This window comes from Paenibacillus hunanensis (genome assembly GCF_014645615.1).
Taxonomy (GTDB): domain Bacteria; phylum Bacillota; class Bacilli; order Paenibacillales; family Paenibacillaceae; genus Saccharibacillus; species Saccharibacillus hunanensis.
Map to the genome: position 1 here is coordinate 1 of NZ_BMMB01000009.1, position 57,671 is coordinate 57,671.

At 47.3% G+C, this 57,671-nt stretch carries 53 protein-coding genes (1 of these 53 running past the window's edge); 13 read left to right on the forward strand and 40 right to left on the reverse strand.

The window, feature by feature from the left end; all coding sequences use genetic code 11:
- Positions 1 to 819 precede the first annotated feature (819 nt).
- On the forward strand, positions 820 to 1,329 hold the full coding sequence (locus tag IEX62_RS18990; RefSeq protein ID WP_188777234.1) for a hypothetical protein: 510 nt from the start codon (positions 820 to 822) through the stop codon (positions 1,327 to 1,329).
- Between the two features lie 289 nt (positions 1,330 to 1,618).
- Here the strand turns inward: IEX62_RS18990 and IEX62_RS18995 are convergent, their stop codons facing one another.
- The 18 genes from IEX62_RS18995 to yyaC all read right to left on the reverse strand — a co-directional run bounded on the left by IEX62_RS18995 (position 1,619) and on the right by yyaC (position 20,414).
- Entirely contained in the window at positions 1,619 to 2,497 is an 879-nt protein-coding gene (locus IEX62_RS18995) for a nucleotidyltransferase-like protein (protein ID WP_188777235.1), read from the reverse strand.
- A gap of 557 nt (positions 2,498 to 3,054) precedes the next feature.
- Positions 3,055 to 4,764, reverse strand: coding sequence for a glycosyl hydrolase family 18 protein (locus IEX62_RS19000; RefSeq protein WP_229685952.1), 1,710 nt, complete (start codon positions 4,762 to 4,764; stop codon positions 3,055 to 3,057).
- Between the two features lie 171 nt (positions 4,765 to 4,935).
- A complete protein-coding gene (locus IEX62_RS19005; protein ID WP_188777236.1) occupies positions 4,936 to 5,361 on the reverse strand; it encodes a Fur family transcriptional regulator in 426 nt (141 codons plus the stop codon).
- Positions 5,362 to 5,578: 217 nt separating this feature from the next.
- Entirely contained in the window at positions 5,579 to 7,021 is a 1,443-nt protein-coding gene (locus IEX62_RS19010) for a DUF4097 family beta strand repeat-containing protein (RefSeq protein ID WP_188777237.1), read from the reverse strand.
- Complete coding sequence (locus IEX62_RS19015; RefSeq protein WP_188777239.1) at positions 7,005 to 7,574, reverse strand: hypothetical protein; 570 nt, start codon at positions 7,572 to 7,574, stop codon at positions 7,005 to 7,007. Before IEX62_RS19015 ends, IEX62_RS19010 begins: the two co-directional genes overlap by 17 nt.
- A gap of 222 nt (positions 7,575 to 7,796) precedes the next feature.
- Positions 7,797 to 8,510 carry an MgtC/SapB family protein gene (locus IEX62_RS19020; RefSeq protein WP_188777243.1) on the reverse strand — a complete coding sequence of 238 codons (714 nt, stop codon included), beginning with the start codon at positions 8,508 to 8,510 and terminating at the stop codon, positions 7,797 to 7,799.
- Positions 8,510 to 9,004: a GNAT family N-acetyltransferase gene (locus IEX62_RS19025; protein WP_188777244.1), complete on the reverse strand. Its 495-nt coding sequence runs from the start codon at positions 9,002 to 9,004 to the stop codon at positions 8,510 to 8,512. The genes IEX62_RS19020 and IEX62_RS19025 overlap by 1 nt, the downstream gene beginning before the upstream one ends.
- A gap of 187 nt (positions 9,005 to 9,191) precedes the next feature.
- Positions 9,192 to 10,631 carry an Asp-tRNA(Asn)/Glu-tRNA(Gln) amidotransferase subunit GatB gene (gene gatB, locus IEX62_RS19030; protein ID WP_188777246.1) on the reverse strand — a complete coding sequence of 480 codons (1,440 nt, stop codon included), beginning with the start codon at positions 10,629 to 10,631 and terminating at the stop codon, positions 9,192 to 9,194.
- A gap of 27 nt (positions 10,632 to 10,658) precedes the next feature.
- Positions 10,659 to 12,116, reverse strand: coding sequence for an Asp-tRNA(Asn)/Glu-tRNA(Gln) amidotransferase subunit GatA (gene gatA / locus IEX62_RS19035; protein WP_188777248.1), 1,458 nt, complete (start codon positions 12,114 to 12,116; stop codon positions 10,659 to 10,661).
- Positions 12,117 to 12,161: 45 nt separating this feature from the next.
- Complete coding sequence (gatC, locus tag IEX62_RS19040) at positions 12,162 to 12,449, reverse strand: Asp-tRNA(Asn)/Glu-tRNA(Gln) amidotransferase subunit GatC (RefSeq protein ID WP_188777250.1); 288 nt, start codon at positions 12,447 to 12,449, stop codon at positions 12,162 to 12,164.
- A 228-nt stretch (positions 12,450 to 12,677) separates the two neighbouring features.
- Complete coding sequence (locus IEX62_RS19045; protein WP_188777252.1) at positions 12,678 to 13,055, reverse strand: ATPase; 378 nt, start codon at positions 13,053 to 13,055, stop codon at positions 12,678 to 12,680.
- A 919-nt stretch (positions 13,056 to 13,974) separates the two neighbouring features.
- The gene (locus IEX62_RS19050) at positions 13,975 to 14,610 is read right to left on the reverse strand and encodes an MBL fold metallo-hydrolase (RefSeq protein ID WP_188777254.1); all 636 of its coding nucleotides are present in this window, start codon (positions 14,608 to 14,610) and stop codon (positions 13,975 to 13,977) included.
- A gap of 5 nt (positions 14,611 to 14,615) precedes the next feature.
- The gene (locus IEX62_RS19055) at positions 14,616 to 15,185 is read right to left on the reverse strand and encodes a thioredoxin family protein (RefSeq protein ID WP_188777256.1); all 570 of its coding nucleotides are present in this window, start codon (positions 15,183 to 15,185) and stop codon (positions 14,616 to 14,618) included.
- 26 nt (positions 15,186 to 15,211) lie between these two features.
- A complete protein-coding gene (gene uptA / locus IEX62_RS19060; RefSeq protein ID WP_229685954.1) occupies positions 15,212 to 15,811 on the reverse strand; it encodes an undecaprenyl phosphate transporter UptA in 600 nt (199 codons plus the stop codon).
- Between the two features lie 510 nt (positions 15,812 to 16,321).
- Positions 16,322 to 17,506: a class I SAM-dependent methyltransferase gene (locus tag IEX62_RS19065; RefSeq protein WP_188777260.1), complete on the reverse strand. Its 1,185-nt coding sequence runs from the start codon at positions 17,504 to 17,506 to the stop codon at positions 16,322 to 16,324.
- Between the two features lie 25 nt (positions 17,507 to 17,531).
- Complete coding sequence (locus IEX62_RS19070) at positions 17,532 to 18,176, reverse strand: DUF6483 family protein (RefSeq protein ID WP_188777261.1); 645 nt, start codon at positions 18,174 to 18,176, stop codon at positions 17,532 to 17,534.
- 715 nt (positions 18,177 to 18,891) lie between these two features.
- The gene (locus tag IEX62_RS19075) at positions 18,892 to 19,680 is read right to left on the reverse strand and encodes an alpha/beta fold hydrolase (RefSeq protein WP_188777263.1); all 789 of its coding nucleotides are present in this window, start codon (positions 19,678 to 19,680) and stop codon (positions 18,892 to 18,894) included.
- A 191-nt stretch (positions 19,681 to 19,871) separates the two neighbouring features.
- Positions 19,872 to 20,414: a spore protease YyaC gene (gene yyaC / locus IEX62_RS19080; protein ID WP_188777266.1), complete on the reverse strand. Its 543-nt coding sequence runs from the start codon at positions 20,412 to 20,414 to the stop codon at positions 19,872 to 19,874.
- A gap of 166 nt (positions 20,415 to 20,580) precedes the next feature.
- Between yyaC and IEX62_RS19085 the strand changes: the two genes are divergently transcribed.
- The 5 genes from IEX62_RS19085 (at position 20,581) to IEX62_RS19105 (ending at position 23,449) form a co-directional block, all read left to right on the forward strand.
- The gene (locus tag IEX62_RS19085; RefSeq protein ID WP_188777268.1) at positions 20,581 to 20,805 is read left to right on the forward strand and encodes a DUF1128 domain-containing protein; all 225 of its coding nucleotides are present in this window, start codon (positions 20,581 to 20,583) and stop codon (positions 20,803 to 20,805) included.
- A gap of 378 nt (positions 20,806 to 21,183) precedes the next feature.
- Positions 21,184 to 21,861: a phosphatase PAP2 family protein gene (locus tag IEX62_RS19090; RefSeq protein WP_188777270.1), complete on the forward strand. Its 678-nt coding sequence runs from the start codon at positions 21,184 to 21,186 to the stop codon at positions 21,859 to 21,861.
- A 163-nt stretch (positions 21,862 to 22,024) separates the two neighbouring features.
- Positions 22,025 to 22,282, forward strand: coding sequence for a GlsB/YeaQ/YmgE family stress response membrane protein (locus tag IEX62_RS19095; protein WP_188777272.1), 258 nt, complete (start codon positions 22,025 to 22,027; stop codon positions 22,280 to 22,282).
- A 160-nt stretch (positions 22,283 to 22,442) separates the two neighbouring features.
- Complete coding sequence (locus IEX62_RS19100; RefSeq protein ID WP_188777274.1) at positions 22,443 to 22,955, forward strand: YtxH domain-containing protein; 513 nt, start codon at positions 22,443 to 22,445, stop codon at positions 22,953 to 22,955.
- A gap of 116 nt (positions 22,956 to 23,071) precedes the next feature.
- Entirely contained in the window at positions 23,072 to 23,449 is a 378-nt protein-coding gene (locus IEX62_RS19105; RefSeq protein WP_188777276.1) for a DUF5665 domain-containing protein, read from the forward strand.
- A gap of 831 nt (positions 23,450 to 24,280) precedes the next feature.
- Here the strand turns inward: IEX62_RS19105 and IEX62_RS19110 are convergent.
- The 10 genes from IEX62_RS19110 to IEX62_RS19155 all read right to left on the reverse strand — a co-directional run bounded on the left by IEX62_RS19110 (position 24,281) and on the right by IEX62_RS19155 (position 35,596).
- Complete coding sequence (locus IEX62_RS19110; protein WP_188777278.1) at positions 24,281 to 25,057, reverse strand: sigma-70 family RNA polymerase sigma factor; 777 nt, start codon at positions 25,055 to 25,057, stop codon at positions 24,281 to 24,283.
- Complete coding sequence (gene rsbW, locus IEX62_RS19115) at positions 25,054 to 25,506, reverse strand: anti-sigma B factor RsbW (protein WP_188777280.1); 453 nt, start codon at positions 25,504 to 25,506, stop codon at positions 25,054 to 25,056. The genes IEX62_RS19110 and rsbW overlap by 4 nt, the downstream gene beginning before the upstream one ends.
- An 18-nt stretch (positions 25,507 to 25,524) precedes the next feature.
- Entirely contained in the window at positions 25,525 to 25,863 is a 339-nt protein-coding gene (locus IEX62_RS19120) for an STAS domain-containing protein (RefSeq protein WP_188777281.1), read from the reverse strand.
- A gap of 252 nt (positions 25,864 to 26,115) precedes the next feature.
- The gene (locus IEX62_RS19125) at positions 26,116 to 27,783 is read right to left on the reverse strand and encodes a hybrid sensor histidine kinase/response regulator (protein ID WP_188777284.1); all 1,668 of its coding nucleotides are present in this window, start codon (positions 27,781 to 27,783) and stop codon (positions 26,116 to 26,118) included.
- An 18-nt stretch (positions 27,784 to 27,801) separates the two neighbouring features.
- Positions 27,802 to 28,695, reverse strand: a complete 894-nt coding sequence (locus tag IEX62_RS19130; RefSeq protein ID WP_188777286.1) for a CheR family methyltransferase — start codon at positions 28,693 to 28,695, stop codon at positions 27,802 to 27,804.
- A gap of 149 nt (positions 28,696 to 28,844) precedes the next feature.
- On the reverse strand, positions 28,845 to 32,540 hold the full coding sequence (locus IEX62_RS19135) for a response regulator (protein WP_188777291.1): 3,696 nt from the start codon (positions 32,538 to 32,540) through the stop codon (positions 28,845 to 28,847).
- The gene (locus IEX62_RS19140) at positions 32,537 to 33,706 is read right to left on the reverse strand and encodes a SpoIIE family protein phosphatase (RefSeq protein ID WP_188777292.1); all 1,170 of its coding nucleotides are present in this window, start codon (positions 33,704 to 33,706) and stop codon (positions 32,537 to 32,539) included. The genes IEX62_RS19135 and IEX62_RS19140 overlap by 4 nt, the downstream gene beginning before the upstream one ends.
- Before the next feature lie 224 nt (positions 33,707 to 33,930).
- Positions 33,931 to 34,275, reverse strand: a complete 345-nt coding sequence (locus IEX62_RS19145) for a YflT domain-containing protein (protein WP_188777294.1) — start codon at positions 34,273 to 34,275, stop codon at positions 33,931 to 33,933.
- Between the two features lie 157 nt (positions 34,276 to 34,432).
- Complete coding sequence (locus IEX62_RS19150; protein ID WP_188777296.1) at positions 34,433 to 35,008, reverse strand: hypothetical protein; 576 nt, start codon at positions 35,006 to 35,008, stop codon at positions 34,433 to 34,435.
- A gap of 63 nt (positions 35,009 to 35,071) precedes the next feature.
- Entirely contained in the window at positions 35,072 to 35,596 is a 525-nt protein-coding gene (locus tag IEX62_RS19155; RefSeq protein ID WP_188777298.1) for a DUF948 domain-containing protein, read from the reverse strand.
- Positions 35,597 to 35,803: 207 nt separating this feature from the next.
- On the opposite strand from IEX62_RS19155, the gene IEX62_RS19160 reads away from it, so the two are divergent.
- Positions 35,804 to 35,968 carry a DUF1328 domain-containing protein gene (locus tag IEX62_RS19160; protein WP_188777300.1) on the forward strand — a complete coding sequence of 55 codons (165 nt, stop codon included), beginning with the start codon at positions 35,804 to 35,806 and terminating at the stop codon, positions 35,966 to 35,968.
- A gap of 124 nt (positions 35,969 to 36,092) precedes the next feature.
- On the opposite strand, the gene IEX62_RS19165 is transcribed toward IEX62_RS19160, so the two are convergent.
- The 11 genes from IEX62_RS19165 to isdC form a co-directional block, all read right to left on the reverse strand.
- Positions 36,093 to 36,770 carry a hypothetical protein gene (locus IEX62_RS19165; RefSeq protein ID WP_188777302.1) on the reverse strand — a complete coding sequence of 226 codons (678 nt, stop codon included), beginning with the start codon at positions 36,768 to 36,770 and terminating at the stop codon, positions 36,093 to 36,095.
- Positions 36,771 to 36,819: 49 nt separating this feature from the next.
- Positions 36,820 to 37,692, reverse strand: a complete 873-nt coding sequence (locus IEX62_RS19170) for a cation diffusion facilitator family transporter (protein WP_284446387.1) — start codon at positions 37,690 to 37,692, stop codon at positions 36,820 to 36,822.
- 955 nt (positions 37,693 to 38,647) lie between these two features.
- On the reverse strand, positions 38,648 to 40,273 hold the full coding sequence (locus IEX62_RS19175) for an ABC-F family ATP-binding cassette domain-containing protein (protein WP_188777304.1): 1,626 nt from the start codon (positions 40,271 to 40,273) through the stop codon (positions 38,648 to 38,650).
- 535 nt (positions 40,274 to 40,808) lie between these two features.
- Positions 40,809 to 41,918 (reverse strand): MBL fold metallo-hydrolase, encoded by a 1,110-nt coding sequence (locus IEX62_RS19180; RefSeq protein ID WP_188777306.1) that lies wholly within the window; start codon positions 41,916 to 41,918, stop codon positions 40,809 to 40,811.
- A 227-nt stretch (positions 41,919 to 42,145) separates the two neighbouring features.
- A complete protein-coding gene (locus IEX62_RS19185; RefSeq protein WP_188777308.1) occupies positions 42,146 to 42,931 on the reverse strand; it encodes an ABC transporter ATP-binding protein in 786 nt (261 codons plus the stop codon).
- On the reverse strand, positions 42,921 to 43,850 hold the full coding sequence (locus IEX62_RS19190; RefSeq protein WP_188777443.1) for a FecCD family ABC transporter permease: 930 nt from the start codon (positions 43,848 to 43,850) through the stop codon (positions 42,921 to 42,923). The genes IEX62_RS19185 and IEX62_RS19190 overlap by 11 nt, the downstream gene beginning before the upstream one ends.
- A gap of 224 nt (positions 43,851 to 44,074) precedes the next feature.
- Positions 44,075 to 44,971 carry a heme ABC transporter substrate-binding protein IsdE gene (gene isdE, locus IEX62_RS19195; protein ID WP_188777445.1) on the reverse strand — a complete coding sequence of 299 codons (897 nt, stop codon included), beginning with the start codon at positions 44,969 to 44,971 and terminating at the stop codon, positions 44,075 to 44,077.
- Between the two features lie 306 nt (positions 44,972 to 45,277).
- Positions 45,278 to 49,294 (reverse strand): NEAT domain-containing protein, encoded by a 4,017-nt coding sequence (locus IEX62_RS19200; RefSeq protein ID WP_188777310.1) that lies wholly within the window; start codon positions 49,292 to 49,294, stop codon positions 45,278 to 45,280.
- Between the two features lie 87 nt (positions 49,295 to 49,381).
- The gene (locus tag IEX62_RS19205; RefSeq protein WP_188777312.1) at positions 49,382 to 49,876 is read right to left on the reverse strand and encodes an NEAT domain-containing protein; all 495 of its coding nucleotides are present in this window, start codon (positions 49,874 to 49,876) and stop codon (positions 49,382 to 49,384) included.
- 180 nt (positions 49,877 to 50,056) lie between these two features.
- Complete coding sequence (locus IEX62_RS19210) at positions 50,057 to 50,542, reverse strand: NEAT domain-containing protein (protein ID WP_188777314.1); 486 nt, start codon at positions 50,540 to 50,542, stop codon at positions 50,057 to 50,059.
- A 28-nt stretch (positions 50,543 to 50,570) separates the two neighbouring features.
- On the reverse strand, positions 50,571 to 51,044 hold the full coding sequence (gene isdC, locus IEX62_RS19215; protein ID WP_188777316.1) for a heme uptake protein IsdC: 474 nt from the start codon (positions 51,042 to 51,044) through the stop codon (positions 50,571 to 50,573).
- Between the two features lie 447 nt (positions 51,045 to 51,491).
- Here isdC and IEX62_RS19220 point away from each other — a divergent pair, with 447 nt between their 5' ends.
- The 4 genes from IEX62_RS19220 to isdG are packed head-to-tail and all read left to right on the forward strand — an operon-like array spanning position 51,492 to position 54,639.
- Positions 51,492 to 52,466 (forward strand): ABC transporter substrate-binding protein, encoded by a 975-nt coding sequence (locus tag IEX62_RS19220; protein WP_188777318.1) that lies wholly within the window; start codon positions 51,492 to 51,494, stop codon positions 52,464 to 52,466.
- On the forward strand, positions 52,459 to 53,469 hold the full coding sequence (locus IEX62_RS19225; protein WP_188777320.1) for a FecCD family ABC transporter permease: 1,011 nt from the start codon (positions 52,459 to 52,461) through the stop codon (positions 53,467 to 53,469). The genes IEX62_RS19220 and IEX62_RS19225 overlap by 8 nt, the downstream gene beginning before the upstream one ends.
- On the forward strand, positions 53,466 to 54,335 hold the full coding sequence (locus IEX62_RS19230; protein ID WP_188777322.1) for an ABC transporter ATP-binding protein: 870 nt from the start codon (positions 53,466 to 53,468) through the stop codon (positions 54,333 to 54,335). The genes IEX62_RS19225 and IEX62_RS19230 overlap by 4 nt, the downstream gene beginning before the upstream one ends.
- Positions 54,295 to 54,639 carry a heme oxygenase gene (gene isdG / locus IEX62_RS19235; protein ID WP_188777324.1) on the forward strand — a complete coding sequence of 115 codons (345 nt, stop codon included), beginning with the start codon at positions 54,295 to 54,297 and terminating at the stop codon, positions 54,637 to 54,639. The genes IEX62_RS19230 and isdG overlap by 41 nt, the downstream gene beginning before the upstream one ends.
- A gap of 336 nt (positions 54,640 to 54,975) precedes the next feature.
- On the opposite strand, the gene IEX62_RS19240 is transcribed toward isdG, so the two are convergent.
- On the reverse strand, positions 54,976 to 56,103 hold the full coding sequence (locus IEX62_RS19240) for a helix-turn-helix transcriptional regulator (RefSeq protein ID WP_229685956.1): 1,128 nt from the start codon (positions 56,101 to 56,103) through the stop codon (positions 54,976 to 54,978).
- 234 nt (positions 56,104 to 56,337) lie between these two features.
- On the opposite strand from IEX62_RS19240, the gene gpmA reads away from it, so the two are divergent.
- Together gpmA and IEX62_RS23865 are read left to right on the forward strand one after the other, a co-directional pair.
- The gene (gene gpmA / locus IEX62_RS19245; protein ID WP_188777326.1) at positions 56,338 to 57,087 is read left to right on the forward strand and encodes a 2,3-diphosphoglycerate-dependent phosphoglycerate mutase; all 750 of its coding nucleotides are present in this window, start codon (positions 56,338 to 56,340) and stop codon (positions 57,085 to 57,087) included.
- Between the two features lie 169 nt (positions 57,088 to 57,256).
- Positions 57,257 to 57,671 carry the 5' portion of a DUF4253 domain-containing protein gene (locus IEX62_RS23865; protein WP_229685958.1) on the forward strand. The gene runs 353 nt beyond the window's last position, so only the first 415 of its 768 coding nucleotides appear in the window; its start codon is at positions 57,257 to 57,259; its stop codon lies beyond the right edge, outside the window.

A 57,671-nucleotide genomic window follows, 5' to 3' on the forward strand; every position in this document is an offset into this window, starting at 1 on the left:
TCCAATAAAGTGTTTGACTTGCTCATTTTGTTGCTGGCGAGAACATTGCTGTTCTCTATAGTTCGAAGAACCGAAGTTCTTCACTCACTCGTTGTTCAGTTTTCAAAGATCAAACTCTTTCGTTGCCGCTCAGTGTCTCTCACAGCAACTTTTATATCATATCATGTTGTGTTTCATTCGTCAAGCACTTTTTTTGAAGTGTTTTTCGCTTCAAAGCGCTTCACGAAGGAAGCTCATGATATCTTTTCTTTCATTGTCACTCGTTCGTGACAACTTTTATAATATATCATGTGAACTTCAGAGTGTCAACACTTTTTTTCAAGCTCTTAATGAGCTATTCGTTTATAATGTCGACAAAGCCTTGAAGCTCAGCCATTCTGCTCGTTTTCATCAATGTGATGTTCAAGCGGAACGTTTTATAATTTATCATAAATTAATTATAGAAGTCAACTATTTATTTATCATCTGTTTTGATGCTTCTTTCTCTTCGTTGAGGACGCTCATTTTTCTGAAAAGTTCTGAAAATCATTGTTTCTTGATTACGTTTTTTTACTTTGTTTCGTAAATTGTAGCTCGGCAACTGTCGTCTTTGGTTTACTTTCATCCTTCCTGTTCTTACTCTAGTTATCTAGTATTAGTTGATTGTGTTTGTTGTTTATCTTAGATATGACTCTTCTTGGTATAGCAATGTGGTGATATATGGGGTAAGGATGCGTTTATCTGAATGGTAATAGCAGACCTTTATTAAAGATAGGGCAGATATAAATGGTACAGAACTCATGTAAGAACGGCATGTAACTATAGGAGGCGATGATGGATATGGGTATGACAGGAGCTTATTTTGTAGAGCGGGGGAATTTGCAGCAGATTTTAGATGGTGCCGCGGGACAGCCGGATTTGGATATTGATAAGGCATGGAGTCTGATTGCCGCTATGTTTCCTGATCTACCTGTAGTCCCTGTAACGAATGCTTATCATGTGGAGAGTAGCTTGACGGAATTTGGTACATTCTATTTGCCTGCTGAGCAGGTGGCTTATATTGCGGAGAAGCTGCATGAGCTTCAGCAGCCGGAGTCTCTTCAGGAACGTATACATTTTGAAAAATGGAAGCATAGCTCTATGCATGTTGGCGAGCATCTGGATAATCCGGGATCAGCGGATAGCCTGGAGGATATGGCACAGATTATGCCATTGATGTTTTCGATTCAGGAGGATGAAACCTATGAGGATGTGGTAGATGGTTATCTATTGCCGCATTTGAATGAAGTGTTCGTGTTATTTGAGAAAGCGGCGACTGAGCAGGCTGGGGTTGTGTTTGCTATATTTTAACGAGATTAGATAGGTTAGCTGTGGAAATGGATGGTTTGATATGGGGTGGATGCTCCTCTGGAGTATGTGAGCCTGTTATATGTAAGCTAGTTGGAGGAATGCAGGTAGTCTTTTTGTTTGATATCGGTGAGTTGTTATTTGACGGTTATTATAGATATAAAAATCATTGTAGATATACAAAGAGAGTGCTCGGTAGTGTAAATACCGGGCACTCTTTTTGAGTTGAGCTTTTGTTTAGATATTGGGCTTAAATGGTTGAGTGCTTAGACGAATGGTTTGGCTATTAAGCTTAGTGTAGCGAATAGTGAATCTCTCGCTCCCCGCCTGCTTTTGGATTCCAGATGGTTGTTTCTTTGATCAGTGAGCGATAGACAAGCTTGCGGACGATCATGGATAGTCGGCTGCCTACATGACATAGCTCTGGATGATCGAGTAGCTCGCGGATGCTCCATGGCTGTTGGCGGCTACGGAGAACACGGAACAATGATGCTGAGCATTCGCTCATTTTGGACATGACAGAAAATTCGCAGGCTAGCAAGACTAGCTCTACCCTTTGCTCCATCGTTTCGTTGCTAAAGGCTAGCTGCTCATACAGCTTGTGTACATCCAGCTTATGTTCTCTCACTTGCTCCCATACTGCCATTTCTGGATAAATGCCCTTTTCGCATAGATCAATTCGTGCCCAGTGCGGAAGGGCCTGAAAAATGCAGTTGTACGCATCCATCACCTGTTGCTGCTGCATATGGCGTCTCGCTTCTACATATAGCTCCAAAAATCTAGCAAACTCTAGCAGAATGCGACGCTCGCTCAATGGTCGTTCAAAATGTGCAAACTGCTTGCGTAAACGCTCTAGCTCGCGGTCGGTATCCCAGATGAGCTCGCCTTTTAAAAACTGTTCGACAATCATATGATTCCTACCGGTGATTGTATCGTTTTCCAGCACCTGACGATCGATATAGATCACCTGTATGTTTTTATTACTCGCATCCATGCGATGCTCTATGATTGCCTCGTCCTCATGCTGACGATATACAACAATAATCAACACATCGAAATCATGAAGCAATGAACCGTCAAAGTTTCCGCTCGTTTTGCGGGAAGCGACGGCTCCGATGATCCGATGATTATTTCGCTTTTCATGAAGAAAAGAAAGGTTGGTTAATTCCACGTTATCCCCCTCATCCGTTTAACGAAATATGGATGGCAATTCTAGTCGTTGAACTTTCCGGGCAGTATGCCTTCTTACCAGTCCATATTTCTACAAACCCTTCTTTTTCTCCTGCCGAACAGATTATGAATTTTCATAGTCATAAAATAAATTTAGGGAATGAGCTATAAAGCTATCGCATGAATAGGGGCTGAGTCCGTGCTTAAACATGTAAAAACACGGCAGTCTCCCTTTTTCATGGAAGAAAGCTGCCGTGTTATGGATGGGGAGGGCGTGGTGTTGATGTGGATGGTTTGTTATTGAGGTTTGTTATTGAATATACATCTGTTCTGAAATGCATCTAGGATCGATGACTTGAGTGAATGTGAGCTGGTTGCATGGGCTGATTGGCGAGAATGCTCACTAACATAAATAAACATCGCTGGGGGTAGCAAGTTTTGAGTTCTTGAGTTCTTGAGTTCTTGAACTTTTGAGCTTTCGAGCTTTTGAGCTTTTGAGCTTTTGAGCTTTTGAGCTTTTGAGCTTTTGAGCTTTTGGTGATGCTAACTGCTTCCTACTCACTTTTTAATATTGTCGAGTACGTTCCATGCTCGATCATCGCCTAGACCTCTTGTCCAGGAAGCGATACCGGCAAGGCCTAGCTTGCTCGCTAGTTGGACTCGTGCTTGTAGAGACACCTCATCCTCTAACCATATTTTATGGATCGCGCCGTTTTCCTTGTACTCTACGTAGTTTTGTCCGGTTGTCTGATCATAAACGGGCTGGATTCCTTTTTCCTTGATCAGGTTAGCTACGCGCTGCATGCCGAGTGCGCGTGAAGAAACTTTGGTTTTACCATTGGTCTGTTGCTCTGTCCATACGCGTGTATAGAGAGGGACGCCCAGAATTAATTTATCTGCTGGCACCTCGTCCTCCTGTAGTACACGCTGGACAGCATTTTCTACCCATGGTAGCGAAGCGACCGAACCGGCTTGCGGACTGGATGCCCAGTGCTCGTCATACGCCATCAGCATCATATAATCTAGCGAAGGGGCTAGCGCACGACGATCGAGAAACTTCGACCACAGCTCGCTATTGGACTTGGGCGTAACATCCATCGACAGCACCAGATCGCGCTGCGTGGCAAGTGGCTTCAGCTCACGGATAAATTGCACCACATTCGGACCATCAGAGGTGTGTACACTTTCAAAGTCGATGTTAATTCCGTCGAGCTGATACATACTCGCATACTCTAGCATCTGAGTGATAATGCGGCTTCGATTCTCATACGTACCCAGCGCAACGGTTGTACGATCCGCATCAAAGCCATTACTGAGTAGCGCCCAGACTTCTTTGTTTCGATTATGCGCCCAATTCACATATTCCATATCTGCATTACTGCGCACATTGCCCTTACTATCGATAATCTCAAACCAGGTTGGACTCAGTACATTGACGCCAGGCAATTCGCCAATCGAATGCGGATTGATACGACTGTCATAAACAGCTTCCCATGCTAAATTCACCTTTTTTCCGCGCCAATCGGTTTCCTTTCGGTTATCCGGACTATTCGGTACTGGAACGGTGACGAGATCATTAAGGGAAATGTGCTGACGCTGGATATAGCCAGCAACGCCATTATCTAGCTGAGCTAATACCCATTGCTCGCCTGTCTCCCAGATACGCAATCGTTGATTGGCAGTCACATCCGCATAGATTCGGGAGTGGATACTGGCTGCTGCACGTATCGGTACTGCCTGATCATTCTCTGCTGTTGTATGCGCATATTGAATCCGGTCGCCTGCACGCATTAAAATCACTGCGCCAGTCTGTGGATCCTCATAAAAATCAATATGATAAATATGCTTGAGCGGTGCTACTGGAATATAGACGATATCGCCTATCTGCTCTGGTGCAACACGAAGCTGCACAGACTTCATATTCAGATTCGCCGTCTTACTGCCTTCCTGTAGCTGCATAATATTGTTGCCCGTTGTTAAAATAACCGAGCGTGTAGCTTCTTCATAATGAATATTGGCATTGATCTGCTCCTGTACAACGGACAATGGCAATTGAAGCGATTCACCTGTTCCATGAGCAGGCTCATCCATTAAAACTCCCTCTACAAATATAGGCTTCTTTAAACCTTTCCAGTCGGGCTGTTCATGCAAGGGATTCGGTAAAATCAGAAAAGCGGCAAGTCCGGCTGCAAGGATCAACATCCATATTGTGATCCACCATTTGATCATACGACTTTTGCGTGCACGCGAACGTCTTTGTCTGGTCAAGGTAACCTCCTACTATGCTTATGTTAGTATGTTGGGGTGTTACTTATACGGTACTGCTTATCCACATTACGTATCTTGATCATCATATTCTCGATCAACGGCTTGATAAAAAAAGCAGCACGACATCATATTGTCCGTGCTGCTGGCATTGGTTCTGTTCTCATTCTATTTCTATTGATGCTGACATTGCTTACAAATGCCATATAGCTCCATGCGGTGTCCGGCAATCTGATAGCCTGTATGTCTTGCCGCCTGATCCTCAATATGAGTCAGCGCAGGATAATGAAAATCTTCAATCTTGCCGCATTGCTGGCAAATGATATGATAATGCTCGCTCACATTGGCATCGAAACGACTGGAGCTATCTCCATAGGTTAATTCGCGTACCATGCCTGCTTCGGTGAGCATTTTCAAATTATTATAAACGGTTGCTACACTCATGCTCGGAAATTGTGGCGCTAACGAACGATAAATCTCATCTGCGGTCGGATGCTCCATCGAATCCATGAGATAAGTCAGAATGGCATGACGCTGAGGCGTAATGCGAACTCCACTCGTTTTCAATTGTTCCAATGCATGCTCTACTCGTGCTGTCATGGGTTCACCATCCTGTCTAGCTTCGTCTCTGTTCGGGAGTCTAATCCTACTCAGCTTTAAGATTAGCCTGCACGCTTGGAACGAGCACTCTATATATCTTAACGATGCTCAATTGTAATGTATTGTATGCACTACAGAAGCCCTTGTTACTCCAGCCCATTCTGCACGGTTTCCATTGTACGTGCTATAAATTGGGCTTGTCAACGCTGTACATACTTCACGAAGCAGAGGTGGAGGCTCCTTCCGCAGCATCTGAGTTCTGCGAGTTGGAGTCAGGCTGGTTGTTCGTCGTTCCACCCTCATTGCCATTCGTCGCGGGAGCATCTGTATTATTCGATTCTCCATTGCCTGTAGTATCCACACCTTCAGGTACGATCTGCTCTGCATCATTGTTCTGGATCAGCGCATCCGTATTACGAAGCACATTCAAATCCCCATTTCCATCGACTCGAACGGTATGATCATCATTGCCAAATGTGCCGGAAAGTGTTTTGTTCTTCGTTTCAAGCGGTAGATCGGTTTTGATCGTACCGTAGCTGTTCGAGCCGTCCACGGTATAATCACCCGATGGTGGCAGATACAGATTAATTACACCGACAGCGCTATACACAGACCAATCGTCGCCAATACTAACCGAGCGAATCTCAATATTGCCATTAAGCGTCTCTGCCTTCACACCAAAATTAGCTTCATTGACGAAAATATTACCGTTGCGCGTATTCACCTCAATATCGCCCAGGCTGCTCGTCAACGAAATATCCCCTACCTGTGTATACAGGCGCGCTGAGCCACTCACATCATGGACGCGGAAGTTCCCCTGACTCGTATCCGCACTCAGATTACCCAGTACAGAGTTAATCACTACATTACCTGTGGTTGCCTGCGCCTTCACGTCGCCCATCACTTTATTTAATACAATGCTACCACTACCGGTACGCACGGAAATATTGCGAAGAGCTTCCACATTGCTCATGCTAATCTTGCCATTCGTTGTCTGCATATTAATATCGAAGTGACGTGATGCGGGTAAAACGATCTCCATATTGACACGCGGCTGACGATTTTTGGATTCGCCATATGTTTTCGTTTCTGCATGAATGTTAATCTCTTGTCCTTCGCTTGCCTTGATGGTAGTCGCTTCGGCAATGGCACGTGCATCCTCCGCCTTGATCTCATCCACCCATACAACAGGACGAACCTGAATCTGCTCCACATTGCCTGTCCGTACAATCAAGTCACCGTTAATGCCTTCAATCGTAATCTCATCTGTATCTTCGGTTACTGGCACATTGACACGCGCAAGCTCCGTACGTGTACCGGAGGCTTCACTAAATTCAGCCGAAGCAGCGGTCAGATCAAGGCTAACTCGACTCCATAGATAGAGATATTGATTCTGCTCCGTTACAAGAAATACGGCTGCTGCGGCAATGACAGCCAGCAAAATCCCTTTAATATCAAATCGCATACGCAGCAGACGGCGCTTGGCGAATAGATAGAACACAATATACTCGATTCCCCACGCGACTAAAATAAGCGGCCACCACGTGAGTAGTAGCAGTAATTGGCCGCCATCGGTACGTTGATCGATGATAACGAGAACGCCCAGTACGATCCACAGCAGCGCTGCGGTCAGGCGACCAACTTTAATTTTTGCGGGCATGTATCGCACCTCCTGTCTCTCCCTGAGCAGGTCGATGCAATGCACGATAAATACGAATCAGCTGGAATACGAGTAATGCAAACCCAATTAACAGGCACACGCCAGCAGTGGCATAGCCTGCCCAGAAGCTGACAATATTCCGTAGCCAATACGGTCTGAGCCAGAATAGACAGATCAATGCGCCTTCTACGATGAGCAAAATCCCAAAATAAATACCACGTAGCTTGGCAAAGGCTGGGCTCGACTTCTTAAATGGCACCAGCGCCCGAATATGATTATTGATCCAATCTGTCGATTGCAGTACATCATAGATATTGTAAAAATAAATAATCGGTACAATTAGGGCAAGGATGATCAGCAGCGGCAGGTTGATCTGAATACCTTTTGACGTAAAATATAGCAACGCCGACACATCGAGCAGCAATAGCACGATGAACTGAATGCCCTTTTGTACCAGTCCCAAATAAATATGACCCAGCCCCGGAAACAATGCAGCGATGAGTAGTGCGAAAAATTTACGTTTCAGCGGGAGCTTTGAGGGTGATGTGGTCATGGCCGGGTCCTCCTTCCATTTCAAAACCAAAACAGCAATAGATTGAACATAAGTCTGTGTACTATTTACACCGAAGTGCTCCTTTTGATTCGGCAATCGCGAATCATTACGGGAATCGTTATCTATTTCATCCGCTATATACATGCTGTAAACTGCTAACCGATCGGGTACGATGGATGTATATAAGGTGTTGGTCTGTCTAGACGTTAAGCGCTAGCCCGACTACTCAATCGAAACGGCGGTGACACCATCGATCTTCTGCATTCGGCTAATAATGTCCATCGGTCGATACTCATGGTGAATCTCTACATTCATACGCAGCTCAGTGAGCAAGGTCTCGGAGGAGATCGTATGACCACTGCGTTCTTTGATAAAGGTAATCTTCTTAATGGTAATATTTTCAGCGTACATGAATTTGGACACTCGCTCCAGCGTCAGTACGCCAGATATTCCTTCGACGGTAATCGCATGCGCCTTACTACGGCGAATATAACGGAGTTCTACAATGTTAAGTACCCACAAATTCACCAGCACTAAAAATGTCGCGACGAAGGCAGCGAAAAAGAAGCCTGCTCCAATCGCCAAGCCGATCGCAGCAACAACCCATAATGAAGCAGCTGTCGTCAAGCCGGTAATCGCTTTGCCTGTAAATAGAATCGTACCCGCACCAAGGAAACCGATCCCCGAAATAACAGCTGTAGCCAGACGCGCTGGATCAATACGCACATTCGTCTCCGCTACAAATTCGGAAAACCCATATACGGACAGCATCATAATCAGCGCAGAGCCAACACAGACCAGAATATGTGTCCGCAAGCCTGCCGCATGACTGGAACGTTCACGCTCCCAGCCGATCAGACCGCCAAGCAGCATCGCCGCCAGCAGTCGCAATAAGATGTGAATATTATCGATATACCACGGATCATGAACCGGCATCAATGCACCTCCGCTGTGGAGGAACGCTCTTTGTCTGGATTATGACGATGAAATGTAGTCAGCTCGACGCCCGGTGAAACCTCAAAGGCTTCTACAGGCTCGAAGCCTTGCTTACGATACAGCTTTACCGCTGGTTCATTACGTGTACCTGTCGATACGATATAGAGCGGTACATCGGGATAGCGACTGAATACGTGCTCTAGCAAATGGCTACCGATCCCCTGACGCGCATACGCTGGATGCACCATCATGCGTGAGATGGTTAATGTGCCCGGCTGCTCGCACTCAACTGCCACGACACCATGAATCTCATCCTCCTCGTCAAATTCAGCATAAAAGGTTTCTCCACAGCGGCGCAAGCTTTCCAGCGTATCCATCAGCGGTGGCAACTCCTTCGCTCCGATCAGCTCCGCTTCAATACGATAAGCGATATGCTGCAAGCTCCATATTTGACGAACCGTATCATCGTCCTGTAACGAACATTGGCGTATCATAGATAGCTCCTCCCCTTGTTCCCCCATTAGTATCAAACGTTAGTTGTAAAGAAGGACCTCGATCGCCACAGTGTGGAATTGAGGTCCTTGTGTCGGTTCGACAGACGATGGGTCTGCTTTTCCGATAATGATATGATTACTGATGATCGCACCAGCTGGTCGATGTCACTAGCAAGCCCGAACAGAATTAGCGTGGCAGCAGCTCTGCCAGCAGCTCATTCACCATACCCGGGTTAGCTTTGCCCTTGCTCTGCTTCATTACCTGGCCAACGAGGAAGCCGATCGCCTTGTCCTTACCTGCTTGATAATCGGCTACCGATTGCGGATTGGCAGCGATCACTTCTTCAACAATCGCTTTGATCGCGCCGGTATCGCTGATCTGGGTCAAGCCTTTCTCTTCAACGATCTCCTGTGGAGTTTTGCCGGATTGCAGCATTTCCTTGAAGACGGTTTTGGCGATTTTATTGCTAATGGTGCCTTTTTCGATTAAGCCAATCATTTCACCGAGCTTTTGTCCATTCAGTGGTACAGCAGACAGCTCCAGATTGTTGGCGTTTAAATAGCCGAGCAGCTCGCCTTGAATCCAGTTCGCTACCGATTTGGCATCCTTGGTCGATGCAAGGCTTTCTTCAAACAGATCCGCCAGTGGTTTGGAGGATGTGATCACACTTGCATCATACACAGGCAAACCGTACTCAGACGTGTAGCGTGCCTGACGGGCATCCGGCAATTCTGGGATCGAAGCCAGTACACGATCTTTCCACGCCTGATCGATATGCAGTGTCACCAGATCCGGGTCTGGGAAATAACGATAATCATGCGATTCTTCCTTGCCACGCATCGAAATCGTTTTGCCCTGCGCTTCATCCCAGCGACGCGTTTCCTGTACAACCAGCTCGCCATCGTCCAAAATTTGCGCCTGACGCAGCTCTTCGTATTCCAAACCACGCTGTACGCCACGGAACGAGTTCATGTTTTTCAGCTCGGCACGTGTGCCTAGCTTCTCCTGACCGACTGGACGCAAACTGATGTTGGCGTCACAGCGCAGCGAGCCCTCTTCCATTTTCACATCGGAGACATCGCAATATTGCATAATCGCACGCAGCTTCTCGAGATAAGCACGTGCTTCCTCTGGAGAGGAAATGTCTGGCTCGGATACGATCTCAATCAGCGGCGTACCGACACGGTTAAAGTCAACGAGTGAGTCATAACCACCGTCAGAGTGCGTCAGCTTACCTGCATCCTCCTCCAGATGAAGACGTGTCACGCCGATGCGCTTTGTTTTGCCATCTACTTCAATATCGATCCAGCCATGCTCACCGATCGGCTGATCAAATTGAGAAATCTGATACGCTTTAGGGGAGTCAGGATAAAAGTAGTTTTTACGGTCGAATTTACTTACGTCAGCAACGCGGCAATTGAGTGCCATTGCTGCCTTCATCGCATATTCAACAGCCTGACGGTTGAGTACAGGCAATACGCCTGGATGACCGAGGCAGACCGGACAGGTATGTGTATTCGGCGGCGCACCAAAGGAAGTGGAGCAGCCGCAAAAGATTTTCGATTTGGTATGAAGCTCGACGTGGACCTCGAGCCCGATGACCGTTTCATAGGTCGATGTAGACATCGGTAATTCCTCCTTCTTCAGATGATTTTACAGCTGTGGACGCTGTTTGTGGAAATCGGTATGTTGCTCAAACGCATGCGCCACACGCAAAACCGTCTGTTCATCAAAGGCTTTACCGATAATTTGCATACCGACTGGCATTCCCTCTACGAATCCGCAAGGCACGCTAATTGCGGGTACGCCAGCCAGACTGACTGGAATGGTCAAAATATCGTTCAGATACATCGTAAGTGGATCATCCACCTGCGAACCGAGCTTGAATGCTGTAGTCGGTGCAGCAGGCCCGATAATAACGTCATATTTGGCAAATACATTATCAAAGTCTTGCTTGATCAGTGTACGCACCTTCTGTGCCTTCAAATAATAGGCATCATAATAGCCTGAGCTGAGTGCATACGTTCCGAGCATAATACGGCGTTTCACCTCTGGCCCAAAGCCTTCACTACGGGAACGATGATACAGCTCCAGCAGGTTCGCTGGCTTGTCCGCACGTACACCATAGCGTACGCCATCAAAGCGTGCCAGGTTGGATGAAGCTTCAGAAGAAGCAAGAATATAATACGTAGCTACAGCATATTCAGTATAAGGTAGCGATACTTCCTCCCACTCTGCGCCAAGCCCTTCCAGCACTTGGAGTGAGCTCATGATCGCGTCTTTGATCGCCGGGTCTACGCCTTCGCCGATGTACTCGGATGGAACGGCAATTTTCAGACCTTTCACATCGCCTGTCAGGGAGCTAATATAATCTGGAATATCGACCTTAGCAGAGGTAGAGTCCTTCGCATCGTAGCCAGCAATTGCCTGCATCACGTATGCGGAATCTTCCACGTTTTTCGTAATTGGGCCGATCTGATCCAAGGACGAAGCAAAGGCTACCAGACCATAACGAGAAACCAGACCATAGGTCGGCTTCAGTCCAACAACTCCACAGTACGATGCAGGCTGACGAATCGAGCCGCCTGTATCAGAGCCCAGTGTGAAATAAGCTTCACCCGCAGCTACAGCTGCTGCCGAGCCACCACTGGAGCCGCCTGGTACATAGTCCAGATTCCAAGGGTTACGAACAGGCTTGAAGCTAGAGTTCTCGTTCGAGCCGCCCATTGCGAACTCGTCCATGTTCAGCTTACCGACAATCACGGAATCGGCTGTACGCAGCTTCTCTACCGCAGTCGCATCATAGATCGGGTCATAATTACGCAAAAATTGGCTCGCACAGGTTGTACGCAGCCCTTCAGTTACCATATTATCCTTCACACCTACAGGCAGACCGAATAGCAGGCCGCGCTCGCCACCGCTGGATAGACGTTCATCCATCGCTTTAGCCTGACGAAGCGCACCTTCTTCATCCAGTGTCAGATAGGCTTGAATCTGTTCATCACGTTCGTTAATCGTCTGAAACGCCTGGTTAACCAGATCGGTTACCGACAAATCACCAGCATGCAGCCGGTTATGTATTTCGTTCAGACTGAGATCAAATAAAGTCACTTGCGTGTCCTCCTTCAATTCTGTATCCGTTCATTTCGCGTAAAACTATTCCAGTACCGCAGGCACCTTGAATTGTCCATCCTCATCGTCCGGTGCATTGCGCATCACTTTCTCGATAGGCAGGCTTTCTTTCACTTCATCCTCACGCATAACATTGCTGACGTGCAGTACATGCGTTGTTGGCTCCACGTTATCTGTGTCCAGCTCATTCAGCTTTTCCGCGTATTTTAAAATTGCGCTCAGTTGCGCCGTAAACATTTCCTTTTCTTCTTCGCTCAAGTCCAGACGCGCCAGCTTGGCTACGTGCTCCACATCGCTAATATTAATGCTCATCGTATAACCCTCCTTCAATGCTGTACCGTTCATCTGCCGGATCGGATATTGTATCTACGCGATGATCACTAGATGCACTACATGAAAAGCAAACCATCCTTGATGATATGCAAAATCACGCAGATTCCGGCAAGAAATAACTTTTTCCATTATAGGGTACATACCCTTACAATTCAATCCGTTAAAGCGACAGTATCAACAAAAAAAGAGTCGGCAGGGCCGACTCTTTTAAATCCAAGCGCGCAGATTGATTTGTTTGACGAAATCAGCCTGTGCACTTTTATCAGTTAACGGTTCTTCAGGAATTGGAAGTTCTCCGCCATTCATAATATGAAAAAACAACTTTTCATTATGTGTCGCCAGAGCATAATCGATGAGCGCCTCGCGTCCGACTCGTTCAGCTTCCTGTTGCAGCAGCTTCTCTTCTGGCTCAATGTCCGTAGCCGGCACAAAGAAGTTACGGTTTGCTTTAGGAATACGAATGACATAATCGAAGGCATTATCAGGATTGCGGTCATATGCGATAATATATCCGTAATCGCCTACAGGCAGATTTTGCTCAAAGGTATCAGCGACAACTACGACTTTTTCACCGAGGTGTAGCATCGTTTATCTCCCCCTAGCTGTATCTACTTATTTGTACATCCTACTACAAAAAGTAAGTAGTGTCCACTTTTATCCTGAAAGTTGTGGCTACATAGGCTTGCGTGAAAATAAGCTATGATGTTGTAAGTTTGAAAGGGTGGATTGGTGTCACGATAATGAGCAGACACCACTTCGGGAAGGAATAAGGGGACGGGCTCCGGTATCGCACAGGAATCTACGCAGGAAGAGTCAATGTAGATTCCCGCGCTCAAAGGTCGCCCTTTCCCCTTATTTCCTTCCCTCCGCTCTGTGCTGATTGCATCAAAAATCATTAGCAAAGTAGTAAAAGTGATGGCGCAAATAATCAATTGTAGCAGTTGTGAATATATCATTATCTATCGATACAAATATTCATGAATATACGACTGTATGGGGCAACCTGAAACATAGAGAGTTACACAGCTTTGAAATAAAAAAGCACGCAAACCGTGATAGTCATGCGGTCTGCGTGCTCGTGCATAGTTTTATTATAGTCATCCTGTTTAGAATGGCAATAGTAAATCGACAATTTACTACAAAAAAATTAAAATACAGTTTCACTGTACGCGACATTTTTATACGGAATGCGGTTATATGGATGTGATTTTCAGATAAAGAGCATGCCAAGAATCGTAAATAGACAAGCTTTTGAATGAGTGAACACTTTACGAAGCTACAGGCAGCTATAGTTTGAAAATAAGGCAGCATAGTAAAAATAGTAAAGTAGGATATTGATGCGGATTGAGCATAAGCTGTTAGTGATCTAGCGGTAAACGATTGACCATGATGCATCCTAAATAAGGAGACGGACAAACTGAGCGTTGTCCGTCTCCTTATTATTTTAGCTATTAAATATAATCTGAAAATTTAGCGGTCTCTATCCAATAGGAGCCGTTACATATTAAGCCGGTACGTAAGGATTGCTAGCCTTTTCCGCTCCGATGGTAGTTCGTCCACCGTGTCCCGGGTAGACGATCGTATCATCTGCGAATCGGTACAGCTTCGTACGAATGGAATCGACCAGCTGGCGTTCGCTTCCTCCGGTAAGATCGGTTCGTCCTACACCCATACGGAACAGTACGTCGCCAGAAAATAGATGCTGTTCGCACAGGAAGCTTACACTTCCCGGCGAATGACCTGGAGTATGGTACACCGTAAACGTATGCCCGATCAGCTCCAGCTTTTGCCCTTCATCTAACGCGTGCTCAGCAGGCTCGGCTATGATAGGTGGCGTCACCTGCGGCCAATTGGCTGATCCATTCAGCTTCGCATTGGTCATCCACTCTGCCTCCAGATCGTGGAGGTACACGGGACAATCGACATGCTGACGCAGCTCCTGCACGCCGCCCATATGGTCAAAATGGGCATGCGTCAGCAGGATCGCCTCGATCTCTAATTCCAATGTCTCGATGCGTCGAATGAGTGAGCCGGGATTCATACCCGGATCAATCACGACTGCACGTTTGCTATCCTCGGCAACGAGCAGATACGCATTGGTCTGCAAGGGCCCGAGAGAAAAGGATTCTATTTTGAACAATGAATTCACACTCCTGACAGTACTTCACGTAGCTCGCGAATGACCATTGCATGGGAAGCAGAGCCTTCACCATAACGATCCATCATCGCCTGGCGGACAACCGCCATTTTATCCTTGTAATCCGGTGCTTCACGATCAGGGTTCTCTTCGCGGAAGGCAACCATCAGCTCTTGCACATGCTCTGGACGTGGTCCCCACTGACCAAGCACATGTCCACCGGTATCGGTAATGATCACGACTGGAATCGAGCGACCACCCATCGTCAAATATTCATCCATCACGTCCAGATGCTCTTCCATAATCAGTACCTTGGTTGGAAGGCTGGCTTCCTCAAAAGCGCGGAATACAACTGGAATGTTACGCACGACATCGCCGCACCAATCGGCTGCTATAATCAGCGAACGCAGATCATCGCGATGACTTAGCATTTTGAAAAACTCATGATCCTCCAGATCTGTCCAGTTAAACAGCTGGTAATTGTCATGGAACGTTTCCTTGTTCTTGGTCATGCCATCCATAAACTGTTGCGGTGTAATTGCCTGTTCCCATTTATGTGCCAGATTGTTTTTTGCCATAAAGTCCGCCGCCTTTCAGATTACGATTATTTTTTCTTCATTTTTCTTTTAACCAGAAGATAGCCAACCAACAGCACAACCGCAACAATTAGAATTGGTGTGGTGTATTTACCCGCGATTTCATCGATATTATGCCACTGACTTCCCAGCACCATACCGAGATAGACAAATAGTGCCGACCACGGGATAACTGCGAGTGTCGTTAGCAAAATAAAGCGCATATGGGACATTTTCGCGATACCCGCTGGAATCGAGATTGCATGACGCACGACTGGAATAAAGCGCGCAGTGAAAATAACACCTGTACCGTATTTATTAAACCATTCCTCCGCATGATCAATATGATGCTTGCGGATCAAAATGTATTTACCATACTTATCCAGCACTGGGCGACCGCCATAACGTCCGATCCAGTAGATGAACAGCTGGGCGATCACGCCACCCAATGTACCGAAAAATACGGCACCGAAATAATTGATCGTACCATTATGTACAAGATAGCCGCCGTAAGCTAGCACGATCTCACTTGGAATTACCTCAATCATCAGGCCGAGCATAATACCAAAATAACCAAGCTGCTCGACCCAGCTGAGCAATTGAGCAATAATATCTGAAATAATCTCCACCAATCCTCCTTGCATGTATGGGCATGCTTTTTATATGGGTTTAGGATTTGAGCGCAAACTGTTTTTGATGAGACAAGCACCGCTCCGGCAAGGAATAAGGGGACGGACTCGGGTGGAGCCGCGGGAATCTTTTGAAATGGGAAGGAATGAAGATTCCCGCCCCTCCAAAGGAGTCCTTTCCCCTTATTTCCTTACCTTCGCTCCGTGCTGCTTGCATCATGCAAGTTTGCGTACACATCCTAATTATAGAGCGGCATGATGAACAATCTGTGACTTAAAGTATTTCTGTCTTGAATTTATGCTCTCACCTACAAATGAAAAGCTTGAAGTAGATTCAAATCTGACTTCAAACGTTTATTTCAAAGCTTGTAATAGGCACATTAAACACAATTCATGTAACAGCGCCATCTAATCCATGGTACAGATCGGCTCATCATGCGGTTATACAGTGATAAAGTTATGCCTTGAGATAATGCAATTATACGATATTACCTGTTTAGCATAGACTGCTCAGGCTTTGGAAGTCTCTGCGGCTTGTGGCAGCAGATCGCGACAGGCATTTTCCAAATACGGATTCGCACTCAGCATGTTACGGAATACGGTGTATTCTTGCCACAGTGTTGCCTGGTCGCCAGCGCTGCCTTTGACAGCTCGGATCAGGATATTCTTCGGTGTGTGCTCCATGTCGATAAATTCGAGCAATTGTGTACGGTAGCCCATCAGGTCGAGCAGGCGTGCACGAATCGCGTCGGTAGCGAGTGCAGAAAAACGCTCTTTGAGAATGCCATGCGACAGCAGTGGGGATAGCTCGTCATTTTGTACCTGTGCGAATAGCTCATGCTGACAGCAAGGCACGGATAAAATGGCAGAAGCACCCCAGCGAACTGCTTTTTCCAGTGCTGCATCGGTTGCGGTATCGCACGCATGCAGAGTCACGACCATATCGACCTGATCTAGCTCGTTATAGTCGGCAATGTCGCCTACTAGAAAACGAAGCTTGTCATAATGAAGTCGCTCGGCGAGCTGACTGCAATGCTCGATCACATCTGCTTTCAGATCAAGCCCGACGATACGTAGTGGTCTACGTTGCTGAATGTTCAAATAATGATAGAGCGCAAACGTCAGATATGATTTGCCGCAGCCAAAATCGACAATGGTGAGCTCGCGTCCTTCCGGCAGAGCTGGTAAAATATCCTGCACCATTTCCAGAAAACGATTGATCTGACGGAACTTGTCGTACTTTTTCGCCAGCACTTTGCCGTTCTCATTCATGATGCCCAGCTCAACTAGAAACGGCACAGGCTCGCCCTCGTCGAGAATGTAACGCTTTTTGCGATTATGATTCAGATCGGCTTGCGTTTTGGTTGCGGTTTTGGTCAAAATCGATACTTTGTACTTTTTGCTAATCAGAATCTGGTAGTCTGCATCTGCGGTGCACAGTAGTCCCTGACGCATTGTTTCCTCAAACAGCTCCATCAGCGGACGTTCTACCTCCGCTGCCGGTATATTCTCATGGGTGACTTTGTTGCTGTAATGATAAGCAAACTGGTAATACAAACTCTTTTTCAGCTCGACTGGCTTGATCACGACCTTCGTAAAGCCTTCAGGATCGCGCTTACGGCGCTGACTTAATGTTGCCGAAATCAGCTCGCCGCTGTCGATGAGCTGATGAATTAATTTCTGGAGTGACTCCATGGTGTACATCTCACTTTCTATTGCTTCAATTCTGGAAACGGCTTCGTCCTTCCTCCACATCTGCGCGAGTGATTCCGCCAGCCTCCAGTTGTTCGTCGGTTTTCAGATGCAACCGCTCATAAAAGGCTGCACCGGTTGCCATACCCTCGGTAGCATCCAGCTCATTCAGTCGTTGCAGCGCATCTGCCGCATTATCATAATAGCCTTCCTGTTCCTCATATTCCACCATCAGTTTTTCGACAGCGGCAGGAAGTACGTATTCTTCCAGCTGATCCAGCAGCTCATCCACATGCTCAGGATAGTTGAGCAGACTGCGATCCGCTCCATTCACAGCGCTATATAAAAACAGATGCAGCGCCTTGATTCGGCGTACGACTGCGTCCTCTGGCTTTTCCGAAGCCTCGTAAATATCAGACTCAGCGCGCAGCATCCGAGCGAGCCCTTGCAATTGATCGACTTCAACCGTCGTGCCTACACGGAACATCTCAATAATCTCATTAGTTGGCATACGATTGACCAGTTCACTGTTCAGTCGGAAGTTTTTGCGCATCAGATCATCCAGTTCCCACAGCGCTTCCGTGTATTTCTTTTGCTCTTTTAAGCCAAATGCTTTGGCAATCATACTGGTCATATCCTCGATCATGCCCATGAGGTAGTCTTTTCTGAACATTGAGATCCCGCCTTCGGTAATAGTGGTGAAAAGGTTAAACGGTGGAAATTTTCATTTTTCTTGGTTCTATTGGAGCGTTGATGAAATTAAATTATTGCTGGATTCTTGTACATTTTGATGGATGAAGTGGGTACCACTCCGGCAAGGAATAAGGGAACGGGCTCGGGTGGAGCCGCGGGAATCTTTTGGATGAGGAGAGAATGAAGATTCCCGCCCCTCCAAAATCGCCCTTTTCCCTTATTTCCTTGCCTTCGTTCTATGCTGCCTACATCCTTCATCGTTGCAATAAAGGCATTAAAATAATTCAAAGTATTCATGCGTAGATGATAGATAACATGCGTACAATTGTATAACTTTGCGTTTTATTCCTATTACGCTTCTAACATGATCGCTCAATTAGTATGCGATTAGTATGCGATTTAACTTATTATGCAGTATATAAGGTCAATACAATAATGAACGAATATTATTAGATCTTATTAGCACTTTCATTCATATACTCTTCGATACACTCAAGAGCAGCAAAATCACAAAGGATCGTCTTACACTATCTTAGGTCTAACTTTACAGCATCTTAGACGCTTGGATACTGTTAAGCAGTAACAGGTTCTAACATAATAGATATAGAGCTAGATCATTACAATTTTACTTTTGCGATTTATAACTCTTTTGTGATGTACAGCTACTGTACATCGACAGTACATATCATCAAGAATCAGCCCAGATAATCGCGGATGATTTCTGCTAGTTCTGCTGGAGTTTCCAGCATGCCCATATGTCCTGCGGATGCGATGATGTGCGTCTTAATGTTGTCTCCTTCGGATGTGAATAGGCGGTCAGACGGGATTAAACGATCCTGGGCGCCGGCTACGAGTAGGATCGGTTTGGGCGATGTAGCTAGTATCTGGCGACGATCCGGGCGTTCGCGCATGGCGAGTGCTGCACCGCAGGCTCCCTGTGGTGGAGTGGCGTAGCCGAGTTCGCGTACTTTTTGGACGGCTTTGGGCAGTTGCTCCAGTGAAGCTGGGGCGAATAGGCCTTCAACCATGCCATCGGTAAATGCAGCGATACCCTCGCTGTTGATTTTGGATACAGCGAGCAGACGGTTTTCTTTTGCCTGCGGTGCATCTTCATGCGGTGTGGAATGGATCAAGCCCCAGCCATCCAGACGATCGGCATGCTGCTCTGCCAGCGCAAGGGTGACATAGCCCCCCATCGAGTGACCGAGTACAGTCGCAGATGGAAGCTGGAGGTAATCGAGCAGCTGGATTATATCGTCTGCCATTTGCTCGATCCGATAGCTACCCTCTGGTGCCAGACTACGTCCGTGTCCACGCAGGTCGGGTGTAATGCAGCGATAGGATGACGACAATAATGGAACCAGCTCATCCCAGTATGCGGAGCTGCCTAGAAATCCATGCAATAGCACGAGCGGTGTACCTTTACCAGATTCGGTATAGTGCAGTGGTGGTTGCTGTGTTGGGTTCGATGGAAGATTGCTCATGATTCTATTCCTCCTCAGACTTCGTAGGTTTATAGGATTGTGCTGCTATATTCATACAATATATGTTCCATGCTTGTTCTATGCTCATTGGATACAGGTATAGAAAAAGGGCAATGGCCGCTTCATTTATACTACAATACTTATCCTGCCTGTTGCGAATGTACCGCTAATACCAGCAGTACGTATATAGATTAGCCACGTAAGCCTAAACCACGCACAGCTGCCTGCACGATATCGTCCGACATTCGCATGACCTGACGTAGCGAGGTCGTTTGCAGTGTCCAGTAAGGCTTGGGACCGTTCTCGTTTACAATAGCAGCAATGCTATAGGTACCCACGCCCGGAAATTGTCCGCCTACCGATAATGCCGGGAATAAAGGCTCCTCGCCGATGCTGTACAAGCCAACCGAGCGCTGCTGTCCAAGGCAGGCGTCAATGGCGATCACAGTCCGATGCGCTGGAATTTGTGGAATGCGAATATGCAGGTTATGGGCATCGCAGGGCTGCTCCAGTGTACCGATAACGGACGGGATGCCATGCGCTTCTAAGCCGCTACCTGTCAAAGGCCCCAGTGCATCTCCGGTCGAGCGGTCGGTTCCGATGCAAACGAAGGCTAGTTCATCCAGTGCATGTCGGCTATGAATCATGCGGAAAAATTGCACCATGCCATCCATATTCACATTGCGTCGGTTCTGCTGTTCATAGGGGAGCAGGCTGGAACGGCGATTAATCATATAATAGTAGTTTCCCTTCAATATAGTGTTTATACATTTCAATCTGCGTTGCTCCCTGTCATTTTACCCCATGCGCTGAGTTACCGCAAAATGTTGGTTCCCATTCGCTATCCATGATACAATACAACCAAATCAGCGATCTGCTAAAAGAAGGAGAACACCATTTATGGATTTGTCGCAAAAAACGCCTGAAAATCTGGAATTAATGATTGAGGGTATCAAAGCGAAGCTGCGGATGGCGAGTGGCGCGGCGATGCAAGCGTCCGCTTTTTCGCTGGAGCAATACGATGATATCTACGATGTGTATGATATCGTCATGAACAAGCCTAACCTGAGTATTAGCGAAGTGGAAGCGCTCGTGTCTGAGCTTGGACGTTTGCGCAATAAATAAGGTTGTTGTCGTACACTAGCCAGTCCCCTTTCTGTATATGGAAAAGGGGGCTGGCTCTTTTTTATGGAACGTTCACGAATTGTTTGCGTATAACAGGGTTCATACGCTGGCAAGCGGTTATATATAGTTAACTTATCTCTCGATATCGATACTATAGTTATAGTCGATAGGAATCCTGTACAGGCTTTACAGCGGTCGAAGCAACTTCACAGGCTCCATTGCTTCTACATGGTATCCGACGATAGAGATACGGCTGTACCGTATAACGCGACAGCCAGCTAGCAGGCAAACTTGATTCGTTTGCCATTTCTACTTTATTGTTGAAAGAGGGCGATTACGATATCATCACGATCCTTTTCTGAACGTCCTCGCTCCTCCGTGCTGCCCCTTTGGCTACTCATTGTACTGGTGCTCGTAGCAGGCGGGATTATTTCCTTTGGTCTGCTGGAGGGAGCGATCTGGCTCATTCAGACGATATTCGGAAACCGAATTCATGTATGGGAAAATGAATTTCAGCAGAGCTTGCGCTCGTATCATGGCGAGCCGCTACGCAGTATAATGCTGTTTTTCACGTATTTAGGCTCATTTTATCCAACCATGCTTGTATCGATCGGGTTTGCTCTGCTGCTCGTTCGGATGCGGCAATATCGTGAAGCGATTATGCTACTGCCCACGATGGGTGGCGCGTGGATAGTGAACACATTGCTCAAATGGCATTTTATGCGTCCGCGACCAGAGCTAGAATTCTGGGCGCCTGCGTCTGGCTACAGCTTCCCAAGTGGTCACGCGACGATTGCTGCTGCGATGTATGGCATGCTGTTCTTCATCTGGGCACGCTATCGTAAGCAACAAGGCAAGCGCATGCTGCCTGCGATCGTCTGTGGTATTATACTGATTATGACCATCGGCACGACCCGCATTTATCTGGGTGTACACTACCCAACCGATGTGCTTGCTGGATTTTTTAGTGGTTTTTGGTGGTTTGCGGCGTGTGCTTACTGTCTCTTTTTGTGGCAAACGAAGCGCCCTAGACAGCCTTTGCAAGGCAAGGCGTAAGGTCACACTTATGTTTCATGCTGCATAAACCATGTTTATATACGAAGTAAGACCGTAGCAACCAATTGCTGGGAGATATGCTGAAAAGCATGATATCTAAATCCTGATGAACTGCTATAAGGCACAGCGTACAACCGTCTTATAACAGAAGGAGGCATGGCTTATGTGGGGAATTATTATTAGCATCGTGCTTGCCATTATTATCGGTGTGATCGGCAATGCTCTTGCAGGCGATAACATGCCTGGTGGCATTATCGGCGCAGCGATTGCCGGATTTATCGGCGCATGGCTAGGCGCACTCGTATTTGGTAACTTTGGTCCGGTGATTGGCGGCTTTGCGATTATACCTGCCATTCTCGGTACAGCGATTTTTGTTTTTTTGCTTGGATTGGTATCCGGATTGTTACGTCGATCCGCGTAACTACCACCGAGCTTAAATATAGGCCATACTTTTGGTAAGCGATACTTCCATTATCCGACTCCTAAGAGAAGCTTCACTCGATCGTCTATGGCTAGGTCCTCCCATGGAGGATGTATATGCTATTCAATGTAACTTATACTAATTCAAGGAGTGATTGTTCATGAACGAAGCAGAAAAAGAGTATCCAGTACAAAGCAGTTCCACATTTCTGAAAGGTGTATTTATCGGGGGATTGATTGGTGCAGCTGCTGCTCTGCTGTTCTCTCCTAAACCTGGTCGTGAGCTGCGTGAAGACATCTCCGACAAGCTGTCTGTTGCTGGCGAGAAAACGAAATCCGTTTACAATACAGTGTCCGATCAAACTGCACAAGCAGCAGGCCTGATCAGCGACAAAACCGTAGAGCTGGCTAGCACAGTAGGTAACAAAGCGACTGAACTGGCGCAAAACGTAGCGACAAAGGCTTCCGAAATCACTACAAAAGTGAAAGATGGCGTAACGCCAACACCGGAGCAGGAAAAAGCGAAAGACAACATCATTAGCCATGTAGCAGAAGCATCCAAAAACATCGCTGACGATGTAAAAGGTGCTAAAGACGACATCGCTAAAGAAGTAAGCAAAGCGGCTGATAACGTAAAAGAAGACGCTAAGCCACTGACTCCTGACAACAAGTAAAATGAATTCCGGCGCATTATCGTCGCCAAGAGAATGATACATGATCATAGCCGGCTCATTGCAGTCGGCTATTTCTCTGTCCAGTACACCAATTCATCTGAGAGCGAGGGAACAACATGGCCGACAAAGACGACAAGCAGCTATCCCCTAACCCGCCAAGGGTAGTAGAACCGCCCGATACGATACGTGAGCATCCGTTCGAGCTTCGACACGAGGTGAAGCGCCTGAACGAACGCCTCGACCAGCTCACCGCCGCTCTCGACAAAGCCGAGATCAAGGACATTATCGAAAACTATAGCAGCGTCAAAAAACGCATCCTGACCAACTTCGTCGCCGGCGCCGCCCGCGGCCTGGGCCTATCACTCGGTACCATCGTTATACTCGCCCTGCTCGGTTACCTGCTGTCCCTACTGGTCAGCTTCAACCTCCCCGTCATCGGCGACTATATCGGCGAACTGCTCAAATACGTAAACACCTCCCAAAGCGGACGTTAATGCTCAGAACTTATTTTCATCAAGACGCACCAACACATAACATACCCACAATCCTCCATTGATCCGCAAGTTACGGCTGCGATTGAAGGAGGATTATTTATGATGGAATGCCTTTTGAATGACTTTTTCTGCTCTTCCCTCAAAATGCTTCATCTCCTCTGCTCTCACCACGCAGGGAAGTAATACATTCATCCAAGCAGGCGTAGAAAAAGAATAGGTTTGCGGTTTGCGATGAATCCAATAATTAAGTGCTAAATGCCACTGTCACAAGTACGAATAATTTTAAAATTCATTTCAATGTGTCAAAACATCTACTTCATACATATATGAGATCAACATATATTCAACATATATAAATAAAAAAAATTCTATACTGTATTTGTAATTGAATTGTTTTTAAAAAAAGATCGTATGTTATAAGCCGCACAGAACGGAGGCAAGGAAATAAGGGGAAAGGACTCCTTTGGAGGGGCGGGAATCTACAACTGACTCCTAATCCGTAGATTCCCGCGGCTCCACCCGAGTCCGTCCCCTTATTCCTTGCCGGAGTGGTCCCCCACTTACACATCCACTCTCACTCAATCCCAAAACCACAACCCATCCAAGCCAAATATAATCACCTTTAAGCATTATAAAAAACCTCAGCATACTCCCTACTCAAAAGCAAATTACCTTCACAAGTCCCACCTTCAATTCCCCCACCATCACCCCTAAGCAAAAACAATTCAAAAAAGGTATGCCCTTCCCCTCCACCCAGTAGAGAGAAAAGCATACCTTCATTCCATTGCCAACATCGACAATTGTATTCGATCCATCATTAATCCCATGCGGTTATCCTGATGAGGATGCGTTCGACATGATCTGCTTGAGCTTCTCTGTCGCACGCTTCTGGATACGCGATACACTCATCTGGGATACGCCCAGCTTTTGTGCAATCGCACGCTGAGATTGCCCCTCCTGAAATGCCAGCAGCAATACCTTTTGCTCCTGCTCTTTCAGTTGGCTCAGTGCTTGCTGTAGATCCATGCGTTTTTCTACCGCATCATAATCGTTCACATCGGCACTGATCAGCTCACCCAGTGTTGCGGCGCTTTCTTCCTGGGATAATGGAGAATCCAGCGAAACGTAGTGATAGCATTCGCGTCCAGCCAATACTTCAATCGTTTCCTCCTCAGATAGATCCAAAAATCCAGCAATTTCGCGCACGCTCGGGGAACGCTCCAGCTTCACGGTAAGTTCGTCAATCGCCTGCTGCACAAGGGCTCCCTTTTCCTTAATTCGGCGCGGAACCTGTATGTACCATGATTTATCACGCAGAAAGTTTTTCATGTGACCAATCATGCTTTTCATCGCATACGGTTCAAAAGGAATCCCCAGAGAAATATCATACTGCTGCAAAAGACGAATAAGCGCCATCTGCCCAACCTGATACAAATCCTCATACAGGTCAGGGCGATTACGAGCGATTTTACCTGCGGCCATTTTGACCATAGGCTCGTACTTTTTGATCAGTACAGTCGCAATATCGTTGTCTTTTGTCTGTTGATACTCCCAGATCAGGCCGATTGCCTCGTCCATCGATTCGGGGGGAGTCACTTTTTCACTCATACTCTTTCCTCACTTCGAGCAAGGCTTTTGGACATAGTCACGCGTGTACCCTGACCTGCCACATTCTCGATACGGACATCATCCATCAACGCCTGCATCAGATAAAAGCCCAGTCCGCCGATCTGGACATCGCTCAGTTCTTTGTCGTGAAGCGTCGTCTGGTCAGCCATTTCTTTCACCGTTTCGAAGCTCTCCCCTTCGTCCTCAACGATGATCGACAACGTATCTTCACCGATTTCAAAAATAACATCGATATGACCGCCATCCTGGCCGTATGCATACAATACAGAGTTGTTGCATGCTTCGGAGACAGCTACCTTCATATCTTCAATATCTTCATAGGAAAAACCCATTTTAGAGGCGATTCCGTATAAATTCAGGCGTACCACATCTACAAATTCTGCAGTGGCGGGCAGATTAAGTATCACTTTTTGAGTATCAGCTTTCATGCTATGTTCGATCCTTTCCTAGTGGGAATTCTCCTGAGGGGCGAAAAACTTGGCGATTCCGGTCATTTCAAACAGCTTTTGAATGTTGGAAGGAACTTCTTCAACGGCAAAGCTAGCATTCATGCCATGTCGTGCTTTGAGGATAGAAAGAAGAATACCAATACCGGTACTATCGATGTATTTCAGATCCTTCATGTTAACGATCAGATCCTGTTCTGCATTGCCAACAAGCGGCTCCATCACAAGACGAAAGTCGGGTGCTACAGACAGATCCATTTCCCCACTAACAAATACCGTGCAGGATTGCTCATCCATCTGGGTTACTGCATTAAATTTCTCATTTTTGTTGGTAGTCATAGACATTCTCCCCTGAACAATGGTTTCTTTACTAATAACCCAACGCCGAAAGCACTGAAACATGCGGCATCAGATCGGTTGATCACTATACCGACAATAAATAACCATTAATTTAATTATTATCCATTAAATGGTTGTATAAACAACTATCTAATCGCTGTGATCCATGCTCTGGATACTCAGCGGTACGCGATAACGACAACATCTTCCAAGCTGTGCACTTCTTACAAAAGAACGAAGTAGCGGATGGGTTTAGTAGACTGTTTTTTTAGCTTCAAATCTTCCCAGCTCCGACGAGTATCTTTCCAGTATGCTTTTTACACTTGCCATTTTGACGGGCTTGCTAATATAGTCGTCCATACCTGCGGCAAAGCAGCGTCCCTTGATTCCCTCCATCACATCGGCGGTCATCGCAATAATCACACTATGTTCACCATTCACAAGCTGACGAATCCGGCGCGTTGCTTCCAGACCATCAATATTAGGCATCTGCACATCCATGAAAATATAATCGTACGTATGATGACTTGCCATACGAATCGCTTCTTCACCATCATCTGCTGTATGCGGATGGTAGCCAAGACGCTCTAGCATCGTCACCATAAGCTTCTGATTAATCGGATGATCGTCCACAATCAAAATATGCGGGATCTGACTTCCTTGCTGAAGCAGACTCGTTGGACGTTCCTCCAGATGAGTCGTTTCCAGCTCACTCATTATATATTCTCTGGCCGAAATGGTAAATGCAAACACCGCTCCCCCCTGCGCTTCCATCTCATCGCAGGCAAGCTGGATATCGCCACCCATCATCTGCACCAGATTTTTGCAAATAGCTAGCCCTAGACCGGTGCCGCCATATTTGCGTGTAAGTGAAGAGTCCAGCTGGGAAAAAGGCTGGAACAGCTGCTCGCGCTTCTCCTGCGCGATACCGATGCCTGTATCCTTCACCTTGAACTGGAGCTCCATTCGTCCGTCCTGCTTGCCTGTGCATTGCACCTCAAGGTACACACCGCCGCGTTCAGTGAACTTGACCGCATTGGCAGTCAGATTAATGAGCACCTGACGCAAGCGTGCCATATCACCGAACAGGTACGCTGGCACCTCGTCGCTAATGCGATACACGAGCTCCAAATCCTTTTTCGACGCTTCCATCGAAAATAGACCGAACACTTCAGACAAACACGCTTCCAGTGAAAATGGATGCTCTTCTAGCTCCATTTTCCCGGATTCCATTTTGGTAAAGTCCAAAATATCGTTAATGACCATGACGAGCGCATCCGCACTGCTGCGGATAATCTCAGCATAGTCCTTTTGTTCCGATTGCAGCTCGGTTTCCATGAGCAGGTCAATCATGCCGATCACACCATTCATCGGTGTACGAATCTCATGACTCATCATCGCCAGAAATTCCGTTTTCGCCTTCGCCGCAATTTCAGCGTCTTCCTTGGCACGGATGAGCTCCTGATTCATTTTTTCCAGCTCCAGCGTTTTTTGCTGTAGCTGCATCGATTGCGTTTTGTGACGTTTGTTCGTTAAGTACATGTTCACAAAGCCCTCGATTTTGGACTTGAGAATCTGTGGGATGAACGGCTTCACCATGTAATCGATCGCACCGGCAGAATAGCCGGCGAACAGGTGCTCAGCTTCTTTGCTGTTGGCAGAAATGAAGATGATCGGTATCTCCTTAGTCTTCTCCCGCGCTTTGATCAGCTTAGCCGTCTCGATACCATCCATGCCCGGCATCTGAACATCCAGCACAATCACAGCAAACTCGTCCTTAAGTAAACAACGCAGCGCTTCCTCTCCCGAGGTTGCTTTGACCAGATTGTAGCGTTCACTTTCAAGGACGGCTTCCAGTGCGAGCAAGTTTTCAGGTCGATCATCTACAAGCAAGATGTGAATCGGTTCATGAAACCTCATGGAATCCCCCTACATTCTCTAGTTAATTTTCCGGTACACCTTTTCCATACGATCCAGCGGTTCATAGCTATCACTATAACCCGTAAACTGCATCGATTCCTTGGAGCCAAGCACCAATATACCAAAGCGGCTCAGACTCTCATGAAACAAGCCATGCACACGCTCACGCAATTTATCATCAAAATAGATCATAACATTTCTGCAAAGAATGACGTTGAACTCGTTAAACGAACGATCCGTCGCCAGATTATGCTCAGCAAATATAATATGCTTACGCAAAAATGGCTGGAAGATAACGGACTGATAACGAGCAGTATAGTATTCGGAGAACGAGCGTGTACCGCCCGCCTCCAGATAATTTTTCGTATACAGCTGCATACGCTCAATACCGAATACACCTTCTCTGGCTTGCTGAAGCGAGCGATTGTTCATATCGGTTGCATAGATTCTCGCCTTGTCCAGCAGTCCTTCCTCATGAAGCAAAATCGCCATCGAATACACTTCTTCGCCGGTTGAGCAGCCTGCATGCCAGATGCGAATATAAGGATAAGTACGCAGTAACGGTACGACCTTTTCACGGAACATACGAAATAGATGCGGATCACGGAACATCTCCGTGACCGGGATCGACAGGTTTTGTACCAGTCGTTCAAAGCACGAACGGTCATGAAGTACACGCTCCTGCAATGCCGAAATCGATCCTAGCTTTTCCGAATGCACATGATGCCAGATGCGCCGGGTTAACGAAGCGCGGGCATAATTGCGAAAATCATATCCGTATAGCCGATGCATGCCTTCTAGCAGCAGATCAATTTCTATATGTTCCCGTTCCGCAAGATTCGTTGCAAGCTGACTTTCACCCTGGGGCGATTCGGTTGTACTGGTTATTTGCTCATGATCGATTGGTGTCATTTCTTTTCAGCCCCAATTCTATTCACTCTTGGATTGTTGCCTGTTTATCATTACTCAAGTTTAGCACTTGAGTTCCATATTATTACATTAAAGAGACGGATGAAAAAGCCAACGTTCTACATTATACTTCATTTACCCACTTTTGCCTTCTACGAATACAGCCAAACTCGCATTAATGATAAAAGTTGATCCGTCTGGATTGGTTTTTTCACATAATCCGATGCGCCAGCCTCGATACACTTGGAGCGATCATCCTTCATCGCCTTGGCAGTCAGTGCAATAATCGGCAGCTTGTCATGCTCTGGCATCTGGCGAATAATTCGCATCGCTTCATACCCATCCATCTCCGGCATCATCATATCCATCAGCACCAGATCAAATTCCTGCTGCTCCACCAGCTCGACCGCCTCACGGCCATTCTCCGCAAAGGTCACATCCATCCGATAGCCTTCCAGCACACTCGACAGAGCGAACACATTGCGTACATCATCATCCACAAGCAGGATACGCTTGCCCTCAAACAGCGTCTCTTTATTGTGTAGCTTCTGCAAAATACGGCGCTTATCCTCCGGTAAATCTGCCTCCACACGGTGCAGGAATAAGGTTGTCTCATCCAGCAAGCGCTCTGGCGATTTGACATCCTTAACGATGATCGACTCGGCGTACTTACGAAGCTGTGTTTCTTCCTTATTGTCCAGCTCCTTACCTGTATAAATGATGATCGGCAGATCGCGCAGACGCTGATCATCACGAATACGATCCAGTAGCTCAAAGCCTGTCATATCGGTCAGCATCAGATCCAGTACCATACAATCGTAGCGCTTCGCATCCAGCTCCTGTAGTGCTTCCTGTCCGGTCGATACAGCGGTAATCGCGACATCATCATGATCGATCAGTTCAATAATCGACTTACGCTGAATCTCGTCATCCTCTACGATCAGCAGCTGCTTCAAGCCCTGCTCGGTATACGATTGGAGATGATTGAAGGCTTTCTCGAGCGATTCCTTGCTGGATGGCTTTTTCAGGTAAGCGATCGCTCCCATCATCAGACCCTGCTTCACATCATCCATGACGGAGATCACATGCACCGGAATATGGCGAGTGCCTGCATTGCTTTTCAGATCACTCAGAATCGACCAGCCATCCATAACAGGAAGCTGAATATCCAGAATGATCGCGTCCGGGTTGTATGTTTTGGCCATCTGCAAGCCGGTATCTCCCTGCATCGCCACCAGTGCGCGGAAGCCGCGTCCACGTGCCATATCCATCAGAATACGTGCAAACTTCGGATCGTCCTCGATAATGAGTAGCACTTTATCACTGGCTGCGATACGATCACGGTCATCCTCCAGCATGTCTGGCATATGCTGTGGAGGTAAGGGCTCAACCAAACGGCTTCGCGAACTTTGATGCTGGAGCAGATGGGCGGTCTGATCGGATGGCATATAAGCCGAACTCACATGATCGACAGATGTAGCTGCGGAGTTCACTGGCTGATCCACATCAGACGGCGATAGCTTCGGCAGATAGAGTGTGAATGTACTGCCACGTCCCTCCTCCGAGCGAACTGTAATTCCACCACCAAGCAAGCGTGCCAGCTCGCGGCTAATCGATAATCCCAGTCCGGTACCGCCGTATTTACGACTTGTTGTACCATCGACCTGCTGGAATGCCTCGAAGATCAGATCGAGCTTATCCTGTGGAATACCGATACCGCTATCAGTTACCTTGATTGCAATATAGGAGGAGTCCTTACGCAGATACACGGGCAAGTCTGTGCCTGTCGATTCCTCCAGTGACATTTCGATAAAGCCCTTCTCTGTAAACTTGAAGGCATTGGACAGCAGGTTACGCAGCACCTGCTTGACGCGATGCTCGTCGGTCACGAGTGCTTCCGGCACACCATCGGCAACCGAGATGCGCAGATCGATATTTTTCTTCGCTGCGACCGGGGCAAAGTTCATATTGACAAAGGTTTCCAATGCTTGAACAGGCACCAGCTCGCGATTGATTTCCATTTTGCCAGCATCGACCTTGGATAAGTCTAGAATTTCGTCGATCATTTTGAGTAGGTCTGCACCGGACATATAAATTGTACTCGCATATTCCAGCTGCTTGTCCGTCAGATTGCCATCCTTGTTCTCCGTTAATAGCTGTGACAGGATGAGTAGACTGTTCAGCGGTGTGCGCAGCTCATGCGACATATTCGCCAGGAACTCGGACTTGTATTTGCTTGTCACAGCAAGTTGCATCGCCTGTTGCTCCAGCTGGAACTTACTCTGCTCGATCTCTTCATTTTGTTCCTCCGCATGCTGTACCTGCTCTTCCAGCTCACGGGTCTTCGCAATCAATTCATTATTAAAATGCTCCAGCTCCTCCTGCTGACGCTGCAACAGGTCTTCGGAGCGCTTCAACTCCTCCGTCTGCTCCTCCAGACGCTCATTCGAGCGACGTAGCTCCTCCTGCTGCATTTGCAACTCTTCGGACTGGCTTTGCAGCTCTTCCGTTAAGGCTTGCGACTCACGCAGCAGCTGCTCGACATGTACACGACGGTTGATGTTGTTCACAATCACACCGAGATCCTGTGTCAGCATATGCAGCAGCTGCTTTTGCAGTGAGGTGAAGCCTTGTAGCGATGCTAGCTCGATCACGCCCAGCAGTTCATCCTCAAACAATACCGGATAGATGAGCAAACTTTTCGGTTGTGCTCCACCCAGTGACGAGTTAACTGGAAAATAGCCCGGCGGTACATCGTCGATCATAAGTGGCTGACGATCCGCTGCACATTGTCCAGTCAGACCTTCGCCGATAAACAGCTCTTTCCGTGCATTAACCTGACCCTCAGCCGCATATGCTGCGAGTAGCTGGATTCGATCCGGTGCTTCTGGTGTACGTAAATAGAGATGACCCATCTGCGCGCTGAGTCGTGGGGCAAACTCGTCAAGAAAGGTTTGTGCGCTTTGTTGAAGCGAGCTTACGCCGCGAAGCAGCTCGGTAATGCGTGCGGTGTTGGAATCGAGCCAGGACTGATCTTCTTTAGCCTGACGATATTTATCCTCCAGCTTGCGCTTTTCCTGTAGATCGGCGGCCATTTTTTGAAAGACTCTAGCGACTTCACCCATCTCATCCGTCGACTTCACACGCATACGACGAATCGCACCAAAGCGCTCCTCGGAGAAGCCCTTGATCATCGTCGATACTACGCCCAGCCCCTTACTAAAGCTTGGTACAATCCACAGCATCACTAATAAGCTGAGCAGAATGCCCAGCCCCATCACATAGGTTGTGATGCGAATGGAGTTCTGGTACGCCGTATTGGCAGCATCGATTTCCTTATCAATTGCATTGTCCTGAAACTCGGACAATACGGTAATACTATCGCCCAGATTCGTCTGCGCACTCAAGCCAACCTTTGTCCGATAATCGTTGGCAGCCGCAATCTGGTCACTCGCCAGAATATCGGTTACCTGACGAGCATATTCCACATAGCTCGCCCAGTTCGTAGACACGGTCGCAATAAGCTGCCTTTCCTCGGGTGTATCTGCGCCGGCAGATAGTAGCTTCAAATTGCCTTCGCCGCTTGTAATCGTTTGTTCAATTAGATTACGCGTCTGCTCTGGTGGCTGAGATGAAGCACTCAGTAGCAGATTCGCCACTTCACGGGCGATCACGTTCATTTCTGAGCGAACATCAGTCGAATAGCGTACCTTCAGATAGCGTTCCTGGTAGACCTTGTCGAGCTGTTCATTCATGTAGTTCATGCGGTCATACGTAATAAAGCCCAGCGTCATCAGAATAATAATGATGACACTGAACCCCAGTACGAGCTTTGTACGCAGCTTCATTCACTGTCCGTCCCTTCATGTAGCGAAATCCACACCAGACATTTGTCGTCATCGCGATCAGACGGTACGCTAACCTCGAAAAACATCCTTTGAATTTCGTCTTTATCCAGCTTATGGTTACCTGCTAACTCATCGATTAAAAATTGGATCTGCACATCCTGATCGCCTTCCACAGCTTCCAGTAATCCATCGGTATAAAGAACCAGATGACCATCACCTTCGTAATGGAAGCTTTTCGATTCCATATCAATTCGATCAAATAGTCCGACTGGCGGCGCGGTTGTACCCAAACGAGTCACTTCGCCTTGATCGGCGAAAAACAGCCCTGGTGGATGCCCTGCATTCACATAGTCGACGCGCTTGTACTTCGTATCTACAACAAGATAGATCGCTGTAAAATAATATTGTACGAGCTGGTTCTCAATATGAAGCTGATTAAAGCGTCGATTCAGCTCCTGAATAACCTTCTCCGGTTCCACATATGTAGTGACCGTATCCTTAAGTACGGAAGCGATAAACATACAGAACAAAGATGATGAAATTCCGTGTCCCATCATATCCAGCAAAATAATACCGTATCGTCCTTCGCCAAGCGGATACCAGGCATACAGATCACCTGCTAGCTCAAAGGAAGGCTTATATAACGCCTCAATCTGGAAATGAGGGTCATGAATCGGTGTACTTAGCACCGCATGCTGAACGAGACTTGCCAGCTTGAGTTCTTCCTGAATGTGCTGATCGCGTTCCTTATGCCAGTCCTTCTCGTGCTTGAGTCGCAAGGCAAGACGAATACGTGCCATCAGCTCGACCTTGTTAATCGGCTTGGTCACATAGTCGACAGCACCAGCATCCAGCGCTTCAGCCAGCTTTTTTGAATCGCCTACAGCGGTAACCATAATAACAGGAATGTCGCGCAGCTTTTCATCCTGCTGTAGTAAGCGACAGGCTTCAATTCCATCCATTTCTGGCATCATCATATCCAGCAAGATCAGATCAACTTCGTTTGCTTTGGATCGTGAGATCGCATCCGATTCACCTACGCCCAGATGCTGAAACATCTCTTTGGCCGAGGAGGAGGTTACGATATTGGTGTATTGCTCTCTTTTCAAAATCTCACGGATAATGATGACATTAGTCGGATTATCATCAACGATTAATATATTCATACATTCTCCTCATTCCTTCATTTCTGCTTGTCCCAAAGGGACTATATCCAAAACTCGTCAAAAAACCTTCAACACCACCGAGCAGGTGGAGTTGAAGGTATTGTCCAACAATTCAAGGCCCTTGCGGGGACGATGGTCTATGATTTTGATACAACCTCTTGGATCGCCCTCGGTGCATCGATTTCTCTGCATTGCCTAACATCATCGTGTCTGCTCATAGCGCTTCAAGTATGACGACGAGCAATGACCAGCACCTTACCTCTATCTAATTCTTCTTCATAAAAGTCAGCTTCTTCTTTGGTGAAGCCGAGCGATGTCATCTTGGAACGAAGCTCGTCACCGCGGGAACGAAATACGTTAGCCAGCGAATCAAATAAGCCTTCTTCCTTGATGCCGATCTCCTGTATACCTGCGGTATCAGCGATTTTATCCGTACGGTCCTTCTGATGAGCCAGCACGAAAATATCATCAAAGCCATACCCGGTACTTTTCAGTTCATTCACGACTTCAACTGCCTGTGTTCCATTTTCTACAACTTTTCCATAAGGTTTCGCATCAGTAGCACTCATGTTGTTCACCTTCCAGTTTAAAGTTTGTCAAAATGGTCATTGGTTCCATTAACCCGATCCTTCGCATTTGAAACACAACATTCGCTAATCTTTTTAAAAATATTAAAATCATCGGCGAATCGCGTCAAACTCTGTCATGCGCTGCGCTCATCATCGCTTATTGCGACCAGACATCGAAAATATCGGCACTCACAATGTGACCGGTATCGGGATCAGTAAATACTTTAAAAGCATAAAAATCATTATTGTAACCTTCACCATCGTCAGCTGTAAATTGCGGCTTGCCAAGTGCACGGGTAATCTCCTGCTTATTCAGCGCAATATGCTGACCATCCAACTCTACCGCACCAGCTTTCACTGGCACACTAATATAGTAGATCAAGCCATCGTCCATCAAGCCTACAGTCAGGTCATCATACCGATACTCGGTATAACCGGCTTGCGTTTGAGCAATCTCGGCAGGCTTACCTAGCTTATGCAGCAGATCCGCCTTCGAATCCTCTAGCGACACGCCATTCAGCGTACTGTACGTGTGTTGATGGTCCTCATAGACGGCATCGGATACGGATGGTTCAGCTACCGCAGTCGCAATCCGAATACCTTGATCCGGTGTGGAAGAAGCATATTGAGCAGTTTGTACAACCGCAGTCGGTTGTACGGGAGCAGCAGATACTTGATCGTAACCGGCGTCAGGGGACAATATTCCAGCGAGCAACATCATGAGAGTAATCATCGTCTCACCCTTTCTACGGTCTACCTCTTGTGTAACACTTGCCAGCCTGTCTACAAAATCAACTTAACGCGAAGGAGATTTACGCATTCTTTGCCAGATGTTGGCGGCGATATCAACCACATTCATCCATGCACCTTGCTTGCCGCCATATGTAGCAGCGTACGATTGTAATGTACGATCTTCCGGTGTGGAAGCTTTGACCATACCATGTGGATTCTCAGCAGACTCGTGATGGCTACCAGTGGACTTCATACGCTCGAATACCGCGCCCGTCACTTCTTTTGTCTTGAATGTCAGTTCCTTCACAACCTCGGTTACTTCACTCAGCACAATACCCAGATTATTTACAGAATCAACGACCGGATCAACCTGCTTCAGCTTGTGATCGACGTTGGCGGTAATATCGTTGACGGTACGAATCGTCTGCTTGACCTCATAAGTCAGCTCTTCCATCGTCTTCTGAACATCTTTCAATGTGGCGGATACATTATCCAGCGAATCTTTAGCTGCGAGTAAAACTTTGACTAGAAATACAACAAGTACGGCGAATGCGATCGCGATAACCGCGATACTGATATCGATGATCATAGATAGGTCCTCTCCTTCGTCACGATAGAAATTTGGGATGTCCTCCGAGGTAAATCCTCATGTATGGATGTTACTCATAACTACCCGCCAGCCTATACCACGAAACAAAAAGTACAAGCTTGCCGACTTGTCAAAGCGCTTGTTTCAAACGGAAAAACACGGGTTAACCATTCACTACCGACACTTCACGAAAGAAGGTGAGCATCCATGCTGAAATGGTCCGTTATTTTTCTAGTCATCGCAATCGTAGCCGGAATCTTTGGCTTCTTTGGCCTGGTGGAGGCAGCGGCAACTATCGCTAAAGTTCTGTTCTTCCTGTTCCTGATTCTGTTTGTGGTGAGTCTGTTGACCGGACGTCGAAAGACGTATTAGCAGGTAGCCCAACATACGAGTAGATTGCCAACGGCAGACTATTCCGATTATACGCGATAACGTAAAAAAAGCGAAAAAAGCATGATGATCCTGCAAAGGGTCATGGTGCTTTTTTCGCGTGGTGTTATCTCCATAATAAACGAGGGATTCTCCATAAATCCAGCTCAAATGTTAACGTAAGCTGATCTTTGCCAAAGGTCAGCTCCTTCACTTTGGCTACAGCAGGAATATACTTGGTTAGTGAAATACGAATCGGCTCTAGCTGCGGCCAATCGAATGCGCCATGCTTCACGATCGTATGTCGATGTGTGAGTACCAGCTCATTGCCTTCACGTACAGCATCAAAATCGAGCAAGCCGCCAAATGGAATCCCCCATAGGCTCCCTCTTACATCCGCCTGCACCACCGAGCCCTGCCAGCTAAACTCCGCTCCAGTCACCTTAATCCCCGGAGGAAAATGCTCTGCCCGATCCAGCAGCTCCTGCGTTGCCACATCGTTAAACTCCGCTGGTGTGAGTGTGGTTTCGAGCTTGCGCTGCTGAACCATCTGGATAATTTTCGCCTTGAGATCAATATCATTGTGCGTTAGACCTGGACTGCGTTCCGGTGCAATCATCCAGGCGAGCCAGCATACCGCTGCCGCCACCAGCAACGCAAGCACCAGCAGGCTGCCAAGCAATCGACGCCATAGCCTTCTACGCGGTGAATGCGATGACTTAGGTGTATTCTCTGGTGAAAAAGGCTCCTGCTTCGCTCTCGCTTCCTTATCCGGTTGGTGATGCTGATCTCCTGATTGCGTCAACGAAACGGCCTCCATTTCTGTGCAGAGACGCCGTGAACTCAGCGTGAATTCAGGTTTCCTTCGGCTCTACATGCACATGTACATAATGAATATTATGCACTTTGGCCATCGTATCTTCAACCCGATCGGTAATATCATGGCTGTCGCTCACCGACATATCCGCTGCTACCTCGATAATGACATCAACCAGAATCTGGCTACCATTGACCCGTGCCTTGATATCCTTGATCGACTCTACACCTGGAATCGAAGCGATTGTTTCTCTCAGCTCCGGTAGCTCCTTTTCATCAAAGCCATCGGTTAGACGGTGCATGGATTCTTGTAAAATATCCCATGCCGTTTTGCAAATGAGCAGGCCAACGACCAGTGCAGCAGCGACATCCAGCCACGGCATACCGAACTGGGAGCCGATAATGCCAACCGCTGCGCCAATGCTAACCATGGCGTCCGATAGATTATCCTTAGCTGCCGCCAATAATGCCTGACTATTCGTACGGCGAGCGAGTGCCAGATTATAGCGATATACACCATACATAATCGCCGCACAAAAGATTGCCACTGCTGCCAGCCACGGCTCGGGTGCTTGCTCATGCCCTCGGAACAGGGAACCGACCGCATCAATCAACACCTGAATGCCCACCATCGCCATAATCAACGAGGCGATAAGAGCCGCCACCGTCTCTGCACGAAAATGACCGTACGCATGATCCGAATCTGGCGGCTTGCGAGCAATCCGCAAGCCGATCAGTACAGCAATCGAAGCGACAATATCGGTCAGATTATTCATACCGTCTGCGCGCAATGCGCTGGACAGGAATACGTAGCCAAGAATGAGCTTGAATGCAGACAGTACCAGATACGATACAATACTGAGCCATGCCCCACGCTCGCCCTCTTTTAAATTCTGATACACATCCACCATTTCACTTGATCCTCCTACACTCGGCAGCAAGCTTACATCCTCACTCCCGATTTCATTTGTTCATCTTAACAAATGAAATTATTGTGGGTCTAGAGAAACGTTGTAGGGGTGGGCAAACCTTTTAGCCTATTGTAAATGTTGTAGTGTCGGGCAAATCATGTGGTGGGGGTGAAAATCTGTAACGGGGTGTAAACAGTTTTGCATTGGGGAAAGATGGAGATATCGAATGATTTTGTTCAATATAGTGAACGGGGATGGGGATTTTAAGATGTTTTTGGTGTTCTTTTGAAGTGTAGATCGGTGAAAGTTAGCTGAGTGATTGGGCATCAACCACTGCGGGAAGGAATAAGGGGACGGACTCGGGTGGAGCCGCGGGAATCTTTTGGATGAGGAAGAAATGAAGATTCCCGCCCCTCCAAAGTCGTCCTTACCCCTTATTTCCTTCCCTCCGTTCTGTACTCTCCTCAACATTAGTTTTTTTTTGAAGATCAATACCAAAACATTACTAGTAAAATAGAGAATGATCGTTCAATAAGGATTCTATACGTTTAGACTTGATGAACATAACTCAGGGGGGGTTAGGCAAAACATTTTACTGCTTGTCATCTGGGAATTTTTATTTATGTCTACTTCAAACGACTCCTTAGGCTCCATCCGAGTCTATCTCTTTCCTACGTCTTTCTTCTTCCTTCTTTCTTCCTTTAGTGGTGTATGTGCTAGCAAAACATCTTTCGTACATGTTCTAAATTTAGAAGATACGATATATCTTACATAAATTAAAAGGTATATCTGAGTGTTGAGCAAAACGGATTCTCACCCGGGAGGAGCAAAGGCAGTAGCAGTAAATGAAGATCGCAAAAAGCCTGAGCGATCGGGGATATTTTCATATCCCTGAACGTTCAGGCTGAGTATTACGTTATGAAAATCGGATTATGCGGATGAAAAAGGTATCGGCTTATACTTCAACCGGATACATTTTTTCGCGCATTTCTTGAATTTCTTTGCTTTCCAGATATTCATCATAGCTCATCATGCGATCGATGATGCCGTTAGGCGTGATCTCGATGATGCGGTTCGCAATTGTTTGTACGAACTGATGGTCATGAGACGTGAACAGAATGGTTCCGTCAAAGTCGATCAGACCGTTATTGAGTGCAGTAATCGATTCAAGATCCAAGTGATTCGTTGGCTCGTCCAGCAGCAGAACGTTACCGCCCATCAGCATCATACGGGACAGCATGCAGCGAACCTTCTCGCCCCCGGACAGTACGCTTGCTTTTTTCAAAGCTTCGTCACCGGAGAACAGCATACGACCGAGGAATCCGCGCAGGAACGATTCATCCGGGTCTTTGGAGTATTCGCGCAGCCAGTCTACCAGCGTCACGTCTACACCGTCAAAGTAAGCGGAGTTGTCGTTCGGGAAGTATGCTTGAGATGTAGTTACACCCCATTGATATGTTCCTGCATCTGGCTCTACCTCGCCCATGAGGATTTGGAACAGCGTTGTTTTCACATTGCCGTTTGGACCAACTAATGCGATTTTGTCGCCTTTGTTTACGGTCAGAGTCAGGTTGTCGATGACTTTTTCGCCATCTACTGTTTTTGTCAGACCGTCGATCAGCAGCAATTGCTTACCTGCTTCGCGCTCACCTTTGAAGTTAATGAACGGATATTTACGATTAGATGGACGAATGTCATCCAGCGTAATTTTATCGAGCATTTTCTTACGGGAGGTTGCTTGCTTGGACTTGGATTTGTTGGCACTAAAGCGTTGGATAAACGCCTGTAGTTCCTTCACCTTGTCTTCTTTTTTCTTATTTTGCTCACGGCTCAGTTGCAGCGCAAGCTGACTGGACTCGTACCAGAAGTCATAGTTACCTACGTACATCTGGATTTTACCAAAGTCGATATCCGCGATATGCGTACAAACCGTGTTCAGGAAGTGACGGTCGTGACTGACTACGATAACAGTGCCGTCATACGATGCGAGGAAGTTTTCCAGCCAGTGAATGGACTCGATGTCCAAGTGGTTGGTAGGCTCATCCAGCAGCAGGATGTTCGGGTTACCGAACAATGCTTGTGCTAGCAGGACGCGTACTTTCTCGTTGCCGTTCAATTCCTTCATCATTTTGTATTGCATTTCATTGTCGATACCGAGACCGTTCAGCATCTCAGCGGCTTCCGCTTCGGCTTCCCAGCCGTTCATTTCAGCGAATTCTGCTTCCAGCTCGCCGGCACGCATGCCATCTTCATCACTGAAGTTTTCTTTTGCGTACAGTGCATCTTTTTCTTTCATAATATCGTACAGACGCTTGTGACCCATAATTACAGTCTCCAGCACCTGAAACTCATCATATTCCGATTGGTTCTGTTTCAGAATCGCCATACGCTCGCCTGGAGTGATATGCACATCGCCTTCGTTCGGCTCCACTTCGCCAGACAGAATTTTCAGAAATGTCGATTTACCAGCACCATTCGCGCCGATCAGACCGTAACAGTTACCTGGTGTGAATTTAATATTTACATCTTCAAAAAGGGCGCGCTTACCATAACGCAGCGTGACACCTGAAGTACTAATCATGTATTCAACCCATCCTTATCCTTAGTAAAATATAGTAATGAAGCTTTCCAATCTCATAAAAAAAAGACAGTATTCGTTCGTATGAAACGACTGTTGGCAATAGTATACCACACTAATAGAGGTAATCGTAGGCGTGACTTGAGGTTTGTGATTAAATTTTAAAATTATATATAGATAAATCGCATACTTTCTATATTGTATTTTCATACAACAAAAAACACATCAATTATAATTCATGATGTGCTTTTTGATATCATTTGTTTCGTTTATGTACTAGATGAACCTGTAACAAAAAAGTACATTACAATCATGATCAACATAATACCTACAACTAACAAGCTTAGGTTTTTAGCTTTCATCATTTACCACCTTTGTTGATTTTCAAAGCATTTTTTACCATTTAGACACCATTTATGGTAACAAAAACTTGGAGCCCTGCCAATATTACAAAAACCATTATAGGAGGGCTCCTTTTACTAATGACACGCAGATTCACTCTACATCAAAGAAGAAAATCGATACGATATTTTACAGATTACAACGCATCCGAACGACATGCCTCTGCGCGTTCTTCTGCCTCTTCATCCAATAGCCCGTGTACAATCAACGTCTCGCCATATCCGAGAACACGGATGCGTTCTTTCACGATATGCAGGCGTTGGCGTTCAGTATCAAGGCGATCCAGTGCTTCGCGTGCAGTGTCGTCGGCGAGCTTGAAGGTGCCGTAGTGCATCGGCACCATGATTTCGGCGCAGATGTCGTTGAAGGCGCGCAGTGCTTCTTCGGGTGTGGTGTGCTGGGAGCTATTAAACCATTCCGGTTCATAGGCACCGATCGGTAATAACGCCACATCGATACGGTGACGACGACCGATTTCGGCGAAGCCAGGGAAGTAGCCGCTATCTCCGGCAAAATAAACGCTTGGTGGTACAGCACGCTGCTGATAGCCCATTTCCTTCCTTGTCACGTCTGCTGTAATTGTAGGATGAGGCTGGTGTATGGGGTCTTGAACCGTTACCCACGGGTTATGCTGATCGTCTGGCATGATCGGATGATGTACCGGCTCTAACACATAGCCGCCCCAGTGGGACGTGTTGGTATCCAGTAAAGTACGGCGACTCCAGTGCTGCGTAGGAACAAAGGTAAGGTTCAGATCGCCGATCTTGAGCGTTTCCCACCAGTGCATTTCATGGCAACGCCCGAAGCCTTTGCGCTGCATTTTCCGTTTGAGGCCTGCGGGTACGATAATGGTGGTCGAGCTACGATACAGCTTGCGGATCGAGCTAATGTGCATATGATCGTAATGCGAGTGCGAGATAAGGATGAGATCGATCGGTGGAATATCCTCGATTGGAATGCCTGGCTGTCCAATTCGGCGCTGAAAAGCTAGCCGCTGTGCCCATACCGGATCGGTCACGATATTCAAGCCTTCATATTGGATAAAAAAGGTGGAGTGTCCAATCCACGTGATGGAAGCGTCTTCACGATTATCGTGCAAATAATCCATCTCCGGCTGATGATTCGGCACGAGATAGGAGCGGTCGCGTAGCGCTTTTTTGCGCCGATCGGCACGCCACTGCTTGAACTGCTTGAGAGTCTTGTCGATGCTAACATTGTCTACGTTGTGATAACGAGGTTTTGGCATAACAACATATTCCTCCCCTGCTGCATGTAATGTAAGTCAACTGGATCGGTCTGCGGTAGGTTCACTCGGGTCTATTCACTGTACCTAGAAACCGACCTGTACAGACCTGTACATGAGAAATCCTACTATATAATAGTGAATGCCAGGGCTGTGTCATCCACAGTTCCCTGGCATCGTTGGCAGGCGGGAGACACGGCTGGCGGTCTTTGTCGGTATATTACCCGGTTTCAGAGAGGCCGCAACACCGCCTGCATCGGTACAATATACAAGCCTGCCTCTGGATCACGGCGAATAAGCACCTGCACATCGTACACTTCTTCAATTAGTTCCGACGTCAACACCTCTTGTGGATGACCGGAGGCTAGAATACGACCTTCCTTCATCGCGATAATCACATCGCTATAACGAAGCGCCTGATTAATATCATGCAGCACCATAACAATCGTCAAGCCATATGCCTGATTAAGCCGCTGGATCAGCTCCATAATTTCTAGCTGGTAAAACATATCCAGATACGTAGTCGGCTCATCCAAAAATAAAATCGGTGTCCGCTGGGCAAGTGCCATCGCAATCCATACACGCTGCCGCTCGCCACCAGACAGCTGATCTAATGTGCGGAAACGGCGCTGCTCCAAATTCGTACATGCAATCGCCCATTCTACAGCCTCCTCGTCCTCCTGCTTGTTACTGGAAAACATCGTTTTGTGTGGCATCCTGCCAAAACGAATCAATCGCTCTACCGTTAGATCGTCCGGTGCTTCATTTTGCTGATGCACCACAGCCAGCCGCCGTGCTAGCTCCACAGGACGATAGCGCGCAATCGCCTTCCCATCTAGAATCACTTCGCCTTTTCTTGGCTTGCCATTACTGGACATCACATTGAGCAAGGTCGATTTGCCGCAGCCATTTGGCCCGATAATCGTCGTAATTTTCCCGTGCTGAATCGTCGTTTGCACATTATGGAGCCGATCCACATTGCCATCATAGGAAAAGGTAATACCATTAACGTCCATGCAAGCGGTCACTCCTTCGGATCAGGAAAATAAGAAAAGGCCCGCCGATAATCGCCATAATGATCGATGCTGGTATTTCCTGAGGTGCCAGAACGGTACGCCCCAGCGTATCAGCGAGCAGCAGCAATAATCCACCTGCCAGCGCGCTAAAAGGAATCAGCCATCGATGATCTGATCCGACTAGCTGTCTGCCGATATGTGGAATGAGCAAGCCGATAAATACAATCACACCCGCGATGGCTGTAGCTGTTGAAGCAAGGATGACCGCTACAACCGAGATCAATACACGTACGAGCGTGACATTCAAGCCCAGATTGCGCGCCGTCTTTTCCTGTAACGCTAAATAATTACACCAGCTTGCTACCAGCAGCGCGAGAATCAGTCCAATACCACCGTACCAGAGCATCACATCCACATCGACCCATTTCTTCATCGATAACGTAGAGGTCGTGACCTGATTCAAGCTGGTTACCGCATAGCTTCCACGATAATTAAACGACTGTCCCAGTCCCGAGAAGATCGCATTCACAGCGACCCCGATCAAGATCAGTCGCACCGGATGCAATCCAGAGCGCCACGAGAAGCCATAGACCATCAGACATGCCAGTGCTCCCCCGAAAAAGGAAAAGACCGGCATCCAGAAATACAGCGCTGGAAAAACGGTTACGGCAATCAGCGATACGAGCGCCGCTCCGGACGAAATGCCGATCACACCCGAATCCGCCAGCGGATTCTTCATCACCGCTTGAAATAATACTCCCGCAACGGCTAATCCCGCGCCAGCCATGACCGCGATGATGATACGTGGCAACCGTAGATCACGCACTACATTTACCTGCGCATCCGTTCCTGTCCACAGCCCTTGCAGCAACTGTGTCACACCGACATGCAGACTTCCGGTCATCGCTGAATAGAGCATGACGCCAGTGAGCAGTACCAGCACAGCGATAAAGCTCCATAAGCGGCGGCGCTCCTGACGGTGATACACCCGATGTGTATCCTCTCTGTCGACGTTAGATACTTGGACAGCAGCCGGGGTTGAATTTATATTTGCCAAGCTCCTTCGCTCCTGTCTATTGGTGTTAAATAGTGGTTACTGCTATACGTAGTTCATCAAGCTATTTTGCAGCAGTACGATCCATCTTATTGCGCTGGATACAGCATCTTCACCAGCTCATCCAGCGCTTGATCTGCGGACAGACTTGCTGTCGTGCCAAATAACGGCTCGGGTAAATCATACACATGTCCCGTTTGCACCGCATTAAAATGCTTCCAAATATCATTCGTTTTGAATTCCTCATCAAACATCTGCACAACCTCTTCTGGCATCCCATGCGCCGCTCGCAAAATAATATCTGGATTCGATTGCTGTAAATATTCGGTATTGGAAGCGAGATACTCGACATTTTCGCCCTGTACAATATTCGTGCCGCCTGCGATCTTCACCAGATCACCGATGTACGAATTCTCGGTGGCTACCAGATAACTACCCGGCACACCTAGCAAGATCAGCACTTTAGGCGAAGGCTTACCTGCCACCTGATGCTTGATCTGGGCGACTTTACTTTGCAGCTTGCTATTGACCGCCTTCGCCTGCTCTGCACGATCAAAACGCGCACCCAGCTTGGTAATTTCCTTTTCCATATTAGTGAGACTTTCAAAATTCAGAAACTCAGCATTAATGTTCAGTCCCTTGAACTTGGGCTCCAGATCATATTGAAGCGTAGTCACAGATAAAATATCGGTTGGCGCAAGCGACAGCACCTTTTCCATATCAGGGCTCATCGGGTTGCCCACATCCGGTACATCCTTATAACGCTCCGGCAGCTGCTTAGTGCTGGTCGGCTTACCTACCAGATCAAGCTGGAGCGCGTCAGCAATCTCAGTGATCGCAACGGTTGTAGCGACGATACGTGCTGCCCCTGTATCGGTAGTTCCTTCATTTCCCTGCGCCGCTGCCGTTGTAGAGGCTGTACCCGCAGAGCTAGAGCAACCGGATAAAAGAAACACCAGTAGACATAGCAACACGCCCCAGCTCATCCATTTCCCTATCGATTGACGCCTGTGTTGATGCTGATTGATCATAGACGCGCTCGACAATCCAATACCACGTATACGTGAATAGGATGGACTATATTCGATGTCTGCTACTGGCTCGAACGCGGACGAATCGCTTGTCTGCACAGCAGGTGTAGCATACTTGGTGTCTGATTGCCTTGATGAATAGACGTTCACATGATTCCCTCCATGATCGTAATCGTTGCCCAAATGCCTGCAAGTCCTGACACATCGACGCGCCAAGACTTGCAAATGTGCAGATGGATTAACCTGCGTATGATGCTGTGCTTACCATGCCTTTTTACTGGATTCATCTAATTGCAGCTGAATCGTATACCAGTGATCATAAGGCACACCGCCGATGATCAGACCAGGTACAACAACATGGGTGTACGCGTTGATCTTAGCGGAAGGATTGTTTACTTTGAAACGAACAACAGTTGTTTTACCGGTCGAGGAGACCTTTTCAACGTCCTTCCATACGCCATCCTGCTCCACTTGCAGAACAGGCATCCAGCTACCATTGTTCAGTGTCAGCTCAACATAGGTGGTGCCATTTTGCTCGATCAATGTGGCGGTTGGATGGATATAGTCGTTCATGACGGATAGCTCGCTCGTCTGATCCTTATAGGCTTTGATGCCAATGCTGTATTTTTGCGGTGCGCTCGTTGCTGGAGCAGGCTGCACGGCAGGATTGGCGGCTGGTGGCTGTACGCCATTCGGGACAGGCGCTGTATTGTTGCTGCCTGCCTCACCCGACTGCTGTACAGGCTTTGGCTCTGTTGTGTTCGACGACTTGGATGGCTCGTTGATCACTGGCACTTGCTGGCTACCATCGGCAGCTTGCAGTGAAGCACGGTCAAATAGCAGCTGCCCACCCATTTTCTGATTGTGTAAATACCGTTCTGGCGCATTTACATGAGCGAAAATACTCAGCTTTTTATCCAGATTCGGCACTTCAAAGGTGATCGTACGCGACTTTCCATCCTTCGACTGTGCTACTACAGTCGGCGCCGTATACTTGCCTTCAAAATCAGTCATAAATGCGGGCAATGCCTCACCATCTGTAATCGTAATCGTCGCCTGAACTCTGCCGTCCTTAGCAGTCAGCTTAGCCGTACGATCCAGATAAGGAGTGAGCACCGAATCGGTTTCCGCCCCATTGGTGAGAATACGATAGGAAGCTCTGTATACTCCATCCGTGATCGCATTGGTGCCTTTGTTACTGGTCGTTATCGTGCTTGCTGTATCCGCAGCAACAGCGCTCGTATCGAATTTCAGTTCAAACTCATACACAGTATTGCTGTCTGTGCTGGCAATGCTTACACCACCTGCGGTTACGAGCTGCGCTGGCACATTTTTCGTATAATCAGATACAGTAAACTTGAATGTTTTTGTATTGTTGGTTGTATCGCTACGGATCACCTCAGCATCGATGTATTGTGTACCATCATAGATACGTAGCGCTTGAATATCGCTCGCATGTTGCAAAGTCATCGCTACATGACGCTGATCGTTTTCAACCGTTAATTGCACGGGCTGCTCTGTCGAGATAAACCGTGCCAGTGGTGTGGTGGTACCCGAAGCGATACCTGGCATCACAATGCTAAATGGCAGCTTGTACGTGCCACTTGCCAGTGTTTTAAAATCTAAAGGCAAGACGGTATTCGTAGCAGATGCGACAGGAGCCTCATAGGCGCTAAGTGAGCCAATTTTCAGATCAACATCATACGTATGATCATAGTCAATGCCACCAAGTGATAGTCCAGGCACGATGACATGCGTATTGATTTTTACCGTTCTAGGCAGATCGGTGACCTGAAATTGAACGGTGCGAGTATCCGCAGAGGCGGATTCCTCGACCACCTCGGCATTTTGACCGCCGACCTTGAAGGTTTTGATCCAGTTGCTATTTTTTAGCTTCACCTGCACATAATACTTGCCTGACTTTTTAACAACGGTAACCGGCTTCCAAATGTAACCGTCCATAACGGAAAGTTCATTCGTTCCGTATTTGATCGCTGTGAGGCTGGCGCTATATTTGCCATCAGCGAGACCGTCTGTTTTACTAGTGGATTGTGGTGTATCGAATTGCAGTCGCAATGGATGGCTCATTTCGTACGCGCCTGCCTTTACATCCACCTGTGCATTCATGATCGTTTGCAGATGGGTCGTTGTAAAGGATACGATCCGCTGATTCTGAGCGGTATCTTCACTAACGGTCTTTGTATCAGACAGAACGCCGCCCTGCTCGATTTGTAGACGCGGAATCATACTGCTGCTATTCAAAGCAAAGGAGACCGTATAGCTACCGCCTTTCGCTACAATCTCAGCTGGAGCAACCAGATATCGATTCATTTCGGACATGACGTCCGCTTGCTGCTGGAGTGCTTTAAAATCAGCTGTATACGTGCCGTCCTTTAATACGATTGGTTCGGGCTGTATCAGCTCTGGTTCTGGAGTTGGTGTTGGTTTCGGTTCAAGTGTCAGTGCAGAAGCATCAAACTTCAAACGAATGGCATGATCCATTTCGTAGGCACCCATTTTGATGTGTACACTGGCATCCAGGATGTCATCCAGATTTGTAATCGGGAAACGTATCGTACGTTCATTTTTATCTGGATCACTGCTCAATATTTCCGTTTCGACTAAAGTATCATTCACTCTAGTTTTGAAGCTTGTGATCGTGGAGCTATTATTGATCGTAAACGATACATCGTACTTGCCATTTTGAGCGGTAAAGGTCGCTGGCGTGCTAAAATATCTAGCCATCGTTGAAGCTTGATCCTTCGTCGCATGTAGGGCATTGTATTTTAACGTATAGGTGCCATCGGCATACACTGGTGTCGAGCTTGGCGGCGTAAACTTGAACTGCACCACATACCAGTGATCATAGCTAATATCAGGGATAACCACATGCGTATACGCATTTAGCTTTTGCGATACGCTCTCAATCGGAAACTCAACGACTCGTGTATTGGTGGACGTATTTTCAGATACGGTTTTGACTTCGGTATACGCATGGTTTTGCTCGGTTTGCAGGGAACGAATCAGATTGCTATTGTTGACTATCAGACGGATATATTGCTGATCGCCTCGGGTCACAAGCTGGGCAGGCTTCTGCATATAGCTGTCCATCATCGAAACCTCTTCCGTCCCATCCTTGTACACGCTATATTCAATATCTGATACGGTTTCCTCGTTCAGATCCCCATTGTCGAATTGAAATTGTACGATATACCAGCTGTCATATAAGCCAGGAACAATAACATGAACCTTAGCGGAGATGTAGCTATTCGCTCCAGTAAGCGCATCGGCTGGGAATTGCACGGTGCGGGTATTATTCGCGGTATCTCGCGCAATAATATCGGCTTTTTTGTATTGTCCATTCACATCGGTCTGTAGCTCAGTTACCAGACTGCTGCTATTGATTCCTACCTGGATATAGCGTTTATTATCTGCTGTTGTTACGAGTGTAGCCGGCTTTTGCATATAGCTGTCCATCATCGATGTCTCGCTCTTGCCATCCTGTAGAACTTTAAAATTCATACTCTTTGTTACACCGGTAGCTGGTGCGACTAGATCAGGATCGGTCGGCACAGGTGTAGGCGATGGTGTGATCGGCGTTGTGGCCTGGAGGGTCGAACGATCCAATACTAACCAGCCCGAGCCAGGCGTTGCGTTAAACTCATATTGCAGGGTGATCTGCTCGTCCCAATCCGAGATCGGGAAGCTAATGCGCGTGTACTGCGTAGCGCCATCCTGCTCAGTCGTATACGTCGCTGCTTCGGTCACTCCATGCTGCGTAGCCGTTAGATTTAGGAAACCATCGGCATTTTTCCCTCTGAAGCTAAATTCATACTTGCCATCCTTGATCACCAGCCAGCCTGGCGTGGACGCATTATCATAGCTTGGACGAAATGCCGATACATCTCTACCTGTTCCGTCGGTACGAAGCACCTTATAATCGATCAAATACGTACCATCGGCATACGTATCATAGGTAGCGGTTGTAACGCTTATCCCATCGTTATATATACTTGCAGGATCGGTAGAAGGAACATGCGTCCATGTGGACGAATCGGTCGTACCTGCTGCTGATGTGTACGTATCCGTTGTAGCTGTATCGGACTCGTTAGCCGAAGCCAGAGCTGATTGATTTCCATACGTATCCGCACTTACACTTGCTCCCTGGCTACTTGCCATCTCCTCTGCGAAGGCAGCTGGCAATGCCGGAGAAATCATCGAGAAAATCATCACACCTACGATCCATTTGATTACTACTTGCGAAAATCGCCTTTTCAAAATGATGCTCCCCCTATGACCAAAATAGACTTATCCAGAGCCCTGAAGCCCTGGATAAGCAATCCGTTTTGATAAATCTTCTCTGTCTTATTCGATCGTGCTTTGATCAAAAGCATAGTCCACATCATACGTGTGGTCATACGGTTGACCTGCCACTTCTGCTGGAACAACAACGCGTACCTGAACCGCCACACGCTGGCTCAGATCACTTACCGGGAACGAATAAGTTACATTATTGCCGCTAACTGTAGCTGTCGCATTCACATACGTGCCGTTCTGTTTCGTTTTGAACGATTTGATCCAATCTTTGTTTTTCAGCGTGACCTTGATCGTGGATTGTCCACCTGACACGACCAGTGTCGCTGGCTTCACGGAAAATTGCGAATTGTTCATGTAACTGGAAGGTGTGTTCGTACCGGAAGTATACACGGTGTAATCGATATCGTATGTGCCATTTCCTACAGCCGCATCCGCTTTCGACGTCCACGGTGCCATCAAAGCGCCAACCAGAGCCACTACCATAGCGATCATGATCGCTTTCAGCCACGTACCTTTTTCTATACGGTTCATTGTCATATGCATCGAATTCATTCTCCTTTTTTCTTCTTTAATAGTGGGATGAACAAGTTCCTTTATGTCACATTTCAGCTAACAGAGGGTAGTGCACATAAAACGATGGGTACTTCTTTAACTCTGTATACCAGCAGCGTAATACCTGTTTGCCGTTGAACAGCCGCTCTTTATTAGCAGTTTTCCGTTATATTACTCCGCACTTGCCTCATCAAACTTCAGGTCAACATTGTATTTGCCTGTGTAGCCGATGACCGGAATTTTGATTTCTGCATACGCGTTCAGTGTTGCATTCAGATCAGCAACCGGGAATTCAACGACACGCGTATTGTTAGCTGTGTTAGTGCTTACGACTGTAGTGTCAACGAGTTGACCGTTTTGTTCCACTTTGAATACAGTGATCAGATTACTGCTCGTGATCGTAATACGCGCCTTGGTCACGCCACCTGCTACCGTTACAGTTGCTGGCTTCACTACATAGCTATCCAGACGAGAGGTGCTTGTAGAACCATCTGCCAGCACTTTGTAATCGACGGAATAGGTGCCCTCTGCCAGTGCAGCATGTGCTTGACCTGCGCCCCATGACAATGCCAGCATACCGAGCAATGCGGTCATCAGCATGATGAGCAGCGTATTTTTGAAGCTCCATTTTTCATTGCGGTTGATTGCGATATTCATAACAGCACACTCCCTGTATCATAGTGAATTAGTTTACTTTTTTAAGACTTTTCAGATCAGGCTTGAAGCGGATCGTGTAATCGTGATCGTAGCTGTAGGAAGGCACGGTGACATGAATTTGCGAGATGGTGGGGGTATTCAGATCAGCAATCGGGAACTGTACAATGCGCGTATCCTTCGCTGCATTCGTTTGGATCACCTTGCTGTCGATGATCTTGCCCTTGTACTTCACCTTGAACTTCGTTGTCCAGGTGCTGTGGTTAATCGTGATCTGCATCGTCATCTTAGTGCCTGTCACATAGAGCTTGGCTGGCTTTTCAAAATAATCGTTAGCCATTGATACCGAGTTATCCTCAGCCCGCAAAATATCGTAATCCAATGTATATGTACCTTTTGCAGGCCGGGATGAGGATGCCGCTGTTGCCGCCTCAGGAAGTACCGAACCAAGTAAAATAGCAAACACGATTAGCCAGCCGATACGTAAAACAAATCGTTGTTTCATAAAAGCTAAAGCTCCTCCTTTCCTCCTCAAAATGGGTGATATCGGAATTTAATTGATTATCATTCTCAATTAAATTCAAAAAATAAATGTCCCTAAAGGACATGTGAAATGCTAGTTATTCCCTATCTAATCAGATTCAGGGAAGGGTGTGCATTACACATCGCCAATGGTAGACCAAGCTTCCATTCGTTGTCAATACGTCAATATTGCCCTATCCCCCTGTAAAATCAACACTTTTATGGACAATTCGAATTTCCGCTTCTTCTATAGCGATCGTGTAGATGCAATAGGTCGATCCCTTATTTTTTGAAAAATTAAATTTTAATTCAATTAAGCATTGACTACGCAAATGATATTAATTATCATTTAGGTCAGGATAATTGAAAATGATTATCAATTAGATTGATTAGTTTAGGAATGGATGTACGGCAGGAGGAATAGATATTCATGAAAGCTCGTTATCTCGGTCTATCCGCTCTGTTGATATGTGCACTTGCTGGATGCAGTCAGCCTGTGCCAAGCGGTACAGCTCCAGCGCAGGCAACAGCCGCTGCTACGGGCTCGCCAGTGTCGATCACTGATTTTGCTAATCGAACTGTACAGCTTCAGCAGACACCACAGCGCATTGTGGCACTTAGTAACGGAGAGGTGGACATCGTCTATGCGCTCGGTGGTAGCGTGGTTGGACGCCCTACATCAAGTCATGGTGCTCCTGTCAAAAAAGCCGAGCAAGCGCAGATGATCGGCTCTACTCATGAGCTAGATCTGGAAAAGGTCGCTCTACTACAGCCTGATGTTGTGCTTGGTAATTATCCAATGAATGAGAAGGATATTCCAGCAGTAGAGAGCATTGGCGCTCAGATGGTACTTAGCTCAGCGAACTCGGTCGCCGATATTCAGCGTCAGATTACCCTGCTCGGTGGAATGCTTGCAAAGGAAGAGCGAGCGCAGCAGCTTAACGATCAGCTCACCCAGCATATCGCGGCTCTAGCAGAGCGTAGTCAAACCGCCAATACGAAGCCGAAGGCGCTGCTCGTGTATGGCGCACCGGGTACGTATATGGCAGCACTGCCTAATTCGCTCAGTGGTAACATACTGGAGCTAGCAGGTGGCAGTAATATCGCGGCTGATCTACCTGGACTACAGAGCTTCCCTCAATACGCCCAGCTCAGTACCGAACGGGTGGTAGAGGCAGACCCGGATTATGTATTCATCATGACACACGGCAATAGCGAGGAAGTCAAAGCAGGCTTTCTCAAAGAGATGCAGGATAATCCAGCATGGAGTAGCGTGAAGGCGGTTCAAAACAACCATGTCGAGGTGCTTCCCTCCGATCTGTTCGGTACGAATCCGGGTACGCGTGTAACCGAAGCACTGGATCAGATGCATCAGCTACTCTATCCGTCAGACACCTATGAGTAAGCCAGATCTGCTTCGACGTTCGCGGCGCAGATGGATACTGGCGCTTGTACTGCCGATCCTGCTCATTGTTGTCTCGCTATACAGTATCGTCGATGGAGCGATTCATATCCCCTTTGCCGATCTGATGGCGGTACTGAGCGGTCAGCAGCAATCGGTATACCGTACAATCATTATCGATCTGCGCGTCCCGCGTGTGCTGGTCGGTATGCTGGTTGGTGCATGTCTCGCCGCTTCCGGTGCTTTACTACAGGGCGTAATGAAGAATCCGCTCGCTGATCCCGGCATTATCGGCGTATCGGCAGGCGGCGGAATGGCGGCGATGATCACAATGGTCATGCTGCCGCAGTTCAGCTATCTGCTACCGATTACTGCTTTTATCGGTGCCTTTGTCACCGCGATTGTCATCTATGTGATGGCATGGGAGAACGGGGCTTCGCCTGTGAAAATCGTACTGGCTGGTGTAGCGGTTAATGCATTGCTCGGTGCAGTCACGAATGGCATCATGGTGGTGTTTAGCGATCGGGTACAGGCAGTGCTTCCATGGCTATCCGGTGGATTGAATGGCCGTAGCTGGCATCATCTGGAGTTCATGGCTCCATACGCGCTAATCGGATTGCTGCTATGTCTGTTCGCCATCCAGCCTGCCAATCTATTGCTACTCGGTGATGACTCAGCTCGCTTGCTTGGTCAACGTGTAGAGCTACAGCGCTTCCTGCTCATTATGCTTGCTGCACTGCTTGCAGGTGCAGCTGTGAGTGTTGCCGGGCTGGTAGGATTTGTTGGGCTGGTTGTGCCGCATATGATTCGCCTCTGGATCGGTGAGGATTATCGCTTTCTGCTTCCCTACTCGATGATTGGCGGCGCGGCACTCGTCGTGCTAGCAGACGGCATTGCACGCTCATGGTTTGATCCGATTGAGCTGCCGGTTGGCATTTTACTAGCGGTTATCGGTGCACCGTTCTTCCTCTATTTATTGAAACGAAAGGGGGCTGTACGATCATGATCTCTACCAATCACGAGTCTACTCCCTTTTCCAATCCAGCTATTGAGGTAGAACAGATCGCTCTGAACCGTGGACATTTTCAGCTGGACGATATCTCGCTTGCTATTCCAGCAGGTAAATTAACCGCCATCGTCGGGCCAAATGGCTCTGGCAAATCGACCCTGCTACGGATTATGGTACAGCTACTCCAGCCCGATCATGGCATGGTAAAGGTGCAGGGTAGGCCTGCCACACATTACACACGGCGCGAATGGTCACGTCAGATCACAATGCTACCTCAGCTCAAGGAAGCCTTACCCCAGCTCACCGTACGCGAGTTGGTCGCCTACGGACGCGCTCCACACAAACGCCGCTTCCAATCCTTACATAGCGCCGAAGATCAAGCCATTATTACACAAATGCTCGACTGGACAGGCATTGCTCGGTATAGCGACCGTATGTTTCATACCCTCTCCGGTGGTGAACAACAGCGCGCCCGTATCGCGATGGCACTGGCTCAGCAGACACCGATCGTGTTACTGGATGAGCCGACCACTTTTCTTGATATTGCGCATCAATTTGAAGTGATGGATATGCTGCATCGGATCAATCGGGACACTGGACTTACGATTGTGATGGTGCTGCATGAGCTACAGCAGGCAGCAGCCTATTGTCATCATATGATCGCACTCAAAAACGGTCGCCTTGCCGCGCAGGGCGAGCCGCTGGAGCTGTTAACCGATACCTTTATCCAGCACGTATATGGCATGAATGCCGCGATTCAATATGAAGGCAAATATCCGGTCATCGTACCGGTCATCCCACACCATTCAGGAGGAATATCCCATGATCATCGTAACGAACACTTCGCAAATCACCAAAGGTAGTGCCCATCTGCTCGTTGAACGTTTTGATAAAATAGGCAAGGTCGATTATATGGATGGATTTCTCGGTCTGGAAGTACTATTTAACGACAGCAACAAGGAATACGATGAGGTAACGATCAGCACACGCTGGGAAACGAAGGATCATTTCCACGGCTGGACACGTAGCGATGCGTTCCGCGAATCCCATGCGCATCGTAACATTCCGGATTATATTTTGGATAATAAGATTACGTTTTACGATGTGAAGATTGTACGTCAGCCTCAGCAGGCGACGACGGCTGAAGGGGATCAAGCGGTGGTTTGATTGAGGGCGAGATTAGAATAACGCTATCTACTCGCTATATGCAGGCTGTAAGTAGAGGAAGGTAGCGTATCACTATTAGTTAGATGTAATGATGACTGTAAAAGAAAAGAATTTTACCGATAAGTGATATGACTATACGATTATTACAGATATTATTTTAAATTTAAAGCAGACAGTATTTTGAACACCAACAATCCACTACATTAAAAGATGTATAGAAAAGGCTACTTCCGTATTGGTGGGAGTAGCCTTTTCTATGGTCGAGATACCTGATGATATGTGTTATTTAAAGCGAAATGGCGAAGGCGCTACACTGTCGCTTCTTTATTCACTAATTCACTTCTCTCCACTCTCGCCCCGTACCTGCCGAATCCATTCGATATACTGCGTATCGCCCAATCCATAGTGTGGGAATAGCTTGAGCATGTGACGAACTAGCTCTGATTCAGATTGATCCCGATGAGCGGCAATATGACGCGTTAGCTCGTTGTCTGATTGTTGCAATTGCAGATACAAACGAATACTCTGATACATCACAGGTAGCATGGGTTCTGTGGGCATTTGGTGATGCAGCACGACTTGCTTATATAATGAAGCAAACGTGCCAAGCTTTATTTCGGTCTGTTGTACATCATAGGTTTGTTCCTGAACGGTATTGAAGTATACGGTGCCCGAATAATGTTGTTGCTCCAAGTAGGCGATCATCGTTAGCAGGTTAAGCTGGCAGAACATATCGTCACCAAACCAGAGCACGATACATTTGTAATCGTGCAGATTTGTAAATAGCTGGTGTAGTGGATAGATGACGATCTGCTCATAACCCGATAATGTACTGTCATGTCCCCTGGCGCGTATAGAGCAGAAAGACTCACTGAAAATCTCCTCTGTCGCTTCGTGCACACACATCGCTTCATTAAAAGGAACATAATCGCTCGCGCCCATCCATTGATTGGATCGAAACTTTTCGTACATATGCTGTCCATTGAGTACATTTAAGATGTCCTGTTCATGGAGCTGCTCTACTTTATCCTGTAACTGTACAATCACTTCGGTTGTCGTCATATCCATTCGAATCGCTCCCCTAGTTTCGTTTAGATCGCGCCTTGCATACATTTGCAATGGCTGTGGATCACGCCGATAGGCAGCAGGTGTAATACCAAACACATCCTTGAATGCTCTGGAAAACGACTCCTGTGAGGAATACCCGTATTGCATCGCAATATCGATAATTCGCTCGTTCGTCTCGCTCAGATGAGCTGCGGCAAGTATCGTTTTGCGTAAGAGCATGTATTTTTTGATGCTAATACCCGTGTGATGACGGAATAGAAAGGAGCAGTAAAAAGGCGAGTAGCCCATTTGCTGTCCGAGCTGGATCAGCGAAAAGTTTTCCAGCTCGGTGAGTGACTGCTCAATCTGATCGATCATCTGCTGTACAGGATGGTTGGAGGTGTCTGGTTGCTTCATACGTTGCCCCTTTCTCGTGAATACCACTATAGGATCTGTATGTAGTATAGGCGAGCGATAGCGGTTTGTTTTTGATAGTAATTGTGATGCTGATAAAACGTGTATCGCTCCTCTCGATTGTAACCCGCTAGCTATGGTTAAAATGAACATAGAGAGCTATCATTCCTCCATACAACTGTATCTTCTATCAACCGCAAACAACTCATTTGCATCCATCGAAAGGAGCAAGATCGCATGTACAGCGTTATTCTAGTTCGACATGGAGAAAGTGTGTATAATCAGCAAAATCTATTTACCGGCTGGACAGATGTCGCTTTGACGGAGCGTGGTATTCATGAAGCGCGGGAAGCAGGACATCTTATTCGCGAAGCAGGCTATACGTTTGATATGGCATTTTCGTCGGTGCTCAAGCGTTCGATTCAGACGATGCATTATATTCTGGATGAGCTGGATCTGCTCTGGATTCCGGAGCAAAAGGCATGGAAGCTGAATGAGCGTCATTATGGTGCGTTACAGGGACTGAGCAAGACGGATACCGCCAACAAATATGGTGAGGAGCAGCTTCACCTCTGGCGGCGCAGTCTGACCGTTCGTCCCCCCCTGCTCAAGCCGGATGATCCGCGCAGTCCGCGTATCGAGGAACGGTACAAAGGCATTCATGAGCATGATCTACCGCTTGGTGAAAGCTTGCAGGATACCGTAGCTCGTGTAGGCGACTTCTGGCATCACCGCATCGTGCCGCTCATTCGTAAAAAGGAACGTATTCTGATCAGCGCTCATGGCAATACACTGCGTGCGCTCATTAAATATATGGAAGATATCGACGAGAAAACGCTGACTGATCTGAATATTCCGACCGGGATTCCGCTCGTCTATGAGCTGGATGAGCATGTGCAGCCGATTCGCCGTTTTTACCTCGGTGAGCAGGAGCATATCGATCGCAAATCCGCAGAGGTTGCCGATCAGGGCAATGTGACGGAGTGATCACGCAGCTTTATCTATAGTATACTGTACCTGTATATAACGATGTGGCAGATTGAACTGGCTCCTCCCTCACCCGCACACATCATTATATACAGCATGCAGATCAGCCATACATATACCGGATAGAATGCCATACTCATATACTTCCCCTATAAAGGAGAGATGGATCGTGAATCAGGATATGCGCAGCTTGCTCCGTGATTATGAAACGACCCCGGTTGAGATCAACGAGATTACGTACCCGGCACCTCAGAACGCAGGTCATTCACTACTCGTTATTCCCAGTGAGAATCTATTGGAAATGATGGAAGAAACCGCCGAGGAAGAGGGTTCCTTTAATGCTACAGTACAAAATAACATCGCTGAGTCAGCACAATTGACGCTCGCTGACGGCTTACGTCGCTCTATCGCCTGGCTGCTGGAATACAATGAATTGCCAGCCGAATATCAGCCGCTGGAAAAGCTATCGACAGATCAATTATATGCGGCTTATCGACTGCTACAGGAATCGGAAGAACCGCTCGATATGCTGGATGAAGAGATGGTGGCTACCGAGCATCATTTACCTGTACCCGATGCGAACT

Coding starts and splice junctions, on each gene's coding strand:
- IEX62_RS18990 (WP_188777234.1), top strand. CDS start 820: ATGGGTATGACAGGAGCTTATTTTGTAGAGCGGGGGAATTTGCAGCAG.
- IEX62_RS19005 (WP_188777236.1), bottom strand. CDS start 5,361: ATGACAGCACGAGTAGAGCATGCATTGGAACAATTGAAAACGAGTGGA.
- IEX62_RS19010 (WP_188777237.1), bottom strand. CDS start 7,021: ATGCCCGCAAAAATTAAAGTTGGTCGCCTGACCGCAGCGCTGCTGTGG.
- IEX62_RS19015 (WP_188777239.1), bottom strand. CDS start 7,574: ATGACCACATCACCCTCAAAGCTCCCGCTGAAACGTAAATTTTTCGCA.
- IEX62_RS19020 (WP_188777243.1), bottom strand. CDS start 8,510: ATGCCGGTTCATGATCCGTGGTATATCGATAATATTCACATCTTATTG.
- IEX62_RS19025 (WP_188777244.1), bottom strand. CDS start 9,004: ATGATACGCCAATGTTCGTTACAGGACGATGATACGGTTCGTCAAATA.
- gatB (WP_188777246.1), bottom strand. CDS start 10,631: ATGTCTACATCGACCTATGAAACGGTCATCGGGCTCGAGGTCCACGTC.
- gatC (WP_188777250.1), bottom strand. CDS start 12,449: ATGAGCATTAATATTAGCGATGTGGAGCACGTAGCCAAGCTGGCGCGT.
- IEX62_RS19045 (WP_188777252.1), bottom strand. CDS start 13,055: ATGCTACACCTCGGTGAAAAAGTCGTAGTTGTCGCTGATACCTTTGAG.
- IEX62_RS19055 (WP_188777256.1), bottom strand. CDS start 15,185: ATGGCAAAAAACAATCTGGCACATAAATGGGAACAGGCAATTACACCG.
- IEX62_RS19065 (WP_188777260.1), bottom strand. CDS start 17,506: ATGGAGTCACTCCAGAAATTAATTCATCAGCTCATCGACAGCGGCGAG.
- IEX62_RS19070 (WP_188777261.1), bottom strand. CDS start 18,176: ATGTTCAGAAAAGACTACCTCATGGGCATGATCGAGGATATGACCAGT.
- IEX62_RS19075 (WP_188777263.1), bottom strand. CDS start 19,680: ATGAGCAATCTTCCATCGAACCCAACACAGCAACCACCACTGCACTAT.
- yyaC (WP_188777266.1), bottom strand. CDS start 20,414: ATGATTAATCGCCGTTCCAGCCTGCTCCCCTATGAACAGCAGAACCGA.
- IEX62_RS19085 (WP_188777268.1), top strand. CDS start 20,581: ATGGATTTGTCGCAAAAAACGCCTGAAAATCTGGAATTAATGATTGAG.
- IEX62_RS19095 (WP_188777272.1), top strand. CDS start 22,025: ATGTGGGGAATTATTATTAGCATCGTGCTTGCCATTATTATCGGTGTG.
- IEX62_RS19100 (WP_188777274.1), top strand. CDS start 22,443: ATGAACGAAGCAGAAAAAGAGTATCCAGTACAAAGCAGTTCCACATTT.
- IEX62_RS19105 (WP_188777276.1), top strand. CDS start 23,072: ATGGCCGACAAAGACGACAAGCAGCTATCCCCTAACCCGCCAAGGGTA.
- IEX62_RS19110 (WP_188777278.1), bottom strand. CDS start 25,057: ATGAGTGAAAAAGTGACTCCCCCCGAATCGATGGACGAGGCAATCGGC.
- rsbW (WP_188777280.1), bottom strand. CDS start 25,506: ATGAAAGCTGATACTCAAAAAGTGATACTTAATCTGCCCGCCACTGCA.
- IEX62_RS19120 (WP_188777281.1), bottom strand. CDS start 25,863: ATGACTACCAACAAAAATGAGAAATTTAATGCAGTAACCCAGATGGAT.
- IEX62_RS19125 (WP_188777284.1), bottom strand. CDS start 27,783: ATGAGGTTTCATGAACCGATTCACATCTTGCTTGTAGATGATCGACCT.
- IEX62_RS19130 (WP_188777286.1), bottom strand. CDS start 28,695: ATGACACCAATCGATCATGAGCAAATAACCAGTACAACCGAATCGCCC.
- IEX62_RS19135 (WP_188777291.1), bottom strand. CDS start 32,540: ATGAAGCTGCGTACAAAGCTCGTACTGGGGTTCAGTGTCATCATTATT.
- IEX62_RS19140 (WP_188777292.1), bottom strand. CDS start 33,706: ATGAATATATTAATCGTTGATGATAATCCGACTAATGTCATCATTATC.
- IEX62_RS19145 (WP_188777294.1), bottom strand. CDS start 34,275: ATGAGTGCTACTGATGCGAAACCTTATGGAAAAGTTGTAGAAAATGGA.
- IEX62_RS19150 (WP_188777296.1), bottom strand. CDS start 35,008: ATGATTACTCTCATGATGTTGCTCGCTGGAATATTGTCCCCTGACGCC.
- IEX62_RS19155 (WP_188777298.1), bottom strand. CDS start 35,596: ATGATCATCGATATCAGTATCGCGGTTATCGCGATCGCATTCGCCGTA.
- IEX62_RS19160 (WP_188777300.1), top strand. CDS start 35,804: ATGCTGAAATGGTCCGTTATTTTTCTAGTCATCGCAATCGTAGCCGGA.
- IEX62_RS19170 (WP_284446387.1), bottom strand. CDS start 37,692: ATGGTGGATGTGTATCAGAATTTAAAAGAGGGCGAGCGTGGGGCATGG.
- IEX62_RS19175 (WP_188777304.1), bottom strand. CDS start 40,273: ATGATTAGTACTTCAGGTGTCACGCTGCGTTATGGTAAGCGCGCCCTT.
- IEX62_RS19180 (WP_188777306.1), bottom strand. CDS start 41,918: ATGCCAAAACCTCGTTATCACAACGTAGACAATGTTAGCATCGACAAG.
- IEX62_RS19185 (WP_188777308.1), bottom strand. CDS start 42,931: ATGGACGTTAATGGTATTACCTTTTCCTATGATGGCAATGTGGATCGG.
- IEX62_RS19190 (WP_188777443.1), bottom strand. CDS start 43,850: ATGCTCTATTCAGCGATGACCGGAAGTCTGCATGTCGGTGTGACACAG.
- isdE (WP_188777445.1), bottom strand. CDS start 44,971: ATGAGCTGGGGCGTGTTGCTATGTCTACTGGTGTTTCTTTTATCCGGT.
- IEX62_RS19205 (WP_188777312.1), bottom strand. CDS start 49,876: ATGCATATGACAATGAACCGTATAGAAAAAGGTACGTGGCTGAAAGCG.
- IEX62_RS19210 (WP_188777314.1), bottom strand. CDS start 50,542: ATGAATATCGCAATCAACCGCAATGAAAAATGGAGCTTCAAAAATACG.
- isdC (WP_188777316.1), bottom strand. CDS start 51,044: ATGAAACAACGATTTGTTTTACGTATCGGCTGGCTAATCGTGTTTGCT.
- IEX62_RS19220 (WP_188777318.1), top strand. CDS start 51,492: ATGAAAGCTCGTTATCTCGGTCTATCCGCTCTGTTGATATGTGCACTT.
- IEX62_RS19225 (WP_188777320.1), top strand. CDS start 52,459: ATGAGTAAGCCAGATCTGCTTCGACGTTCGCGGCGCAGATGGATACTG.
- IEX62_RS19230 (WP_188777322.1), top strand. CDS start 53,466: ATGATCTCTACCAATCACGAGTCTACTCCCTTTTCCAATCCAGCTATT.
- isdG (WP_188777324.1), top strand. CDS start 54,295: ATGATCATCGTAACGAACACTTCGCAAATCACCAAAGGTAGTGCCCAT.
- IEX62_RS19240 (WP_229685956.1), bottom strand. CDS start 56,103: ATGAAGCAACCAGACACCTCCAACCATCCTGTACAGCAGATGATCGAT.
- gpmA (WP_188777326.1), top strand. CDS start 56,338: ATGTACAGCGTTATTCTAGTTCGACATGGAGAAAGTGTGTATAATCAG.